The organism is Desulfosporosinus cupriresistens (assembly GCF_001707885.1).
Lineage (GTDB): Bacteria > Bacillota > Desulfitobacteriia > Desulfitobacteriales > Desulfitobacteriaceae > Desulfosporosinus.
This window is the reverse complement of record NZ_MASS01000019.1, coordinates 1-57,671: the sequence shown is the minus strand read 5'-3', so window position 1 is coordinate 57,671 and position 57,671 is coordinate 1. Positions and strand designations below refer to the sequence as shown.

Here is a 57,671-nt window from a genome sequence, read left to right as displayed (position 1 = left end):
ATTATAGGCCGTATTATAAAACCCTAAAGCCTGTACGTAATAATCACCCCGAGGTTTAGAAGGGATATAAAAATTGTACCAGTAATCTCCGTTAGCTGCATTTGTGCCTGAACCTCCGCCCGAAGAAAGCAATACATTGGGATCGATGGCTAGATCCCCTTGATGAGTTGAAGTGGGCGTGCTCCAGCGACTGGATAAGCTTGGCGGATCCATTAGAGGCAAGAGGGATTTGGAGATTGTTGTCGCTCCAGGAGCAAACGTTATGGCACAATTGTATTTCTGCCCCATAAGGCTAAATATCGAATCTTGATAGGCAGATTTGCCCGTCGAGTTATTTGGGTTATTTCTGGCAGCCCAACTGTTGTAGCCCCAAACTGCCAAATACCAATTTTCTAAAACGTTGCGATCCCCATTGCCAATTTTGGGATAAGCACGCCATTTTTGGTTAAGCATTTGGCAACCCATTTCAAGATTATAATCGATATCGTTTTTAAGTTTGTCAATGGTTTCTTTGTCCTGGGGATCATAGGAGGAGATTTGCATAATCCCAATTCCTATCCCGTCTTTCCCTATTAACGGCTGATCTAGTAAAGGTTGTCCCGAGTCATCTAATTTATATTGTTTCCAACCGCTCTCCATCCAAGCAATGGCTTTAAGAAGAACAGGAGGAATATTATATTTATTGGCCATGACCTCTATTTTTTGACCGATCTCATTGTAGTAAGCAGTTTGACTAACAGCCGCTGAAACTGGTTTGACCGGGATTAACTGCATAAAAAAAAGCCCGACAATAAGCACTGCAATTATCTTCTTGAGTTGGCATAAACGCATTACTTCTACCCCTTCCATTCTGAGCGAGAGTCATAGGCTCAGTTCTAATCCTTATTCGACATAAAAAGGGATAGTTCCTGCCCGAATTGTTTTTAATCGCCAACAAATTACATAATGCTTTCCTCAGATCCATGAATCGAAATAGCAGTGTAAAATTACAAAAGCTTCCCTAGTTAACCTCTATGGTTACTCTGGGAAGCTTGTTCAACATAACTTCACTAAACTTAAACTGATCCTGAAACGAACTATAAGATTATAAATCTCGAATAAAACTTACAGATGTCTCACTACGTTCGTCTTCAATCCAACCGTCTTTTTTATAGAAACTAATCGCCCTTTCATTCCAAGGTACGGCTGATAAACCTACCCTTTTTAATCCTTTATTTTTCATTTCCTCACAAAACCGACTGGTAAGTTTATCTGCTATCCCGAGCCCTCTATAGTTTGAGTCAACTCCGATGCCCAACAGCCTTGCTTCAGAAGGCGTTTTACTTTGCTCGGCTTTGATTTCTTTTCCAGAAGACGGAAGTAATGTTGTTAGAGCAACGAGAATATTTCCTAACCTTTGCGTAATATTCTTCCTAACGTAAGAATCGGTTAAATATTTCTTAATTACAATTAAAGCTAGGACCATAAAGTTCTGGCGATAGAACTTGTTGAAGGGGGCACTATCTATAGAAGCAAGCAAAAAACCGACGGGTTTTTCGGCACATTTAGCGACATATCCATAGTTTGTTGAAGAATTAACAAATTGAGAGCAAAAGAGTCTAAGGAATTTCTGACCCATGTGTCCAAGGAAATGATCTGCAAAGACTTCTTCGTATAAGCGAGCAACGTCTGGTGTGTCACTTAATCTTAGGGGATCAACTCTAATTTCTGGCTTATCCTGGTATTTGGGATTCAACACAAGTAAACCACTCCTTGTCATTCACTAATAGTTCCAGTTCATCCACTTCCTAAGTTCTCAGACCTCTAATTCAATAGGCGCCTTGCCCTGTAAAAACAACGAAGACTGTTTTCCATAGGATTTTTAAGTCTAACCAGACACTCCAAGTACCGACATATTCCAAGTCGTAGGCCATTGTCTCCCCAAGGGTCAGCTCACTTCGTCCATTCACTTGGGCTAATCCTGTGACGCCTGGAAGGACATTAAGACGTCGACGCTGCTCGGGTGTATAGAGCTTTACGAGCTCAGGAACCTCGGGACGTGGGCCGACCAAGCTCATGTTTCCGATGAGTATATTAAGGAGTTGAGGGAGCTCATCTAAACTTGTTTTTCTGAGGAAATGACCGCTTCTGGTTATACGTGGATCATCTTTTTCCTGAAAAACAAAATTATCTAAGTTCTTTACTTTTTCGAGTTTGTCTTTCATCAAAGCTTCGGCATTCTGAACCATCGTGCGGAACTTATAAATTGTATAGGGCTTTCCTCCCAGACCAATCCGTGTCTGCTTGAAGATCGCCGCCCCCGAGGAATCTAATCGAATCCAGATAACGATTACAAGCCAAAGCGGAGATACTAACACGAGAAGCATTAATGCTGCCACAAAATCCAACAACCGCTTCACTGCAAGCTGCCAGCGAGAGTAACTAACCACAGCTATACCTTGATTCACATCAGACCCTCCTCTCAAGTGATCCCCCTTAGCGCCGTGATCGCTCTATCACTCGTTTTACGGCATCTACTACATCGTTCACGTCTTGCCAGCTCATCTTTGGATACAGGGGTAAGGAGATAATCCGCTCGAAGACACCCTTCGCAACCGGAAAATCCTCTGGCTTGTACCCATACGTTTCCCGATAATAAGGATGCATGTGAAGCGGAATAAAGTGGACACTCGTTCCGATATTCTCTACTTTAAGTTCTTCAATAAATTTCTTACGGTCAATGGATAGTTTATCCAAGTTCAGTTTGATAATATACAAATGCCAGGCGTGCCGCGCATAATCGAGCTCAACGGGCACCTCAAGCTCCGGCAATTTTCCGAACTCAGTATTATAATGGTCGGCAATTTCCTGACGCATCCCTTGCATCCGTTCAAGTTTAGCCAGTTGGGAGAGTCCAAGTCCTGCCATAATATCTGACATATTATCTTTGTAACCTGGAGAAAGGATTTCATAGTACCACGAACCGGCCTCAGCATAACGATTCCAAGCGTTTCTGCTCATGCCGTGGGTACTCATCACCCGAATCTTATTATACAATTCTTCATCGTTGGTGGTAACCATTCCGCCTTCACCAGTAACCAAGTTCTTGGTGGCATAAAAAGAGAAAGCGGTAGCATTCCCGATCGAACCGATCAATTTCCCTTTATACTGCGTATAAACGGCATGGGCTGCGTCTTCCAAGACAAAAAGGCTATGCTCCTCGGCAATCGCCAAGATTTCGTCCATCGCACAGGGATGTCCGGCGATATGTACGGGGATAATCGCTTTAGTTCGAGACGAGATTTTCTCCCGGATTTTCTTCGTATCAATGTTCATTGTGACAGGATCAATATCAACAAAAACCGGCTTGGCTCCGGTATGAACAACTACATTAGCTGAAGAAGCAAAAGTCATCGGGGTAGTCAAGACTTCATCCCCTTCCCCGATACCGGCCGCCACTAGGGCAAGATGCAAGGCGGCAGTACAGGAGTTAAGCGCCACAGCATATTTAGCTCCGACATATTCAGCAAACCGTTGTTCGAACTCCATGGTTTTAGGGCCCTTAGCAATCCAGCCGGACTTCAGACTATCCACAACTCCAGCAATATCGTCCTCTTCAATCAAAGGAAGGGCGTAGGGTAAGAACTCTTGACGTGTACTCACTACTGTTGTTACCTCCTATATTTAAAGTGCCTTTTTTATACCTCCGCAGATCGATCCCCTAAAGCAATTCTATTAACTCGTTTATCGTTAGTTCTGCCTGCTCTAAAATACTCGTGAGAGTCTTTATATCGACTATCACTCCGGCGTGAACCGGCACACAAACCAGGCTTCCACTAGATTTTCATTTTTCTCGAGAATAACCTTAAATCTTCTTTGCATTTAGAAACCTCCTTCAGTGGATTTACTCTAAACCTATCTGCCTCTGGCCTCCGTCATCTGACCTCTGGTTTATATCCCCAAGTCTTTAAGCCAACGCTGGATAATTTGCGACCAGGTATAGTTATCCTTAACAAACTGCCGCCCTTGGCGACCCATCTCCCGGCGATTATGGTTCTCCTTCAATTCGATAATGGCCTGGGCTAGTGCTTCGCTGTTCTCCGGCTCAACGACCACCCCGCCGCCTGAAGAAAGGACCAATTCAGCTGCCTCCCCTTCCCCGGAATAGATCACCGGAACCGCTGAACCGAGTGCGGGAAACATTTTTGAAGGCCGTGCTCCCTCGAAAAGCTTATTTTTCTTCAAAGGAACAATACTCGCTGAAGACAAAGAGAAATATCTCGGCATTTCCTGAACCGGTTGGAAGTCAACAAAACTTACATTGGACAATTCCTTTTCCTTAGTGAGCGCTTCGAGCATTGGCTTCTCTGTCCCATCACCCACAAATAGGAATCGGAAACCTTGCTTATCTTTGAGTAATTCTGCCGTCCGGATAACCGATTCGAGGCCTTGGGCATAGCCCATGGTTCCTGCGTAAATCAGGACAAAGTCCTCTTCGTTAAGACCCAACTTCCGAGCCATTTCTTCATCGCGCTTTCGCGGTGCAAAAAGTTCAAGGTTCACACCGTTTGGTAAGAAGGTCACTTTATCCTCGGGCACGCCACGTTGGACCAGCGACGTACGAATCCCTTCTGTTTGAGAGGATATCTTCCAGGCTTTGCGATATAGTAGTTTCTCTAGTCCCTCTGCTGCTCTGATCATCCAGCGGCTGTTTACAAGTCCTAAAGCCACGGCTGATTCTGGCCAGAGATCTGAAATGTTCATAATAATACGGGTACGAGTTAACCATCCATAGACCAAGGCTGTAATTCCGAGAAAGAGCGGTGGGGATTCAAAAAACAGTACATCTTGTTTTCCAGCTTTGCTTAAGCCCCAGAAGGAGGAAAAAACAAAGGAAAAATAATTAAGCAAGCGCTTCCAAAAGCGTCCCCGCTGCACCGGATAAATCCAGGTCCGCCATACGGGGATCCCGTCTACCTCATCCTTCATCCGCCAACGTCCACGGTAATTCGGTGGGATTACTCCGCTCGGATGATTGGGGAACGCAGTGACAACCGTAACTTTATGTCCGTTACCTTGCAGTCCCTTCGCGAGTTCCTTGAGGCGAACCTGTGCCGCCCCGGACTCCGGAGGGAAGTATTGTGTTAGCATTAATATGCGCAATTAGACCGCAGCTCCTTTAAAACACTCAAAACAATCTCTAAGATTAGTTATAACACTAAATTACTGATTTACAAAGAGAGAAAGTGTCTTAGCACGTTAGCACACGCTTCATTTGCTATTCTCTTGACGATTTCGCTAAAACGCAAAACCTCTAGGCTTTCTGCAAGTGAACCGTTGCGTTTCTTAACGCAAAATCGTCTGCGCTCATTGACGCAATTCCACTAAAGTGCTCTCTAAGCTAAGAAACTTTCTCTGGGCTTGGGTCGACGGGGATTAGAACCCCGGAGGGAATCGTCACTGGAGAGTATCGTGATCGAGACGCTTCATTGCTATTATTCGCTACGAGCGTTTGAGAAATTTCTTGATTGTTTGGCCACGTTTGGCATAGACCGTTCGCCCAATGCGGGCTGCTAGGCTCCGGTTGCGGTATCCATAAAGATAACTCCGCTCGGTGCTGCCAAAGCTCTTTTTAAATTTAGCAATGCTTGGGATATTCGCTCCTACCATATCATAGAGCTGGATTCCCAGACCATCAGCTCGTTTTAAGTATTCCCACTGCAGGAGATTATTGGGCGCGACTTTATTGTACTCTCGATCGGAAACCCCGTCTAGGTAATACCCGACATTGCGGTCCTGGGGGAAGATTTGACCAGCAATGATCTTTCCTTCATAACGAGCCAGCAAAACGAGCAAATCTCCGCTTGGGTACAAGTTCTGCCAAAGGGCTGTGAAGTATTCCTTGGTAAATGGAGGTTCCTTCTCTTGGCGCAGATAAACTCCACACGAGAGTTCATAGTAGGGCTCCAGCCATTCTTCAAGGGTCTTCGGTTCAAACACTTCTACCCCAGATTTCTCTGCTTTACGTACAGCATTTCGACAACGCACCTCGAGCCCATTCCAGAGTGCCTCCTGATCCTTGGGAATATGTAAATCTAGAGTGAGGAGTTCCTCCACAGTATACCCATTTTGTTCAAGAACGTCTCTTTCCTGCAAATCCTGAAGTCTAATTTCCAGATAATCCAGGTGTTTTTCTTTTGCGTACTCTTCCAGAGCAGGCAGAACTTCTGCCAAGGTAATTGAACCTAATGGACCGCTGTGAGGGGTTGCCGTACCAGATAGTGAACTACCTGCTAATTTCAAAAGACTCATCTTCCGCTCCATCAAAGGCAACAAACCCCTTAGAACCCCGTCTTGATCAAATAACCCCAAGCGGTTAACCCGTACACCGAATCCCGCTTCGATCACATCTTGCCACTCCCAGCGGTGAAAAAGGGACCCCTGAGTCGTCCCCTTTAAAAAATCTTGCCAAATTTCACGCTCAATGGGCTGCAATTTTAGATTCATGTCTTTGCTCACTCCCTACCCCACCTGATAAACGCAACATCATTCCCATGCTAAGCCAAATAATAGGATCTTCAAAAAACCGAGCCTCAGCTTGAGAGCTGATAAACACTGCAACAATCCACAAAAAGTAACCCACCACGGGAAGATACTGTTCGATCTTACCCCTGTCCAGATCAGCCTTGGAGGTACGTGCACGATGGGTCATGCCCTCGCAGTTTGCCTGTAAGAACACAATGCGCCGTGCCCCTAACAATACTCGTACTAAAGCAAACCAAACCCAAGCCAGTGCCGCCAGACCCATTAAGCCAAGTTCTGCTGCAATCGTTAGAATGGTCGTATGCGAAAGGGTCACCCCTTGAACATATGGGATCACTGTCTTATAGATTATGTAACGGGGGGTTAAGAACATCTTCTCGAATCCGCCCAGTCCAACCCCGAAGATTGGATGATCAATAAACATTGCCCTGGAGACTTTACATAAATATGCCCGTTGTTCTCCCAGCGCACCAAACCCGATCTTGATGGTTAGCAGACGCTCTCTAACGGCAGGCTGCAAAGCAACCATAACAGCCCCAATAAGTCCCAACAATCCAATTGGCAGCACCATTCGCTTGCGCGGAATAAAAAGGATCAACAGAGTTACGACGATGACCAAAGTTAAAATACCACTGCGTGAAAGGGTTATGGCCAGGGCCCCCAATAATCCCAAGAGCGCCCCAAAATATACACCGCGTTTCCAGGTTACGTCGTTAAGGTACTGGAGGATTAAGTTCGCTACAATGGCCAACACGAGGTAGCGTGCAAGAATATTCGGATCAACGAAGGTCGCATTAACACGGGCGATCTCTCCCTCGGCCAAATATCCCCGCCAGATAAAATGCTTGGTTATTCCTTCATAAAGAGTGAGCGGAACCAACGCAACCCCTACCCAATGGACGACTTGAAAAGGGAGAAGGGCATGTTTGCGCTCCCCAAGCAAGCAGATACCCAGATAGAGTAAAAATAACGTAAACAGCCGAATGAGTTCAACCGCCGTTTTTCCCCGATCGATTGAATAAAGAAGGCTAAATGCCCCGGCCGCAAGGTAAATTAGGAAGGCACGAGTCATGAAATGAGTTAAAATGGCCTTCAGTTCCTGCCGTTTCTCAGGTTCTCTTCCGAGACGCCATAATGCGGCCCCGATGATCCCAACTGTGAGAAGTCGCGCAAAACTATTCAACTGTGAACCAAGCGGTCCGAGCGGAGGAAACCAAGTGATGGAAATGTCGAAAGCGACTGCCCCAGCCAGCAACGAGGGTAGGATAGCTGGTTTTTTCCAAGCAAAATAGCTCACTATTCCAATGCTAAACAGAAAAAATACGTATTTCAACAGGATAAGCCCCACGTCAATCCTCTCCTTCCACATCTAGAGTGACTAAGGACTGAGCTGGAAAATCGATATAACCATTTCCAACTACGTAGGGCACGGAAGCCGAGCGAACCCTATTTGGATCGAGATGCAGACGTATCCGAACCGGCGGGATTCGCGAGGCTGACGAGCCTGACAAATTTGAATCATCCAACAAGTTAGCTGAATCTATTGGATCCGTCAGATCTGCCGAAATTGAGGTACAAGAAATTTGCCAACGCGTCCCTTCAATAGAAAGCACTGCCTCGCACTTGCGCCTTTGGTTAAACCAGCGCAAGACGTCCCGCGGAATCGCAATCCAAGCGCCGTCCGTTTTCCCTTGGGCAATCAGGCGTTCATAGACCTCCCCCCAAAAACGGGGAGCAGTAAAACTCTGATTGTGCCAGAGCAGACTAACCACTCCGCCCAAGCGCTTCGCCAAATCCAGAATAGGTTTTGCCTTATGATAGGCGTCCTCCCTATTCAAATTGAAGTACTCCTCCCCCATCAAAGCACCATCTTGGATATGAAGAGGCAGCTCCCAAAGAGTTTGACAATTTAAGGGATGATAGGGCTGAAGGGTCCCGGCTCGGAAGCCAACGACTTCATTAAACCCAAAGGTTGAATCGTACTGAAATCCGCCTTCTTCTAACACTTTGAAGGAATTTGGCGATTTAAAGTAAAGCCAGTGCATGCGTATCCCAATCTCGTCTTGCCCGGTTAGAGTAGCGACTCGATCATACTCAGCTTGAGCGGATTGGGTGTCATGCCAGGCATCAATTCCGTGCACCCCTGCTTCCCAACCGCCTTCTTCCAGGCTGTTCAGTAACTCTTTATATTCAGCTACGTCGTAAAACGATGCTCGATTTGCGGGCGCACTTTCCTTTACCTGAGTACGATCAGAACTTATAGCTTTCTCATTTTCTTTCTCTTCCTGTTTATCTTTATCTTTTCTTAAGTGCTCTGGAAGAATACCTGGTTTCTCTGGAAAGGCCATAAAATAAAGGCTCGATCGAACCCCTAGGCGTTTTTCCAGAGCAAGAAGCTTTGGCAAGGCCCGTTGCCAAACGTCTTGCCCTAGGCCAACCTTTGCGGCCCAGGTTCTGACCATTTCCCAAACTGCTTGGAAATGTTCAGACGTCTCCACCTTTCCTGTTCGCCAACGTTTCCAGTTCAAAACAGAACTGCGATAGAAATACCCCAAAAAGGTGCGCGCGACAGGCATTTCCTTCAAGCTTAAGATATCGATGTCGTGGGTTAAGGTCATGGCATAGGAATAGCCCCACGGGACAGGTGGGAGCTCTAAGAAATTTTTGACTTCCTGGCGTAAGACCTGGCGAATTTCTTCAAGCATCCAATCGAGAATAGGTTCGCTGACGTCTTTTTCCGTATGCTCTCGACCGTCCATCAGCAGACAAGTTCCCTCTTGACCCAGATTAAAAGCAAACGTCTTCAGTCGAAGGCCCGGGTTTTCCCCGGTTACAGACCCACAAACCAAGATCAGAGGGCTCTCCTTATCTCGACCTGAATGGTTCGGTATAAGGCCCCCTAAAAGCGCGAGGGAAATCCCATCGACTAAAATCGCATCATAATTTAGAATCGCCTCACGGGCCCATATCTCTTCACAGTCTGAAGTTGTCCCTTTGTTGGAAACTAAGTCTTCTGGTCGTTGAGCTTCTTTATCTGTAGCGAGGCCAAAGCTCAAATCTGCATCAAAAGGAACACCCAAAAGGCCTGCGAACTCTCTATAAACTCTTATTAATGGCTCTGCAACGCAAAAGCCAATTTGCCTAGACCTATGGACTTTAGCTTGTGCTCCGCTCACGAAGCTCCCCCTCTTTCCTCCATCGCCTCTACGATCTCTTCACTAGCTCGGCCATTCCCATAAAGATTTTCCAAATAGGGTGGTAAGGAGTTCTTACGGTAACGCGCAACGGCAGCAACGATTTCCTCTGTATTCGCTCCTGCAAGCGTATTCCATCCCGTGTGTACGGTCTCTACCCACTCTGTTTCATCGCGCAAAGTAACACAAGGGACCTGCCAAAGATAAGCTTCTTTCTGCACACCACCGGAGTCTGTCAGAATAAGTTCCGCCTCTTTTTCTAGGAGAATCATCTCTAAATACCCCACAGGCTCGATGACTTCTACATTCTCTGGAATCGACATTTGGCAACTCAAGAGGAGCTTCTTGGTCCGAGGATGCAGGGGGAGTACGATTTGCCCATCAATCTGGGCAAAGGCCTTAATAATTCCTTCTAGTCGGCTTGGGTTATCCGTATTTTCGGCCCGGTGTACGGTGGCCAAAAGGTAAGATTTTCTCTTGTAGCGGAGGTTTTCTGCGATATTTCGGTCCTCCGCCCGTCGAGCATGGTAATAAAGAGCATCGGCCATGACGTCCCCGGTGCGTACCACTCCTGCGGTCAGACCTTCCTGCCTGAGGTTTTTAACTGCTTGATCAGTCGGGCAAAACAGTAACGTGGAAAGATGATCCGTCAACACGCGATTCACCTCTTCCGGCATCTGTCGATTATAACTCCTCAGCCCAGCTTCAACATGAGCGATTGGAATATGGAGCTTTGCTGCGGCAAGAGCCCCAGCTAAAGTTGAGTTCGTATCCCCGTAAACGAGAACCCAGTCAGGTTTCTCTTTAAGGAGCACCTCTTCTACACCGGTTAACATCTCGCCGGTTTGAGCACCGTGTTGCTTTGAACCAACCCCTAAAAAGTAGTCAGGTTTAGGGATCCCCAACTCTTCGAAGAACACATCAGACATCTGGTAATCATAATGCTGACCGGTATGCACAATTTTTTCCTCGTGTTTTTTGCTGAGGGCCTCTGAAAGAGGTGCGGCTTTAATAAATTGAGGTCTGGCGCCCAGTACGGTCACTATCTTCATAATGGCTTGGCAGGAAACCACTATCCCTCTAGGGTAGTGGAGGAATGCCATCTGCATACCCTAACCCGCCATCCTCCTCTCTGTTAATAGGCTTTTTCTTCTCTCAATTAATTTGAAAGATTTGCAACTAACACTACCGTTGTTGTTGACACTTCTGAACTCCTTGCTTCTAAGTCCTTAATTCTAACTCTTCATTTTAAAACGACGCATCCCTTGGCGCAGAATATAGCCACCGATGCGTTGAAAATCTCGATCCAAACTAATCAGGATTATGAGGTAAAGAATTCCGGCAATGAATGCTGAAGCAAGAGGATGAAGATAGCGCAAAAAATAGGCTGTGAGGCCCATGGCCAGTGAGGCCAAGACGATGACGGGAAGTTGCCGCCAAATCCGAATTTTATAAACACGGAGCCGAACAATTCCATAGTACATGCTAAACACGTAAAGTTCAGTGATGAGTGTCGCTACACTCGCTCCATAAATCCCATAGCGGGGAATTGCATAAAGGTTAACCACAATATTTAATAAAGCGGCCCCCCCCTGAATTTTTGCGCGAGTCCACTGCCGGTTTGTCGTTGTCAGTACATCTCCCAGGGAAAAGCTTAAACATTCAAAGGCAAAAAACCAACTTAAAAGCATCATGATCGGGATTGATTGCGGAAAACGATTATTGTAGAGCCAAGTCAACAAAGGATTGGCCAAAACAAATAATAAGACGCTGCCAGGAATACCAACAGCACTGAGAACTTTAAAGATCTTTTCAATCGTTTCCCGGTGTTTCTCCTTACTATCCACCCCAAGCTGGAATAAAATCGGATAAATCACACTTGTTAAAATTCCAGGAATCAGCAACAGAATTGCGACTAATTTGTAGGCTGCTGAATAAATTCCTACCTCAAATGTTGGACGCATCAGGGAGAGCATTAACGCGTCAATCTGGAAATAGATATAGAGAAATATAGTTGCTACCCCGAAGGGCAGTCCTCGTTTGCTCATCTCTATCAGACGGCGCAGATCAAACTTAAGGCGTAGATTACGCCGCAGATGGGCATATAACATGAACGAAATCAACGCAGCGGACACGAGTTGGGAAACGGTGATCATCACCACATTTCCTCTTTTAACCACGACCAAAATAGTCAAAGCACCTATGAGAAACGTATACAAAAACTGATAAATAGCGGCGTTATACATTTGTTGTTTAGCTTGAAAGTAATTGTAAACTGAACTGTTTAAGGCGTTTAACCCGCTGGCCAAACCGAAGACAATGACCATACTTTGAATGGATTGGTTATAGCCCGCCGGATGCATCAAGACAAGCATCAGCGCGTAGATGACCAGCAGGGTAAACCCCTTAAATAAGAGAGTATTCCCCAGATAAAGTGGTAAGACACTCTCATCTCGAGAGCCTTCCTGGACCATGTAGTTACTCAAACCAAAATCTGCAAATAGAATGAACGTACTGACAAAGGCCAGCGCGGAGCTGTATTCTCCAAAGGTTTCAGGACCTAGATAACGAGTAACCGAGATTCCCACAATAGCGGAAATCGCCTTGGATAGTACACTAGCTACGCTCAACGCTGCAGCATTCTTAAGAACCAAACGAAGTTCCACTGGGGTCCTCCCTTCTACCGTTTATGATTTCCTCATAGACCTTCAAAGTCTTTTGGGCGTTGTATTCCCACGTAAATTTGCGGGTGACCAGCTCTTTCCCCCGACTCCCCATCGCAGCAGCTTGCTCCGGATTTCGCAAGAGTCCCCGAATCTCCTCTGTAATAGCTAAAACGTCCTTAGGTGGAACAGCCTTTCCAACCCCCTCTTGAGCAAGAATCTCCGAGATTCCCTCTCCAGTGGTACCGATAATAGGCTTACCGTGGGCCATCGCCTCTAAATATACGACCCCAAAGGCTTCATTCCAACTTGGCAGGACAAAAATATCACACTGAGCCATTTCACGCATTGCTTCAGGATGAGGTAAACTTCCCCTGAAGACAACATATTCTTCCAAGCCTAACTCTGCAGTGAGCGCTTCCAACGTTTGTCGTTCCGATCCATCCCCGACAATCCGGTATTCTAAGTCGGGAAATTCCCCGATAAGCTCTGGAAGTGCCTTTAAAACCATAGCATGCCCTTTATCTGGACGCAAAAATCCAACTGTAAGAAGAATCCGCCGGGACGCCCTGGGTTGATGTTCCCAATAGGTTCCTTGTGGTTCGGGTCGTTGAACCACATCGGCCAGATTGACGCCGTTAAAGATAACCCTGTATTTCTCAAGCTGGTCCGCCCAACTTTCCAGACCATATTGATTTCTGAGCTTATCACTTACTAAAATAACCCTCGCTGCATCTTTAAGCGTAGCACGGACACTCTCGGCACAGATACGACTGCGGTTCAAGGTATAAGCAAAATCCTGACCATGAATCGTGACCACGACCGGGATATTAAACTTCCGACCAAATCTTACGGCTGCAGCTCCATCAGGATGAGCGACATGGGCATGGATAATATCAACGCCTCGGGCGATTTGTTCTGTGAAAACCTGTTTTATCCCCCAAACAAAGGTTGCCGGGTAGTACTCAAAAAAGAGAGAGCGGGGAAATTCTAGAACCCGAGGGTGAAAAACAGGAAAGCCATCCGGTTGTTCCAAGAGAGGAACCGCAGGGTATCCTCCCCATTTTCCTCGGCCAGCCATAAATCCCGGCACCCAAGGAACTGGGGCGACAACCTGGACTTCGACCCCCAGACGCATTAAAGCCTGAGCCTGCTGGCGAACAAAGATTCCACCTAAAGGGCCCACGACATTCGGGTACATATGGGAAAGCATTAAAACACGCATTTTACTGATCCCTCGCTGCCAGAATTCGCTCGTAGAGGCTCAAGAGTTTGCTTTGTTCTTTTTCCCAAGTATATTCTCGATGAAAAGCATCCCACCCATTTTGCCCATAGCTCAAGGCCTTTTTCGGGTCCTCCAATAACGCACATATATCACGCGCCAGGCTTTCCGGATCACCAGGTTCTGTAAGTAAGCCGCATTGGTTTTTAGCGATAATCTCTTCGATATAACCAAAACGCGAGCCAATTACAGGGATACCTGCTGCCATGTATTCTAGAAGCTTCACTGGGATCGCCTTTTGATAATTTAAGGTCGGAAATAAGGGAACGAGAGCAATCGAGCTCTGAGCTAATATTTCCGGAACCTGCTCATAGGGGACCTTACCCCTTAGCCGTACATTTCCTTGTTCTAACCAAGGGGTGAGGTCGGAAAATTCCTGGTCTAAATCTGATACTACCATAGGGCCCACGAGCTCACAAACTGCTTCTGGATAGTTTTTTCGCACCAATATCATGGCCCGGAGGATGACTTCGAAGCCCCGGTCCAGTTTAATCCCTCCCAGATATAGGATAACCGGTGGTTTGAGCTTTTCTGGACGAGAAAATTTAAACTGCCGCTCAAGGGGATAGTTATGCAAAATTTCTCCTTCGGGGTTTTCTTTACGAAAAAGCTCCGCCATATGCCCATTCACCGTAATGATCCCAGCAAAAGATCGTGCCGCCCACTTTTCAACACGGTCGACAATCCCCCCGACAGACTTCCTCAAAGGTTTTGGTAACCAGTGACGATTAAGAAGACTATCCCCATAATATTCGTGAACATCATAAACTACTGATTTCCGATGCTTGCGGCTCAACAGTAAAGCTACCGGAATCAAGTCCGGATCATGGAAATGATAAATGTCCGCATTTTCCTGAAGTGCAACCCGGTAGAGGGTTTTTAAACGCCAAATCCGATCGGTCCGAGAGGAAAGCGGGGGGACTGAGTGAATCCGAATGCCTTCCTTCACTTCAGACCTTTCAAACGGAGCGGCAATGACCACTTCATAACCTGTTTCGGCTAGGCTTCGGGCTTCCTTATGAAATATGCGCTCATCAAAGGGAGAATGTGCCGTTGTTAAGATACAGACTTTCAATCGCTTTCCCCTTCTGTTCTGTAAATTAAGCCCATGAAAAGAGCCACCAGGGTCATTAACTGGAGATTGTAGAATGCCCCTGCGGTAAGGTTATATACGAATATCACCATTGTTGCTGCCACAAAAGCAATCGCTAACAACGTTTTGCTCTCCCGTATCCCCGGTTCAGAGGCATAGAAATTAAACAACCTTACCCTTCGCAAGGCCGCTTTAGCAGGTCGGAGGAAAAGCCAAAGATACATTGCTAACCCGATAACACCGTAACGCCGAGTTATCAGGGCATATTCATCATCGACTAAAGTGGTCATTTTATCTTTAGCAGTACCCCAGCCTAAGACTGGAGATTGCTTAATAAATCCCCAAGCATCTCCTATCTGCAAAAAGTGGCCAATAGCTGATGAACTGTTACCCAGGTCAGTTGCCTCGCGCATCCGAGACGTAAAGCCTCGTGGTGAGGTGTAAAATATCGTTAAAGTTAAAATAAATAAAAGGCTTACTTTAATGAGGATTTCCTTTTTAAAATGCAATTTAAATATGGCCCAGAGACTTAAGAAGATCAGTACCACCGCCGTCGCCAAGAAGGCTGTTCTGGAAATGGTCATAAGTGTCAGTTTTAAAGCCAATCCTGTTGCCAAATAAAGAATCGCAGCCCTTGAACGATCGTTTCTCTGGAAATAAAACCAGGTCACAAATAAGGTCATCGTCAAAACAGACACAATGCCCATAACATTGGGGTTATCAAAGGTCCCTAAGACGCGAGGCGGATTAGCATCCACTAAGTTATTCAAATGGGACTGGGCAAAGAAGGGCGTTAACCACGCATTAATATTGGCCACATTCAATAATTGACTCCACGCTAGCAACAGAATAAAGCCAAATCCAACGAGAAATGCTTTCCGAAGCACACTAAACTCAGCTTCCTGTAAATCTAAGGAAAGAGCTAACGTAATAACTAAATAGTATTTTGCAAGAGTGACGCCTTCCATTACGTCCCGGATTCCGAAAGGCACATTGAGAAAAATCACGCCAAAAAGATTGGAGATAATGATCGACGCCAAAAAAAGCAGAAAAACCTTTGTTACCGCCCTCAGACCCTTGCGCTGCCCTTCATGGTAAGACAATTCGATATCGTAAACCGAGCGAGACCGACGTGTTAACCGGAGGAGCAAATTGATGGCAAAGGCTCCAAAAATAAGCGCATCATCTAAACGAACATGCGGCAAATTGGAGCGAATCTCAAACGATGGCAAGATCATAGCGGACAACATTATAGCGATTATGAGTAGTAACTTATTTGGGTTAGTGCGAGTAACCCCTATGTTCCAAAACATCTCTCTCCTCCTTGCTTGCCTAACCTTTAACTAATGCTGCGATCTCAAGTTGTTGTTCGAGGCTCAATTCAGGATAACATGGAATTGCAAGGGCTTGTTCACAAGCTTTTTCTGCTACCGGGAAGTTTCCTACTTCATATCCAAGGGCACTAAAGGCCTTTTGCAAGTGAAGTGGAACGGGATAATAGACAGCATTAGCCACACCGCCTGCCTTTAAACGCTCCATCAGAACTTTACGTTCCTCCGTTCGGAGGACATATAAGTGATAGATAGGCAATGCCTGGGGATCTCGACCCGGAAGTTGAACCGCCGCATCGGCAAGAAGTTGATCATAAACCTTGGCTTTTTCCCGCCGGCTTTCATTCCATTGGTCGAGGTACCGGAGCTTAACCCTTAAAATAGCGGCTTGAATCTCATCAAGACGACTGTTATAACCGATTTCATCGTGGTAATACTTCGTTTTACAGCCGTGAAAACGAAGTATCCTAAGTTGCGCGGCCAAGTCTTCGTCATTTGTAACAATCATCCCGCCATCCCCATAGGCTCCCAAGTTCTTCGTCGGAAAGAAGCTAAAGGTTGAGGCATGTCCAAGCGAACCAGCCTTTTTACCCCGATATTCCGCTCCAATCGCTTGAGCGGCATCCTCAATAACTTTAAGGTCGTGGCGTGAAGCTATTTCCATAATTTTCTCAACATCCAACATCTGACCAAAAATATGTACCGGAATAATCGCTTTTGTCCGAGGGGTTATTTTCTCTTCGAGTAGGGTTAGATCCATGTTAAGTGTCACGGGGTCAATATCTACGAATACTGGTGTTGCACCTACCTGAGCAATCGTTTCTGCCGATGCAAAAAACGTAAACGGTGTAGTGATCACTTCATCTCCCGGCCCTATACCAAACGCTTTAAGCGTAAGCACCAGTGCATCTGTACCATTGGCGACCGCAACAGCGTCCTTGGTCCCGCAGTAAGCTGCGATCTCTTTTTCTAGCGTCTTCATTTCTGGGCCTAGTATATAGACAGACGAATCCAGTACGTTAAAGATGGCCTGATCAAGTTCATCTTTTATCGTCAGGTATTGAGCCTTAAGATCTAAAAGTGGAATACCCATATTAATCTTCCCCTTCTCTTCGAATTTATTATATTAAGTCAGTTTCTTAGCATCCTACGGCGATAAGTGTTCTTGTTACGTTACAAGCGATGAGTTAGGACAGCGGGTCAAGAAGTTCTTCCTCAGCTACTTCTCTAAGGTCCTTTGCTGGGAACCCTTTTATGACGCGTTTCTCTGTGGTGTCCTTAGTCACTACAGCTCCTGCGGCCACAAAAGTTTCCGGAGCAACCTTCACGCCAGGTAAGAGGATAGACCCTCCACCAATGCGGGCCCCCCGCTGAATTGTCGGACCCTTGATCGATTTAAATCGTTTTTCTGTACGTCCCATGAAGTTATCATTGGTCGTCGTGACCATGGGGGCTATAAAGACCCGCTCTTCGAGTTCCATATAAGCTGTGATATATGAACCGGTCTGAATCTTGGTGAACGCACCAATCTTGGTATCATTTTCAACGGCTACTCCGCTTCCGATGACCACGTTTTGGCCAATTGAGCATCTCTCCCTGACGACAGCTCCGTCGCCAACAAAGGTATTATCCGCATAGCTCGTACCTGCATAGAGAACAGCAGAACACCCGACCGTGAACCCACTTCCCATCTTGAGAGGGGGCAAATCCGCTTGTGCTTTAACGGTACTTGTCGCTGCGGCTTTTGGTAACCGTCCGATTGAGGAATTACTGCCGATAAAGCCATCATCTCCGAGCTCAGTTTGCGGATAAATTGTGGTATGATCTCCGATGCGGGCACGGCTGCCCAATTTCCCCCCTGCTCCGATGCTAACATAGTTACCAAGCTCGCATCCGGCTCCAACCTGAGCTCCCTCACCCAGAACACAACCAACTCCCAAGACCACATTTTCCCCAAGCGCGACATTCTCTCCGATCACACAAAACGGCCCGACTGTTACACTTTCTGGAACAGTCGCACTTGAGGCGATCACATAATGATTCATAGTATTTGCTCCTTTCGTATGAGAGTTGCGTTACAGCCGCTCCGTCCCTACGATCGCTGACCAAACTAAGGCAAACCTGCTGATGCAAGTAACGGGGTTCCGCCAAATTCGACATCCGTGTCTCAGTTGGCGCAGGATCCATCCTTGGATCCCACCCCGCTGATGAAAGGGCAGGTTGGCCTAAGTTTGGTGGGCTGCTCACCTAGAGGGCTCACTTGCTGTAAAGCAACTCTCTGGGCTGGGATTACGGATCTAGACGAAGACAATCATGCACGTTTCTTTGAGAAGTACGTAGATTTTGATTTACAAAAGAGAACGACCTAAGCGAGTAGCTAACCAAACTTCGCGAAAAGCAGGCAGCGGAGACGAGTTGGAAACAGGACGTTTCCAACCGGCAACTGAGCCAAGGATGGCGAATTGCCGGGAACTCGTCGGAGCAGACGGCTTTGAGCGTTAGTTTGGTCTACGCAGCTTACGTAGCGAACGTTGTAAATCAAAATCTTCCCGGTTATTCTACCACCATCGGAAACACAACCGGCTCTTTCGTCTCCTGACATTTATATATCGCCAAGATAATTTCGAGTGCTTTACGCCCTTCTTCCCCGGGGATAGCTGGTTCTCTATCTTCTCGAATTGCCTGAATAAGATCCAATATTAGCTCTCTATGCCCAAAGCCGTATACTGTCGGGGGATCACCTTCCTGGCTGGCGAAAATCTCCTGTTTCTCTTCCACGCTGTCAGGTAATTCCCAAACTTCGATTCGGTTTACTGCGATTCCGCCAACAATGACTGATCCCGTTTCGCCAAAGACATTTAAGGTTTCTTCAATATTTTTAGGATAGATAGTTGAGGCCGCCTCAATCAGCCCTATGGCGCCACTTTTGAATTTAATAACAGCTGCTCCCATATCTTCCATTTCAATTTTGCGCATAAAGGTCGCCGTATATCCAAATACAGATTCCACTGGCCCAAAGGTCCACTGTAAAAGGTCAATATTATGAATGGACTGGTTCATGAGTACTCCACCGTCTTGAAGCTTCGTCCCACGCCAAGGTGCTTGGGTATAATAATTGTCGTTCCGATTCCAACGCACGGTGGCCTGACCATGAGTTAATTTACCAAAACGACCATCTTCTAAGGCTTTGCGAAGGAGTTTAATCGAATCATTAAAACGGTTTTGATGAATAACGCCTAATTTAACACCTGCTTTGTGACAGGCTGCAATCATTGCATCTGCGGTTTTCAAAGTCATAGCCATAGGCTTTTCAACCAGGACATGCTTACCTGCTTCGGCTGCAGCAATCCCAATTTCGGCATGCAAACCACTCGGTGTCGCAATGGTGATAACATCAATGTCAGTCCTCTTCAGCATTTCCAGATAATCAGTATAAGGCTCTGCGTTGTATTTGTCGGCGAAGGCCTGGGCCAGCTCCGGCACAATATCGCAGACCGCGATCAGTTCTGCCTCTGGAAGTGCTACAATGGACTCCGCATGTTTTGGGGCGATCCGCCCACACCCAATGATCGCAAACCGAATCTTTTTCTCTCCGTTCATACTAATCAACAACTCTTTTCTTTTCTATTTTTTCCTATTCTTTTTCTTCACGTTTCCAACGTCAGCTGTTGTTCGAAAACGACATCGCACAATATATAGGTTTAAGGGGAATCTGGCGATTCCCCTTAAACCTGTGTATTTAATATAAGCTTCAAAGTCACAAATTATATTCAATTAAATTTTAACGATTTTTTCACGATTCTCATGTACGTCTTTCGTTGCATTACGTGTATCCACTACGAGTTTGGCATTGGCAACCACACGCTCATAATCAACCGTACTATGGTCTGTTAAGATTAGCACTCCATCTGCATTGGCAAGCACCTCATCGGTCAAAGGCACACTCTCCAAATGGATTGTACTGCCACCGTGTGGCTCGATCACCGGAATGAATGGGTCATGATAGGTGATATTAGCCCCTTGCTTACGCAAGAGTTCAATAATCTTCAAGGCTGGTGATTCACGCATATCGTCAATATCTTTTTTATAGGCTACCCCGAGAACAAAGATCTTAGCGTCCTTCAAACTCTTGTTCTCATTATTTAAAGCACGAATTACTCTATTGATAACATAATAAGAAACTTCAACATTAACTTCCCCGGCAAGTTCAATGAAGCGAGTATGAAAATCGTATTCCCGCGCTTTCCAGGTAAGGTAGAACGGATCGATCGGTATACAATGACCGCCCACACCCGGTCCTGGGTAAAAGGTCTGGATGCCAAACGGTTTTGTCCCGGCTGCCTCAACAACTTCCCAGATATCAATTCCCATGCGGTCACAGAGCATCATCAATTCGTTAACCATAGCAATGTTAACTGCGCGGTAGGTGTTTTCAAAGACTTTTGTCAACTCCGCGGCAGCAGGCGAGGACACCGGAACGACATTCGTTATTGTTTGAGTGTAAAGCGCATAGGCAATCTCTAAGCAAATTGGGGTCATCCCGCCAACAACTTTAGAGGTATTTTTTGTGCTGAAGCGTTTGTTACCAGGATCGACACGTTCCGGTGAGAAGGCAAGGAAGAAATCATGACCAACTTTAAGTCCCGCCATTTCTAATAAAGGAAGAATGACCTCCTCTGTGGTTCCTGGGTAAGTCGTGCTTTCTAAGGTGATTAACTGCCCCGGACGTAAATATTTGGCAATCTTTTCAGTGGAAGCTTTAATATAGGAAATATCTGGATCGCGGGTAATTGTTAACGGTGTGGGAACACAAATAATCACAACATCACATTCCGCTAAACGGGAGAAATCTGTACTGGCTACCAAAATGCCGCTTTGCACAACTTCCTTAAGGTCTTCGTCCTTGACATCTCCAATATAGTTGTCTGCCGCATTCACGCGATCAACACGGGCAGCATTAATGTCAAAACCAACCACAGGGAACCCGACTTTGCCTTTTTCAACAGCCAAAGGGAGCCCTACATAACCTAAACCGATTACCCCTATCCGAGCTTCATGTTTTTCAATCTTTTCCTTAAGGGCTTTGGCAACGACATCTTCACTGGTAATTACATTTTTCACGGTCATCATTATCCTAATTTCCTCCTTATTATTTGGCTACTGCTTTGGGCGTTTTCTTGCGAAAGGTTGGAATGACCGTTTGCAACAGCTCGATAACTTCATCTCGAGTTAAATAACTGCCACGTTCTCGCACAATATGCGTCAGTTCTTCCAGAAGTTTAACATCAATAACATTAGGTTTCGCTACAAAAATTCGACTGTGTTTGGTTGAAGTTGTTCCTTCTTCAGTTGTTAACAACTCCTCATAGAGTTTTTCTCCCGGCCGAATTCCTGTGAACTGTATCTTAATGTCGACCTCCGGCTCGAAGCCTGAAAGACGAATTAAGTCTTTTGCTAGATCCACAATTTTGACTGGTTTTCCCATATCCAAAATAAATATCTCTCCACCCTGAGCCATGGCTCCAGCCTGAATGACTAACTGGGTCGCTTCTGGGATCGTCATAAAGTAGCGTACCATATCAGGATGGGTCACTGTCACCGGACCACCGTTAGCGATTTGCCGCTTAAACGTAGGAATAACACTGCCTCGGCTACCTAAAACATTTCCGAACCGTACGGCTACAAACTTTGTTTGGGAACGAAGATCTAAGCTTTGAATAAGCAATTCAACAGTCCGCTTGGTTGCTCCCATAATACTAGTTGGGTTGACTGCCTTATCTGTAGAGATCGAGACAAATGTTTTTACTTTTACTCTATCGGCTGCTTCAGCCAAATTCTGCGTGCCTAAGACATTATTTTTTAGGGCTTCTTCAGGATTTTTTTCCATTAAGGGGACATGTTTGTGTGCTGCAGCATGAAAGACAACGCCCGGCTTATATCTGTCAAAGAGCAAGCATACTTTCTCTCGGTCTTTGATATCCAATATTTCTGTTATGTAGTCAATTCCTGGACGCTCAGCGCGCAATTCCTGTTCGATGTCAAAAATGCTGTTTTCTCCATGTCCCAGCAGGACAAGTTTCCCAGGATTAAACTTGGCAATCTGACGGCAGATCTCTGAACCAATAGAGCCCCCCGCGCCGGTAATGAATACCGTCTCTCCCGAAACATATCCTGCGACTTCTTCCAAATCAACGCAAACCGGTTCACGCCCCAACAAATCCTCCACTTGAACCTGTCGAATGGGGTTGACATTGATATCCCCACTAATAATGTCATAGACACCAGGCATAATTTTTAGGTCGACTCCGGACTTTTCACAGATTTGCACAATCTCTCGAACAGACTCACCCGAGGCTGAAGGCATAGCAATAATCACTTCATCAATATTATGTCCCTTTACGACGCGGGCAATATCCTTGCGCGTCCCCAAGACCGGAATTCCCAAGAGATGCAACTTCTGTTTGGCACGGTCATCATCAATAAAACCGATAGGACGTCCCTCTCGATAATTGCGATTTTTCAACTCCCTTGCGGCTAATACCCCTGCATCCCCAGCTCCAACAATAAGTACCTGTTTTTGTGAGCCTGGAACATGGCGATCAAAGGCATTTTCCTGTAAGATCCGCCAAATAAAACGCGAACCCCCGATCAAAAAGACCATTGCCAGCCAAAGCAGTACAGCAGAAGAGTGCGGCATTCTAAAAGGGAGCGAGGCAGCTTTGGCAACACCATAAAAATATACCACTGCAGCTGTTCCACCCGTTCCGACAGTTACTGCATAAATAATGGAGAGCAGCTCCCCTGTACTAGCATACTGCCATAGCCGATTATATAAGCCAAAAACATAAAAAACTGCGATATATAAAATCGTTCCGGCCACGGCAGTATGATAATATATCTGATAACTTCCTGGCGGAATGTCACCTTCGAAGCGCAAATAAAAACTGCCGAAAGCTGCCAAGTTGATTAACATAGCATCAATCAGCATTAATATCAACGTCCGTTTACGAAATAACACCTAGCTCAGCCCCTTTTCGATCAAACCAGTCAGTAAGTTTTATCGTTCTAAAGTTTACTACAACTTAAATGGTTTTACAACTATTCGCTTTGAACATGCCGTTAACAATTTCGCCTTCGATTCAAGTCCTTTTGTTGTTTCTGCTTTTATTCATGTAGCCAATGATATAGTAACTATAAGGTAAGTAAGTGATCAATCTTACCGACATGTAACTAAGAACAAGGGGCACGACAAAGATGATTAGATAAAATTGCCAATTATTATAGTTGATATTATAGTTCTTGAGTATCTTTATTGCAGATTGGTTAAAGAAGATGTGTATTAGGTATATTCCAAAGGAGTAATCCCCTATTTTATAAAGAGCTTTAGCAACAATGCTCTTTTTCCGAACCAAATTATTGGCCAGATTAAATAGCAGTAGAAAGCTTGAGATCCTCAAAATAGGGTAAATTAGTTCTGAACCAATAAAATAATAATTAGGTATCGTATTGTATCTATAACCCGTAGTCAGACCAACGATTATAAAATAACTAGCTCCTATTGTTAAAGCTAACGTAGTTGCTAAAAAAAGGGGCGTAAGACGATTAAATCCGCTCTTTAACTTTTCGTAGTGGTCACAACTATAGATTCCTAAACCAAAATAAAATAGGTATGCTATAAAGTTAATCTTTGTAGCAGCTAAATACGGGGTGTGTTTACCAACCATGAATGCCACCTGAATTACTAACATTAAAGAAATCAATAATTCGGCTCTGTTTCTTATTTTAAAGTGATCATAAATCTTAATAATAAACGGATAAAAAATATAACACTGAATTATTATGGCAAAAAACCATAGGTGGTAGGAAGCATCTGACTGCCAGATATTCCGAAGAATTAGGGTTACATTCGTACTGAGTGCGTTATTTCTCATGACTTCTGAATTAATGAAGCAAGTATAAAGAACTGAGAAAATTAAGTATTGGGGAATAATTGAACGTATTCTTTTTTTGTAGAATTGTCTAATCGGAAAGTTATTACGATAATTTCTGGCCAATACAAAACCGGAAATCAGGATAAACAAGGGCACTGCAAATTGGGAAAATACATCTGTCAACAGATTTATAAGTACCAAGTTATTAAATTTTTTGATTTCTGTAAAATAACCTGTCGCATGAATAGCGATAACCGCTAAGACGCCGAATGCCCTGAGGAAATTAATCTGCTCAATCGTATCCTGTTTCTTGTGGTTAGTTGCATTAGCATTATTCATGTTAGCCATTTTCCCTTCCTCAAAAGAACTAGCCTAAATCTCTAAAATCCATGCTAAGATTCAACCTAATAATGTGTAAGTCATTGAGTCATAGATTAACTATCCTTTGCCAAGTATTAGTCTATCATACAGCCTACTTTTTTGCCTAATGAAAACTGGGTACTAAAAAGGACTACCATATTTTATAGTAGTCCTTACCTTCATTGCACGGTACTTTCTCCTGTTATCACCCAGCGGGAATTCTGTTTGAGCAAATTTACTCGGACATGTACATTCTGTTCATGCTCTTCCCCGATTGCTGCAGCATCCGCTAAGCTATAATCTCTTGCAGTATATCGGTAATCAACCCGCATTGTGGCAGTATTTGCCTCCGCACTTTCAACATCGACCTGGTCAAACGTTATTTGACTGACATCTAGCCCTAGACCTTGAGCCAAGTATTCTTCAGCACGGCGCGCATGTCTTTCAAGCAATTCTCCTGTATAGGCTTTCGCTAGTTTGAGACGGAATGAATCGATATCTGAAGATTTCCAAGCTCCAAAGAAAATCCCGATATCTTGTTTATAGTCGGTAATGATTTGTTGTTTCAGTACGTTTAACGCCTTGATATCTTTGTCGCTTACATTTTGATCGAGAGGAGGTGCATCATTTTTTTGTACTGCTGAATCTGGATTTAGTGTATCTAGACTCTCTCCATCCAAGGGAGCATTATTTGAAGATAGAGCGTCCGGTGCCGTGTTTAAGACTGGAGAGGTTCGAGCTGGGTCACTTACTGTTCCTGAAACCGTTTGTATCTTGTCTTGGCCACGTAGCCTGGAAATAAACGAGGTGGGGGAACTCGAATTCGTGAGTAAAGACACACCCAAGGTTCCAACTAAAACGCCGAGACCTAAAGCCAGAGCTCCAAATAAATAATTCATTTTACGCATACAAACCGAAATCTCCTTCAATTGGATTTTATAATTATTTTTACCAATTTAAGGATATATTAGACATTCACATTCCCGAGTTAGAAATTAAACATAAACTGGTGAAAAAAGGAAGGCCTGTCCCCTTGGGGCAGGCCTTCCTTTTTTCTATTCAATTTTTATTGTTTACCCAACAACTAAATTTGTTTTCAACCTTGCAAAACAATACAAGATCATAGTAAGAGATTTAGTTGCCTATTCAATTTAGATAAATAAATCAAAAACTCTTATAAAATCAATCCTTTAAATTCAAATTAATAATTTATATTGAGTCCAAGCTCCTCATGTTCTTAACAAAACATTATTGTAGCTATGTCAATTTATTGTAAAGTTATAACTTAATTCAACAGCCATTGTGCACCTTGAACTATTCAGCGTATTTCTTATCGCCTTCAATACTCTAGCTTAGCTTCATTTCATTCCTATTTACATTACGTCATCTAATGCCTGAATTATGTCCGTTTGGTTGCAAACGGCGTCGCCCCGTAGATTTTTGAATTTACTTCATTACGCATGAGATGCGCATCTAGATCATGAATTTCTTGGTGGAACTGTTCGATCCGTGTTTTATCCTTTGAATCATACGCATCAATTCCTCTGTTTAGAAGCACATCTAAGTAGCCTGTGAGTGCTACTGCTTTAGAAACATTCGCTTCATTCTTGAACTGCTTGTCCAATAAGGTTTTATGAAACACAATATACTTCTTAAGATCTTCTTCATTCAACTGAGGGCCCGCAGCCGGCCCATAGAGATAACCGTCTACATATTCGTGGATGTTCCATGCGGCGCCAAAGATTAATGTTTTAGCATCATTGCTTAATGCATTTTCGCCGAAGTACGTGGCCACAGATGGGGCTAAGTCAATTTGACTGGTGTCCGGTTCTCTATATTTATTTTTGGAACCGGCATTGACTTGAGGGGGCGGGTTAATCGTACTGGGTTCTGTCGCTGTCGGAGCGACGGTTTCAGGTGGCGCTGTGCCGTCAGGCAGCACCGTTTCTTTAGCTCCATCAATTGCCGTATTACCATCAACGGCTGGGGATTGAATGACTACCGAGTCAGTGATGGAGCTTTGTTGCCTAAAAACTTTCCAGACACTTGGGCCATAAACCCCTGCAGCAACTACAGCTCCAGCTAGAACCAACGTTCCAGCTAAGGTAGCTATCCTCTTTTTGTCCATTGGCATCAGTGGTTTCATTGATCTCTTCCCTCCTTAAAAATTCTTTTGTATTTTGGTACGTTAGTATTTTACCAATTTTTAGGAGAGAAGCTTGTCACTTTTGCTGTAGAGCTTGGCCCATTTTCCGTCCTCTATTTTTGAGAAATGCTAAGAGATTCCTTTCGGTACATAAATTTCGCGAAAATCAAGCAGCATTGTCCAAATAAATTTTTCGTCTCTTTCAGTCAATTTCAAATTTTAGAACCAAAGCCTTTAAATAATTCATAAGCTCGTCCGAAAGATCCCCTCGGCGCAATGCATATTCAATCGTCGCTTCCACAAAGCCTAGCTTATCTCCGACGTCATAGCGCCGACCTTCAAATTCATAAGCAAGGATTTCTTGATAGCGACCTAATTCCTTAATCCCATCCGTGAGCTGAATCTCGCCACCCTTGCCTGGCTGAAGAACGCTCAGGATATTAAAAATCTCTGGATTTAAGATATACCTACCCATTATGGCTAAGCGAGTCTCCGGAGCATCTTCCGAACGAGGTTTCTCCATCATATTCTTCGCTCGATATAGTCGATCGGCAAACTTTTCACCATCAACGATCCCATATTTAGACGTATCCTCCAGCGGAACTTCCTGGACCCCAACTATACTTGCTCCATAACGCTCATAATGATTCATCATTTGGCGCAAAGCAGGCACTTCAGAATAGATGACATCATCACCTAGCAGAACTGCAAACGGTTCATTACCGATGAATTTTCGGGCACTATAAATCGCATGTCCCAAACCCAACGCTTCTTTTTGTCGAACGTAATAAATATCTGCCATACGAGCAACATCTTGCACCAAATCCAAAAGTTCATCTTTGGAGTTTTTTTCCAAGAACCCCTCTAGTTCCATCGAGCGATCGAAGTGGTCTTCGATGGCCCGTTTGTTGCGACCTGTAACTATAATTATGTCTTCAATCCCGGATTGAATAGCCTCTTCAACAATATATTGAATGGTTGGTTTATCTACAATCGGCAACATCTCTTTCGGTTGAGCCTTCGTTGCTGGTAAAAAACGAGTTCCCAGACCGGCTGCTGGTATCACTGCTTTACGAATTTTACGCATCTTTCTACTCTCCTTTTAATACTACAATTCATTTTTACCTTTTATGTATATATAAAAACAACTCAACTAATTCGCCTATTACCTATACAATTGAAAAGTATAACTTTTGTGGGTCCTTTTCATGGGCCCAGACTTCCTGCCCATCCCTAAGAGAGTCCTTTACCTTTATAAGCTAACAAGTATTCTTTCGACATTTATATATCTATACCTGCTGTTTGTCAAAGAAAACTGTAAGAAATTACAATAAAAGGGGCTGTGCTAAAACTTGTTACTATATTTTTCACATCCCCACTTTTGCTTCTATATCATCAAAACACAAGCGTCCTCACTCCACTTTAATAGTGAAATGAGGACGCTTATTGATTGTTGTAACCACTTGAAATTTTGGAGACTGAGTTTTCACACATCCCCTTCCAAAGCATACCTGGATAGGTAATGCATGCTTGAACTTAGTCCAACCATACTAAATCCATGAAAAAACTTAGACGTTTCTTGATTTACTTAGACTCAAATCTTGAAGTGCGAGATTAACTGCTTTAAATCCTTGGCCAAAACGTCTAGGCTTTCTGCAGAGGCAAATAATTCTTCGACAGAAGCGTTTTGTTCCTCGGCGGCAGCAGCTGTAGTTTGAGTGCCTGCTGAGGTGGATTCGGCTTGATTCACAACCGTTTGCATACCGACTTTAATTTGTTCCCCGTCTTGTTGGACTTTCTGAACAGTAACTTCAATATCTTGGGCTAATCCAGCACTTTCTTCTACAGAATCAAGAATTACAGTGAATTGATGGGCGATCTCTTTTAAGTAAGCACTACCTTGATTTACACTATCCACGCTAGTTTTCATCCCTTGATGAGCGCTCCGCGAAGCCTGTTGCATTTCCTGTACTCTCTGAGAAATATCGACCAAGCTCGTTTGAACTTGCTCGGCAAGTTTACGGACTTCCTCTGCCACAACAGCAAATCCCCGGCCATTTTCTCCAGCACGTGCCGCTTCAATTGCCGCGTTTAATGCTAAGAGATTCGTTTGTTGCGCAATATTGTCGATAATTTGCACCGTTTTGGCGATCTCCTCTGATTTTTCATCCACTTCTCCAATCACCTGGCTCAAACTGTGGACCTGACTCTCAATTTCAGCCATTTGATTAACCACTTGTCCAAGGGCACGATTTCCATCGCTAGAAAGTTCAGCAGAACGCCTGGATGCACGACTTACTTTTCCGGCGTGCTGCTCAGTCTGCTTTAACTCATCAATCACTAAGCTCATCCGTTCATGGTTCTCTGTCATTTCCTTAACTTGCATTTGAGCATCGGTCGCCATTTCGGTCGCCGATGTCGCAACTTGTTCAGCGGCCTGAGCTGATTGTTCGGCACCTTGGCGCATCTCTTGAGCGGTTTGTGCTACTTGATTGGCCATGTCGACTACTTTTGTCATTGTGCCCCTCAAAGAGAGAACCATATCACCGAAGGCCTTATGTAATTCTACTCCTTCATGGTTCCACGCTTTCCAAGGGGCCTTCTTTTTCCGAGCAATATCCCCGGCAGCGATTTCGTTGGCATTGACCAGCAAATGGTGCATCATATTGCCGAGAGCCCGGCTTAACACCCAGCCGATGACAATACTAACTAAGACATCAATTATGACAAGGATCACCGAAACAAACGAGGCTTTTTTGAAGATCAGACTCGTAGTTTCTGTACTGTGCGTATTCACTCTATCCAATCTAGAGTCAACCATCTTTTGGATAATATCTCCCGCCAACTGGTTTTTAGGTCCGTCTACCTCATACATATTGGTTAAAGCTTCATCTCTTCTTCCATTTATAGAATCTTGAATCGTAACTTGAGATGACACTACATAATCATTCCAGGCGGTTTTAAATTGTTTCCATGACGCATCTTCTTCTGGCGACCTTGAAACAGCTTCGAACTTGGCAGTCTCTGCTATCATTGAATCCTTTTTCTGATCTACTTTATTCAAGAAATTCTGACGTTCTTGAGGATTCCGTGCGCTAACAGCTAAGACAACATTTGTCCTATAGACCTGAGCATCAAAATGCATCTGTGAGAGTAAGTCCATGGGAACCACATCCTGCTGATAAACCTGATCCGAAGCATTATGCATTTGGGACATACCATAGATCCCAATTGCTCCTACGACGCCTGCTGCCAAAGCAATAAACATCATTAAGGCCGTGACTTGGACTCCAAGTCTCCTATTTCTTAAATTCATCTCTTTCACTCCTTTAAACGAATTATTGCCTAACTTGAATAATAGTTCTTCTTCAGAAATCTAATCCATATGTTTTCACTCTAAATAGGTTATTCATTATGTTCTTATATTTTTTAATCACTAGTTATTAACCGTTCTTAATTAAAGTTTCACCGTGCATTTAGACTATTGAGCTGAACGATATATTACTGCCCTAAAATATGTATTTCGACATAGAAAATGAATATTCCTGTCGAAATTTTTTATCCAATAAAGAAAACTTGGCTGGCGCCCACGAAGTCACAGTCTTCGCACGTGTTAACTTTCTTGCAGCCTTAGCGCAGGCGGCCGCCTTAGTTGCACTTATGCTACAGAAGACACTGCCTTCGCGCGTGTTAACTTTCTTACAGTATGTGACGAAGTTATACTTTTTGATAATTATAAAAAAACAAACCGCAAGAGCCATTAAAAACTCTCGCAGTTTGTTTTTGTTCTTTTCACTTATCTACTTCTTGGTTTCGTTAGTAGGTTCCAACTTCTCTAAGATCTGATCGACTAGACCATATTCTTTTGCTTCTTCGGCAGTCATGTAGTAATCCCGCTCTGTGTCTTTCTCAATTTTCTCTAATGGCTGGCCAGTTCTTTCCGAAAGGATTTTATTCATCTTTGCCTTGGTTCTGAGCAACTGTTTAGCATGAATTTCAATCTCGGTCGCTTGTCCAGAAAGTCCGTGACCACCAATCAATGGCTGATGAATCAGAACCTCTGAGTTAGGAAGAGCAACCCTCTTCCCTTTTGCACCCGCTGTAAGGAGGAATGCCCCCATACTAGCTGCCATCCCAATACAGATCGTGCGGACATCCGAGCGTATATACTGCATGGTGTCGTAAATGGCCATTCCAGCTGTGATTGAACCACCGGGGCTATTGATATATAGATTGATATCTTTTTCTGGATCTTCTGCTTCGAGGAAAAGCATTTGGGCTACAACCAGATTGGACACATCATCATCAATTGCACCCCCGAGAAAGATAATACGATCTTTTAAAAGACGCGAGTAAATATCGTAGGAGCGCTCCCCACGATTGGTTTGTTCAACGACCATTGGGACTAGATAACCCATTTATAATTCCCCCTATTCGTCTTTATTATTTATTACTGCAATCCAACTTAGTATATTCTCACCGATTAACTTTATTTTAGTACAATGGTCAGTAAAGGTCAAATTTTTTTATCGAGAAAATAAGTTCTACTTTTACATCACTCTAAAAAGCTTGGCCAAGAAACCATAAAATATTCTATATATGGCATATTGTACCCTTCAGGAGCTCTCAATGCAAATCGATCTAGACCTTAAACTTGACAAAGAATGTCGATCCATTCGGGCTGGTTCCCACCTTAATTTTAGCGTTATGCCGGGTAGCGATTCCATAACATACAGCCAAACCTAAACCTGTGCCTTTCTCCTTGGTAGTAAAAAAAGGAGTCCCTAATGAATCCATGATTTCTGGTGCGATGCCCTTCCCTTTATCCTGTATGGCTAAGACCACTTCATTGTCCTCGAATAGGGTTTTTATTACAAGAGACCCCTCTTCCTCCATTGCTTCCAGCCCATTTCGCGTTAAATTGAGGATCATCTGGAGAATCTCTTTTTCGTCTAAGAGTAAATCCGGGAGTATTCCTAATTCAGCAGTTACTAAATTGTCGCCACGAATGGCATCAACTTGAACAAGCGGTAAGATGCTTTCTATAATATCATTCAGATTATGCAGAGCGAGTTCTGTTGTTTTAGTACGACTTATCGATAGAAATTTAGTAATAATTGAATTCGCTCGATCAAGTTCACTTATCATGAGAGGAATATAATCGCTGTATTTATCGAAACTTTTATGTTCCTGGATGAGTTGCAAAAAGCCTCTGACGGTTGTCATCGGATTTCTAACTTCGTGACCAATACTTGCCGCCATTTCACCGACCAGGTTCATCTGATCCATCCGTGTCATTTCTTTCTCCAACTTCTTTTGTGCAGTAACATCCTTGACAATTGTTGAGGCACCAATAATTTCGCCATTATGACCCTTAATAGGTGACACCGTCAAATAAACATGAATAAACTTTCCGTCTTTCCTTTGACGTATTGCTTCATAATGTGTCACGGGCATTCCGTGAAAAATAATTTGTAAAACTTTATCAAACTCAAGCTGTTTGTCGAGAGGAATTATTTTTTTAATCGGCTCCCCTATAATTTCCGCTTCAGTGTACCCGTAAATGCACTCTGCTCCTCTATTCCAGTCGATAATAATTCCATCAAGGGTCATCCCTATGATTCCATCATCTGTCGATTCAACGATTGATGCTAGTCGTAGGACCTTTTCTTCAATCTGCTTACGTTCTCCGACCTCTTTGATGAGCTGCTGGTTTATTCCTTCCAATTCTGTCGTTCGTTCTTTAACCAACCACTCAAAGTGACTTTGATTAAAAAATTCTTGAACTCTAAATTTATATAGCGTAAACGATAAAAACCAAGCGATTATAATAATCAAGGACACATTGATATAATGACCTTTTAGAACATCTACATTAGGTTGCTGATGTGTTATTTCCAATATTAAAATCAAATAAGAAATGGCATAAACTCCTATGCTCACTTTCGGCTTTAGGTTAAAGAACACCGCAATTACAAAACACCCTAAGATGTATACCGTCAATTGTCCATGAATTAGCTGATCAATCCACCCAGAAGTAATCGTACAAATGAACAAGCAAAAAAAAGCAAAGAAATTCTCATAAATTTTATGTATCCATTTCACATCATCAGCAGAAGGGAGCTTAGTATTCCAATAGAGAGCGGTAAATAATAGCATGCCTCCACCTAATCCAAGATGTGAATAAAATAATAACTTATAACCCGGTGTACTCAGCCATAGACCCTTCTGATAATTACCATGATCCACAAATAAAAGGATTATATCACAAATAAGAAGGAGCGTAGCTAAAAGCCTAAGGCGAGGAAAATTCGTATAAATTTGACCTTTCCAGAATTCTTCCTCAAGTTCTCCCAGTAAATCAGCTCTGTTTAGTTTAATTAACTCCATCGTTCACACCCTGTTCCACTTTCTTAATGGAAACAATATTTACTAAACTTTAATTCTCCAAAATTCCCGATAATCCTTCTTTATTTGCAAAAGCGTTTCTAGTGCTATACAGTACGCATAATCTGCTTAACCCTATTCACCCTCTTGAATATACTGGTATTATTAAGATCCATCCCCTGGAAGGTGGTCGATACAGACGTGGATCAAAGCAAGGGGCAACTTCCCCATTATCCGCCCTATTTTGGAACCTATCCATTAAGCCCAAGCTTTATTCAGGGGTATAAGCCCCCTGTTTCTAACGCGCATAATTGTGCCCCTCTCCATGTTCAGATCTTTCCTTCGAACCAAGGTCTTGACCTGAAGTATTGGAGATCTCTATCTCCCGCGCTCCTCGGAGCAGCTGGGGCTCTTTTCCTGAGCCTCTTCTCAGGCAACAATCATTCAATTGAACGCTTTGAAGGGACCCTTTTTAAACTTACTCTTGTAGGGTATGCTATTGGTTCTACAGTCTCAGTTTCTTTTTGCATTTCTCATATCATTACGAACTCTAAAACCCCTCACGATCATCTACTCTATCCTGTCGTGGGAGCCCTTGTTTCGATTATCCTACTCTTCGCTGCAGATTACCTTCTTCTTTATCGATTTTTCCCATCCAGTTTTAAAGGTGACATAGGAGATGACCTTTGCAACCAGCTCTTCTCTTTTTTATATTTAAGCACAACAACGATTGCAACTGCGGGTTTAGGCGACATTCTACCGGCTAATGTAACTGCACGTGCTTTGATCGCCACAGAAATATCTTTTTATCTGTTTACCATGGCGACAGGAATTCAACTTCTTCTTGTTCAACATTAGTATAAAAATGGTCTTGCCAAGTCCGGAAATCGTAAACTTGACAAAGCAAACTGAAATACTACAAAGCTATTGTTATAGATTTAGTAGTATTTCAGTTATTTCAGCTTGATAGTTAAGTTTAAATTATATGTTTTGACCGCCGCTATGTAGAAAAAAGCTAAGAGTCTAAAACCAGCAATTAAGCCTGCCGATATTTAAACTCTTTTTTAGACTCATATTCTTTTTATAAGAAAATGAACAGGAACTGACCAATAGGCCTTTTCACTTTGGTTTACGACTAAAACGACTTAAAAATCCTTTTATTCCCTCACTTTTCTGTGGCGGAGCTTCGACATTCTGGGTCTCTAATAAATTTCCAACTCCTGCCTGTGGGTTTGGCTGTTGGAATGTCCCACCCGGATACATTGCTGGAAAATTCATTCCCCGTCTCTGCATAAAACGTTCCAGACCTCGCATAGGCAAAGGATTTCGCGGCATATTTTGATTATTATAGAGATTAAACCGTCCCAACGGCATTTTCAACGCACCTCCTCTTTATTAATGTATTTTAAAATGGGCTCCTATTTAGGAGCCCACCCTTTTCTTAGTCCTTCTTAAAAGATAACTCCTAAAGCAATCAAGATTAAAATCGCGATCGCAATAATCCCTGCACCTACACACGATCCCCCACCAAAACCACCGCAAGCGCCACCATATCCGTACATATCCTTATACCTCCTTTTAATTTTAGCTTAATAAAACGTTAGGGCTCTGAAGGTTTAGAATACAATGCCCATCGCGATAAGAAGCAAGATAATTACAACTACAATCGCGATACCAGCACCTACTCCACCGCCAGGTACTACACCAGCTCCAAATGCCATCTTAAATCCCCCTTTCATTCTTAATACATCATACGCTTTTATTAATTCCATTGTTCCACATTTTTCCATTAATTACGGTTTTTATAGTTGTTCATTTCTTTCAAATCATTTAGATCTAAATAATTGCCTTGATTAACCATCGGCTGCGACAACTATAAAGAAAACTTGGCTGGCGCCCACGAAGACACTGTCTTCGCACGTATTAACCCTTCTTGAAGACATTGTCTTCGCACGTATTAGCCTTCTTGCAGCCTTGGCGAAGGCGGCTGCCCTAGTTTCACTTATGCGCTGGCCAAGGATGGCCGAGTGTCCCTGTAACCCGAAGACACGGTCTTCGCACGTATTAACCTTTCTTGCAGGATGGTGAGAAAGGACCTTCCAGAAAGTATGAAACAAAAAGTTATACTTTCTGACTAGTATAAAAAAATCCGCTATCCCAGTAATATGGGATAACGGATTTCTTATAGCTGTTTAGCATAATTCTCTGATTATTTCACATTTACAATGCGTTTTCTCCTGTGGCTCCCGTTCTTATTGTATACGCATTTTCCACGGCAGACACAAAAATCTTTCCGTCTCCGATTTCCCCAGTTCGCGCCACTTTCGTAATGACTTGGATCACCTCTTCTACGTATTGATCCATGACTACAATTTCGACCTTCACCTTAGGAATAAGATGCACGTTATATTCTACGCCACGATAAACCTGAGTCTGCCCCTTCTGTTTGCCACAACCAATTACCTGGGTCACCGTCAAACCATTGACTCCATGAGTGCCTAACGCATCTTTCAGGCTGTCCAGTTTTCCCGGACGAATAATCGCTTCAATCTTCTTCATATCCACCCTCCCCATGAAATTTAGCCTTTTCTAAACTATAGTACTAGTTGAATTAGATAAAATCCGGATAAGCCTCTTCTCCGTGTAAGGACAAATTCAAACCGATTGCTTCCTGTTCCTCACTGACACGAAGTTTCATCACTAAGCCTATCACTTTCAAAATAATAAACGTTGCCACGACAGCAAATACCACTGTTATCAAAACACTTAAGGCTTGGATCCCTAAAAGTGAAGCATTTCCGTAGAACAACCCATCTGCACCGGCCGGGTTGATGGTTTTAGTGGCGAAAATCCCAGTTGCCAGGGCTCCCCATGTCCCACCAATCCCATGACATCCAAAGGCGTCTAACGCATCGTCATAGCCGAATTTTGCTTTTATTATACTGATGGCTAGATAGCAAACTATACCACCGACTAGGCCAATGAATATCGAGGAGAGTGGGGTTACAAATCCTGCCCCGGGGGTTATGGCTACTAATCCGGCAACCGCACCGCTGGCTGCGCCAAGCATGGTGGATTTTCCTCGATGAAGACGCTCTACCACTGCCCAGGCTACTGCAGCTGCAGCTGCAGCCGTATTAGTATTCACAAAAGCCATACCAGCTAACCCGCTCGCACCCAGAGCGCTTCCAGCATTAAACCCAAACCAGCCAAACCAGAGGAGACCTGCTCCCAATACGGTCATTGGAATATGATGCGGCGCCATTGATTCTTTACCAAGCCCTTTACGCTTGCCAAGGACCAAAGCTACTATCAATCCTGAATATCCCGAACTGATATGCACCACGTTTCCTCCAGCAAAGTCCAAAGCTCCAAGAGTCCTTAAGAAACCACCGACACCCCAAACCCAATGGGCTAAAGGATCATAAACAAACGTTGCCCACAATAACACGAAAGCAATAAATGCCGGAAAACGCATCCGTTCTGCGAAAGAGCCACTGATCAAAGCGGGGGTGATGACTGCAAACATCATTTGGAAAGCCATAAAAACGATCGCTGGAATGGTTGCTGCGTAATCAGGATTAGGATCTATTCCCACTCCATTTAATCCCAACCAATTTAGGCCTCCAATCAAGCCATGAATGTCTGGCCCAAAGGCCAATGTATATCCCACCAATATCCACTGCAAAGACATAAGGCCAATGACAATCCAACTATGCATGAGAGTGCTGAGAACATTCTTTTTACGCACCATACCACCATAAAAAAGTGCTAAACCGGGTGTCATAAGAAAAACTAGTGCTGTGCAAATCATAATAAAACTTGTATCTCCAGTATCCATACTAATTCCTCCTCTTCAAAAAAATGGCGCTTTGAGCTACTCTTATCGAGTATCCTCAAAGCGCCATTGCTTTGCTTTCATGTTTTTCCTACCCAAGGGTCATAGGCTGTGCACACCTTATGTTTGGTATTCTAGCACGAAGATGAACGGTTTTGCAATAGTTTTTTTTAAGGAATCCTGTATACGAATTCTGTGAATTCTAACTTATAAGTCTTACGCTAAATTTAGATATTCACATCGGAGGAAACCAGAACATATTCTTGTTTTTCTAGCTTAGCGAGAAATTTGTGTAATAAAGTTCATAAACGCTGGCGTGATGTAGGGGGTATAGACAAAATCTAAGAACAAAAACAGAATAAGTCCCACAACCCCTCCGATCATGGAGCCATTGATCCTGATCCATTGGAGATCGTTACCCGCCTTGTCCTCAACAAATTGATTTAGATCTCGATCTGTATATGCTTCAAGAGTCTCTCTAACCATACAACCGATCATGTCATGTTCATTTTGGATCACCTGACATATGGTATCCACAATGAACATATTAATTTTCTCCCGAAGTTCTGGATTATCCCTGATACTAACCCAGTATCGATCTACGAAAGACTGAACCACATGATAGAATTCATTTGGTTCAGAAGAAGTTAAAGGAGCGGCAACGACGTTCAGAGCTGCGCGAAGAATCGTTTCTAAAAATTCCTCTAACAACTCTTCTGACAATAAGTCCTCCTTCCACTGCTCAGCTTGCGCCACAAATTGGAAATTAGAGTTTAATTTAACTATCCCTTCCAATAAAGCATCCCTGAGATTGTCACGCAATGAATCCGTCGGGTTTCTTAATCTTCGTAAGGTTAAAAGCAGCTCTACTTGCAAAGCATCTGCTGCTTCATCGAGGTTTAAGCCGTCGGACATTTCCATAAATCCCATCAAGGTGCGAAATATTGACCCCCCATTGCTTACTTTTTCCTCTTTAACTTCCTCAAGGTAACGCAGAATAACCAAGCGAGTTTCTTCGTCAGCGGCTTTATCCCACAATCTTTCAGCTAATAGGTCAAGCCCTTGATCGATATATCCATGCGCTAACGCCCACTCACTCAGGATTTGCACCTTTGGCGCCAAGTACCAAGTCTTGGCACCGCTGCGGAGGAACTTTGCTAAGCTCTCAGCAAGCTGGGCCGGTTCCTGTTTTTCTGCATAACGACGGAGATAGGCCAAAGTCTTGTTAGTTAGATAAACCGACCCACCTGCTCTCTCGACATATTGAAAGAGTCCATCAACAAATGAAATCCTCTCGATTTTCTTACGAATTACATCCATGCGCAGCAATTCTGTCTGCACTATGCTCGCTACGGCTTCAATCACCTTTTTACGATTTCGAGGGATCAGGGCAGTATGATAACCCCAGCCCAACGGTTTTTTAAAAATTGCCGTTACCGCAAACCAATCAGCGATTCCACCAACTAAAGCTGCTTCCGAGACAAAATATATTAACCTGATCCCAAACACCTTGGGACTCATATATTCTAGCACTGCCGCACCTATGAAAAAGAGGAAAACGACGGTTAAAGTAATATTTGCTTTTTTATGATAGTTCATCGTAACACCATCCCGAGCAAGTAGATCAACATTCCAGCCAAACTGCCTACGATTGACCCATTAATCCGAATCATTTGCAGGTCATTACCAGCTTTGTCCTCAATCAGCTCAACTAGCATATCATCCGTCAGCGGGTCCAGACCTTCACGAACCATTCGTCCGATTACATTATGATGTTGACCAATCCGCTTTTGAAGAATATTTTTAACCTCTTCGTCCACTTTCAGCCTAAGGTCAAGATTATGTTCTAATCTCCCAAGGTATTCGTCCCAGTTGCCTCGTAAATCAGCACTTATAGTTTCAAGCATAGCAGGCAACTTTTCCGAGCTTGTCCTCAATAACGCGGCCGTTTGGTCCTTTACTTTCCTGTTTTCCAATACTCTCGTTACGGCAGTAAGGAAAAACCGATCGACCCTTTCTTGAAGTGAAGCTTTCGTCTTGAGTTCCACGACAAAGCGAAGCAAGGAATCCTTCAGCCACTGCTCAACTGTACCGTCCTGTAATGCTGTTTTGACCTTTTCTTGGAGACCGTGCGCCAGAACAGAGGGCGCTGGCAGAAACTTTTCGACCAGTTTCCGAGCAGGATTGTTTTCCCCATATCGTGTCAAGGCAGCCTCCATCATATCCTCTAGGGCATCACTGACTTCAATCTGATCCACGAATTCGTAGCTAGCCTGGCAGATGACCTTCAATAGCTGGTCGACATCTCCGTGTTCCACTGAAAATCTGATAACTTCAGCAAGAGTTTGCGAAAGATTCAAATTATCTATGTTTTCTTGAAGTAAGCCCTGAATCTGTCGTTTAAGCCTCTCCGGCTCCACATGGTTAACCATATCCTCAGCGAGATCCGTTAGTAAGAGACCCACAGCAAGCTTAACCTCCTGCTTGCCAAAGACCCTAATGAGTACTCCAGAAAAATCCCAAGCGGATAGCTTGCGCTGAAGCAGGTCTTGCGACAGTAATTCATTTTGTACCATATCTGCCAAGGCAGCAAAAATTCGGTCTCGGTTCTGGGGAATAATTTCCGTTCGTAGGATTTTGCCTGATCTAATTCCTAAAGGCCGCCGAAAGAGCGCTGTCACTGCAAACCAATCGGCAAGCCCCCCGATCATTCCCGCGCTACATCCACTTGAGATGAGTCCGCCAGCAAAACTCCCATGAAAAGGATAACTTATTAAAAATCCTAGGGTAATCCCCCCCAGGGTGAGATTAGCAACCCGAGTATTATTTATTCTTTTGGCCATAATTTTTCACCTACATCAAAGCATTAATAGAGAGGAAGTTTCTTAGCCCTTTCGCACACGTTCCATTGCTTTTGCTTTAGTGAACGTGCAATTGCATTTCCATTTATCTATTCTAGTCTATTTTTCATTCCTACACCAGTGACGATTCAATCTTCGGGCTAAGTTTACTTCCGGCTACTAAAACAACCAGCACTAAGAATGCTGCCCCCGTAATATATGGTAAGCCCATACCTATTTCAAAAAGGGCTCCGCCAGTAACCGGGCCAAAAACTCTTCCAAGACTGGCAAATGCCTGAAAAAATCCCAGGGAAGCTCCCTGGCCGCGAGAATTCTGTTTCGTAACGAGACTTGAGCTGGTTGGCGTCATCAAGGAATTACCCACCATAAAAACAACCGTCGAGATCACTAATAAAACAATGTGCCGGGATAATACAATCGAAATAAGCCCAAGCGATGAGAGGAATGCGCCGGAATTTACGAGTCTAGCCTCCCCAAACCTTTTAACCAATGGGCCAATAAGACCTCCCTGTACAATCACAGCGAAGATCCCGAGGATAGCAAACGTGATCCCCATTTCTTCAGGGCCAAAACCGACTTTATCTGCTGAATATAAAGCAAAGGTGCTTTCAAACATTGACATCGAGAAACTGATGACGAAATTGAAGGCGAATAGAGCAAACAAGGGGTCCTTCACGACCGCTAAGGTAAGTCTAGGCCTCCTGCGGCCGGGAAGATCCGAACGCTTCAGAGATTCTGGCAAGAATCTCCAGGTGAACGGTAGTAGAAGCAAGGCTAACCCTCCCGCAACGAAGAACGGTAAAGAGAAACTATAAAGACCAAGCCAACCGCCTATAGCAGGACCAAAAACCATTCCCAGCCCCATCGCAGCACCCAGCATACCCATTCCTTTCGAACGATCCGCTCCTTCCGTAATATCGGCTAAGTAGGCCATTGCTGTCGGCAAGGTTGCAGAAGAAACCATGCCCGCTAAAGCGCGGAGTCCAATTAATAAATAAAGGTTGTTGATCATCCCGAACATTAAAAACGTCACACCATATCCACCAAGTCCAATAAGAAGAACCGGCCGACGACCAATGCGATCAGATAGCCTACCCCAAATCGGTGCAAAAATAAACTGCATGATGGAATAAACAGACATAAAAATCCCCAAGGAAAGGGCTCCTCCGCCTAACTTTTCCACAAAGAACGGCAAGATTGGAATAACGATTCCAAATCCAACCATAACCAAAAATTGAATAATGAGCAAGATTGTCATTGGGCGCATGATCTTCTTTCGCATTCCGATTAAGCTCCTATCATTTATATCATTTTCTCTCTGAAATCAGCCTTAACAAGGTATCTGATCGTCCCCTTTTTGGAGAGCTAAATCTTCTAACACAATGTTCAGCTGTTCTAAGGACCTATTTAGTTCGCTCACCTGATTAGCATCGAGCTTCTCATAAATGCGCGCGAACTTTGTTTTTCTTTCTTTCTCGAAGGATTTTAATGGCTCAATTCCCTTAGGCGAAAGTTGGATTAAGACCATTCGGCGATCTTCCTCGCTACGGATCCGTGTAATGAGGCCTAATTTATGAAGGCGATCCACAAATCCTGTGACTGCCCCCAACGTAATACCGAACTGTTGGGCAATGTCCGACGGTGTACAGGTTCCGCTACATTCTAGATATTTTAAGAACATCATCTGATGCATGGATAAGTCACTCTCTTCAGGCATCAGAAAACATTGATATTTCTTCCAAACCATTCTGAATAAATGGTCAGTCTCTTCCATAAGAGCAACTTCTTTTTCCTTGATCACTAGTATCACTCCTTTAATGGTGAGAGTGTTGCAACCTCAACCACGATTTATTATAAGTACCATAAATAGTTTATGTCAATAAGTATCTCTTCTATATTAGTCATTAAGTCTTTAGTCTTTTAGTCCACTCCCCCCACCCTTAACTCAAAAGACTCAGTCTCGCATTAGGAGTCTGAGTCTTTATTCCTCATTTCATCATTCCCTTAGGTTACCAATGTATTTTATTTTGGGGTGTCCGCTTGAACGAGCAACCGTTCGGTATTCCTACCAGCGTACTAGATTTAATTCTTAAGAGTAACCTCACTGGAGAATCATTCAATATTATTTTGTCGGATACTCTGAGATGTATACGTAAATTCATATAACATTGGGAATAGTAAACAACAGTTATTGATAAAGGAGGATTCCCATGTGTGACAACGCCTCAATCAAAGACCCCTATCGCCAACTTGATGAGTATATCGACACACTCCCCTATAAAAAGGAAAACCTTATCGGAATCCTGCATCAAGCTCAAGAGCTCTTCGGATACCTGCCCGACAAGTTGCAGTGGCATATCGCTCAAAAACTTGACATCCCTTCCGCCAAAGTCTACGGGGTCGTGAGTTTCTACTCCTTTTTTACTATGAAACCCCGGGGGAAACACGTTATTAATGTATGTATGGGCACCGCCTGTTTTGTACGAGGTGCTGAGAAACTACAGGCCGAATTAGAAAAACAGTTGGGGATTAAAACTGGACAAACCACCGAAGACAATCTTTTTTCCTTAGATTCACTACGCTGTATTGGAGCGTGTGGACTGGCCCCCGTCATGATGATCGATGGAAAGGTCTACGGACGACTTCATGAACCGGAAGAGATTAGGCAGATCCTAGAAAAGTATCGCCTTGAAGCGGTGCCCGAGACGCAAAGCGCAATGCCCGAGACTTGAAACGTGTACTCAAACTCGAGCTTCGAATAAGTACCATCATCAAAGGAAGTGAAGCCGCAAATGAAACTAACAAGTATCAATGAACTGAATGCGCTGAAAATGCAAAACCACGTTCTCCTTGAAAACCGCCGCCTAACACACCCTGTCACGACAAAAGATGCTCTAGGCATGCCCAGAAATGTTTTGGTCTGTGGCGGGCCCGGTTGCCACTCTTCAGGCAGTCCCAAAATCGCTGAGCTCCTTGAAGAGGAACTGAACCGACGAGGTTTATCCGAACAGGTTAAAGTTTTCCAACCGGGCTGTTTTGGTTTTTGCGAAAAGGGGCCAATGATTGAGATTCACCCTGACAACACAACCTACTGTGAGGTTTCCGCCCCAGACGTGGCAGTCATAATAGAAGAGCATTTTATTCAGGGAAACCAGGTCGAACGCCTTCTTTTTATGGAGCCGAGTACTAAAAAACGTTTTGCTGCTGACCTCCCCTTTTATCAGGGCCAACTTCGCATTGCTCTCCGTAACGTTGGCTATATTGCCCCTGAAAACATTCTTGAATATATCGCTGCCGACGGCTACCAGGCCTTGGCTAGCGTCCTTCTTAATAGGAACCCTCTCGAAGTCATCGACTTGATTAAAAAAAGCGGTCTGAGAGGGCGAGGTGGCGGCGGATTTCCTACTGGTTTAAAATGGGAATTAACACATAAAAGCGAAGCCAAACAACGATATATCATTTGTAATGCCGATGAAGGAGATCCGGGCGCCTTTATGGACCGCTCCATATTAGAAGGCGACCCCCATAGCGTTTTAGAAGGCATGCTCATTGCGGGCTCTGCGATCGGGGCTAGCCATGGCTTTATCTATGTCCGGGCAGAATACCCAGCAGCTATTCGCCGTTTGCAAATTGCCATAGGGCAAGCTCGGGACTATGGGTTGCTTGGGAAAGGGATTTTAGGCAGTAATTTTTGTTTTGACATTGAGCTTAAATACGGTGCCGGGGCCTTTGTCTGCGGTGAGGAAACCTCTCTGATGCATTCCATCGAAGGGGCTAGAGGGGAACCTTCTGTCAAACCGCCCTTCCCTGCCGAAAAAGGGCTATGGGGGAAACCAACTTGTGTCAATAATGTGGAAACACTGGCCAATGTCCCACCTATCATTCTCAAGGGAGCGGATTGGTTCGCCAGTATCGGGACGGAAAAAAGCAAAGGAACAAAAGTGTTCGCCTTAGCAGGTAAGGTTCAAAATGTTGGACTTGTGGAAGTCCCCATGGGGACAACCCTCCGGCAAATTATCTTTAACATGGGCGGCGGAATCAAACGACATAAGACGTTTAAAGCCGCACAAACCGGAGGCCCTTCTGGCGGTTGTATTCCGTCCAAGTATTTAGATACCCCCATTGATTATGAATCCTTAGCCGCAATTGGCTCGATGATGGGCTCCGGCGGACTCATTGTCATGGATGAAAGTGATTGTATGGTCAATATTGCTAAATTCTTCCTGGAGTTTTCTGTGGACGAATCCTGTGGACGCTGTACTGCTTGCAGGGTCGGCACTAAACGTCTTCATGAAATTCTAACGAAAATAACGGAAGGCAAAGGGACGTTAGATGATCTGGATAAACTAGAAAAGCTGGGCAAAATCATTAAGGACACCTCCCTTTGCGGGCTAGGACAAACTGCTCCCAATCCTATTCTGTCCACGATAGAGTATTTCCGTGACGAGTACCTGGCTCATATCCTCGACAAAACCTGCCCAGCGGGCGTTTGTAAAAGCTTATTAAAGTATCACATCACCGAAAATTGCATAGGATGTACCCTTTGCGCCAAGAAATGCCCTGCTAATTGTATCACCGGCACGGCCAAGGAACGTCACGTTATTGACGAAGAACGTTGCCTAAATTGTGGAGCATGCATGGAGCAATGCCGTGTCACCGGTGCTATTATCCACCACTAAGGTACCCCTGTACCCTTCTTATTAGAATGCGTGGGCATAAGTGCAACTAGGCGGCCGCTTTCGCAAGCTGCAAGAAGGCTAATTCGTGCGAAGACTGTGTCTGCAAGAAGGGGTAATTCGTGCGAAGACTGTGTCTTTGTGTGTGTGTGTGTGTGTGAGCGCCAGCTAAGTTTGCTTTAAAGGAGGACTCTATATGGATATACAACTGACCATCAATGATATACCCCTTTCCGTACCTGAAGGAATGTCCATTTTAGATGCAGCCCGCACCGTAAATATTGACATTCCGACCTTATGCTACCTCAACCTTCATGAAATGAACATGAACAATCACATTGCTTCTTGCCGAGTCTGTGTGGTTGAAGTTGAAGGACGGCGTAATTTGGCTCCCGCTTGTTCAACTCCTGTGTTTAGTGGGATGATTGTAAAAACAGATACACCACGTGCCATCCAAGGAAGACGGACAATGGTTGAACTCCTACTGTCTGACCATCCTAAGTCATGTTTAACCTGTTCAAAAAATCTGGACTGTGACCTTCAAGCCCTCGCTGCAGATTTGGGAGTGCGCAATATTTCCTACGAAGGTGAAGAATCTGAGTATGAGATTGATAAATCGAGTTTAGCTATTATCAGGGATCCAAACAAATGCATTCGCTGCCGCCGCTGTGAAACAATGTGCAACGAGGTTCAGACAGTTGGTGTTTTCTCTGCGGTGGGGCGCGGTTTCGAAACGGTTGTTAAGACCGCCTTTGATTTACCTCAGCATGATACCTCTTGTACCTTCTGTGGACAATGTGTCGCAGTATGCCCCACTGGGGCTTTGATGGAGCTGGATCAAGTCGACAAGGTTTGGAAAGCCCTTAGTGATCCCTCACGTTTCGTTGTAGTGCAAACAGCTCCAGCCGTACGGGTCGCTCTTGGAGAAGGATTTGGTTTAGAACCGGGAACAATCGTTACCGGCAAAATGGTTGCCGCTTTGCGGCGACTCGGTTTCGACCGTGTATTCGATACAGATTTTGCAGCGGATGTGACGATCATGGAAGAAGCCTCAGAGCTGGTTCATCGCCTAAAACACGGTGGACGGTTACCGATCCTGACCAGCTGCTGTCCAGCCTGGGTCAAATTCTTTGAACATCAATTTCCGGATCTATTGGACATCCCTTCGACCTGTAAATCTCCCCACCAAATGCTCGGAGTCTTGACCAAAAGCTATTATGCAAAGACCTATGGGATCGATCCTCAGAAAATCACCGTTGTTTCAATTATGCCTTGCATAGCCAAAAAATACGAAGCTGCTCGCCCGGAGCTGGGACAAGACCCAGTAACCCCGGATGTAGACATTGTCATCACCACCCGAGAACTGGCTCGCATGATTAGAGAAGCTGGTATTCATTTTACTAACCTCAAAGATGAAGAGTTTGATCACCCCTTAGGTGAATCAACCGGTGCTGCTGTAATTTTCGGGACAACAGGTGGAGTCCTCGAAGCAGCCCTGCGCACTGCTTACGAGGTGCTAACCGGCGAAACTCTGGAAAAAGTGGAGTTTGAAGCTCTCCGAGGAATGGATGGAATTAAGGAAGCGGTTATTCCAATTGCTGGGCGCGATTTTCGGGTTGCGGTAACGCATGGCCTGGGACATGCCCGATATATTCTGGAAAAAATACAGACTGGGGAAGCTCATTACGACGCGATTGAGATTATGGCCTGCCCTGGGGGATGCATCGGTGGTGGTGGACAACCTTATCACCATGGAAATGTTGAAATTCTTAAAGCCCGGGCCAACGCCATTTATCAGGAAGACCGCTCTAAGCCCTTGCGTAAGTCGCATGAAAACCCAGCTGTTCTCGCTCTGTATAAGGATTTCATTGGCGAACCTTACGGAGAAATGGCACATGAATTGTTACATACCAGCTATACTCAGCGTAAGAAAATATAAGGTTGGATTTAAATGAAAAAACACTACCCGTTTTTGGGGTAGTGTTTTGGTTATCTCATTTTTCTTTTTATACCTATGACTTCTTTCTCAAGAGTTTTTTGATTTTCTTCAAACCCCCGAACATCTGCCGATACAATAATAGAATGCAAGCCGATCTTATTATCAACATGTGTGATTATTTTTTCATGATCTCGTTCATTCTGTTCCATATAGGCTTTTTGAACTTCTGCAACCAAATTACCTTGATTATTTTATTGTCAATTATCGACATTTTACTATCAATTTTACTGTTACTATTTTTCTACTTAAGGTTATGATAAAGTCTAAGTGGATAAAGAAACTTGGCTAACTCTAGCCTTAGTTGGGAGGCATCATGCAAGAATTTTCAAGAACTGAACTCCTTGTCGGTAATCAGGGTTTAGAAAAGCTCCGCAAGAGCACAGTCATTATTTTCGGTGTTGGAGGGGTAGGCTCATTCACCGTGGAAGCACTAGCACGTGCCGCTGTAGGTCATTTAATCCTGGTTGACTATGATGAAATTTGTATAACAAATATCAACCGTCAATTACATGCCCTCCACTCAACCATTGGTGAAGCAAAAATTGAGGTTATGAAACGTCGGGTTTTGGAAATCAATCCGAAGGCTAAAGTTGAAACCATTAAAGAGTTTTATTCCGCCGCTAATGCAGAACTCTTGCTTGGCCGGAAACTAGACTATGTCGTCGATGCTATCGATACCGTTTCCAGTAAAGTCAATCTAGCGAAAGAATGTTTACTGCGCAATATTCCTTTGATCTCGAGCATGGGAGCTGGAAACCGCATGACTGCAGAAAACTATAAGGTCACAGACATCTCCAAGACTAGCGGAGACCCGCTCGCTAAAGTAATGCGCAAGCTGCTGCGCAAAGAAGGAATCACTAAAGGAATAAAGGTAGTATCAACCTCAGATCTTCCACTCACTCCACTCTCCATGGAAAACGATCAAACCAATTTAATCTGTCCAAGCGAGGACGCCTGCTGTGCGAAAAAACACCAAGTCCCTGGAAGTATATCCTTTGTACCGCCTGTTGTCGGACTCCTTATAGCCGGAGAAGTGGTACGGGATCTGTTAGGAGGCTGTGAATAGGATGCTAAATATAAACACATCAAATTAATTAATTCATTCATTAATTGATCCATTAGTTGATTTTCTAATTGGTTGCTTTTTCGTCATTGTCCTGAACACTAACAGAAAGATGCCAATATCAATAAAACTGTCTCCGACACTGAACAACTGTTTATCCATTCCCAGAATATCTAGGTAAAACCGATCTGCTAAGTAGCTCAGGTGTGTCGTCGAAGTCATCAATCCATGCGTACCCTGCCCCGCTAGCAACGCTTTGCGGCTAGTCTCCGAAAGAAATAAGGGGTCAACTGGCATTATTCCTCCGTTCGAGGCGATAACGAGAGTATTAAACGAAATTCCCAAGGCAAGCCAACGCATTCCAGGCAGCGAGCTATTGCGCAAAGTAAAAATTAATAATAAAAAATAAGACCCTGTATCGAGCACCGGACTAAGCCAACTCGGACATAACCCCATTCCTCGAACAGCCGCCCAATAAACGCTACTCTGTATCAATAAAGCCAAAGGAATCAACCAAAATTCTCGCAGGACGAGCTCGCTCATTCGAATTAATTTTCCGCCCCAGATAAGGCTTATGAAAAAAGCGAGGATCAACGTTTCTATGAGCATATGCCACCTCTTATGCTGTTCTGAATGATTAAGCGAAGGTTTCTTGATTAGCACAGACCGTTCGCGCTGTCAATTCACTGGTAACGACTTTGCAGAACACTTCAACCATCTCTGGATCCAATTGTGTCCCCGCAACTCTTTTAAGCTCTTTAAGAGCCTCCTCATGTGTACTGCCTTTACGATAACTTCGATCCGAAGTGATCGCATCATAAGTATCCGCCACGGCAATGATCCGAGATTCCAAAGGGATTTCACTCCCTTGAATTCCATCCGGATATCCTTTCCCATCATAACGTTCGTGATGATGGCGAACTACATTGCCGATATCAAACAAAAATTTAATACCTTTAATAATCGTTTGCCCAATGACTGGATGACTACGGATGGAGTCCCACTCCGGATCTAGTAACTTACCCTCTTTGTTCAAGATTATTTCACTTACCCCGATCTTTCCTACATCATGTAATACGGCGGCGTATTTAAGAGATTGAATCTTGTCTTCACTCATTTTAATTTCTTCTGCCATAGCGACTACCAGTTTCCCAACTCTTTCTGAATGTCCACTAGTGTATGTATCTTTAGCTTCAAGGGCTTGAACTAAAGCTTCAACCGTGCTTAAGTAATTTTCTCGCATGTCTACATAAAGTTGGAAAGCATGGCGAGACGCTAGAAGTGGTATGAAGAGCAGAAGAAGTCCCATCACACCCCAGTTTTTGTAGAGTAAAGCCAATAAAAATCCAAGCGGAATAAGTGCGAGGGAGTTAGGTACAGACCAACGAAAATTATTTACCCATATTGACCAAGTTGATTTATTCAACATCGCTCCCAAGGCGAATGAGACTAAGGTGACATTTAAAATCATATAAACAGCAGCGGCTAATACATACAATATAAGAAACCTGGAATTAATTTGAAACAAAGGAGGGTCAAAAAAGTTCATTACTCTATATGATACGGCTAAGGACAAAACACACTGCGACGCATTAAACACTCTCTTATAAAGAGGTCCCTCTGAGGCAACTTTGCCAAAAATAATCAAAGCTGACATAGCGCTAGCCGTTAGCGTCACTCCTATAGGAAACAAGATCAGCTCGGAAAGATAAATCGGATAACTAACTGTCACAAACCCCCCTTTCGGTAGGGCAACGGGTAAGGATTCACTAACAATTCCGAGAAACCCAAATATTAAAAGTTGAAGTAGCAGCATTCTGTTCCAATTTGTATGAAGGATATTCCATCCTAAAACTATTATGGCTAAGGTTGTTACAATTACAAAAAATAACTTAAACTTATTAGGTAAACTATTCATTTGGCACCTCTTATAAATATTGGCCGACTACTTTAAAATTAGATTCTGTGTGATGCTCCACCGGCGATTACGAGTGAAACGAGAATAGTAATTATTTTATATAATTTGCTCATGCGGTAAACCTCCTTGATTTTTTTATCAAAGGGACAGTTCAACCGCTTCGCTCATATTCCGCTGCGCTGTTTTTTCCGCTTCGCTATGTAGAGAAATAAAACAACCTTACCTCAAAATCTAAATGCTCAGTAGGTCGGCCAAAATTAGCAAATTAATCGTGCCGGAGAAAGGGCAGTTTTCGATTAACGGCATCCAAGGTTGCTTTAACAACTGCTTCTCGGTCATCGTTTTTAACCAAAGCACATCCTACGAGGGATTGTTCACCCGCGGAGGCGATCAAAGTTATGGAAACTAAAGCAATCTGCTGCTTGGCTAACTGTGTAATTCCAACATCCTCAGTGGCGAAAATAAAATCATCTAAGGTAAGAGGCGCAAGTGCTTTAAGTGTAGCCTCAACAAACAATCGTAGCTTATTGTGAGACGAGGACGGTCCTTGGGCGAGTCCTTCAATAAGCTTATCACCTGTTAATAATTCTACCTTAATTTCAGCCATTCCATTAACAGTCCTGAGGGTCACACCTACCAATTTAGGACGGGTTGACTCCACAAGAGCGGAACTTCCTTCTTCTTCGTCGTCTACTTGCGCCACACTGATCTTCTTATGGTCGATTTGTAAATTAAATCGAGCCACCAGAATTGACTCGACATCTCTGACAATCTGCTTAGGCGCTCGTCCTGATCCGGCCAGAATATGAACTTCTTCGATTTCTCCCTGGCTATTGACGTTAACCCGAGCAGCTATAACTGATTTAATTTGCTTTATGGCCTGCTCCCATTCTTGAATTAGATAGGGCATCTCTGACATGAAAACACTCCTCAGAAAATCGAAATGATTCTAATTCTATAATGTTCTATGATCTAGGTGTTTTCGACGTCTTAATTCAGTATTCCTTCCTAATTTCTTTAAATATTCCAAAGCCTTTATCTATTTCTTTAAATTCTTACATAAATTGCACGTGAACTTTACCTTTTCAAGATACATCAAGACTTCTACGACATTACTAATTCTAAGAGCTTTTTCAAAAATATAACTGTCAATTGAAATGAATAATTATTGAATACACATATAGACAAATCTATTTCAGAGTATAGTTTAATGAAAATTTTCTTAACTCAGGCTACCTAAAACAGAACGTAGGTTAGCTAAGCTGTACATCTCTAATAAATGACCCTCTCTTATTTTTCCGAGTCTAATAAGAGAGGGTCATTACTCCATTAACTATTATCGTTGTTGCGAAGTATAAGTATTTAGGTTATTGTTCAATTTGCACAGATACACCGTTCAACAAAAATCTCCGAAGGAACAACTTTACGGAAACCTTTATTTCTTAAAGCCGAGCTACAACGTTCTGCAACTCTTACCCCACTCGCTGTACTTCTTCAACTATTTGAGTAATATGTTGAATTGCATTCGCTTGTTCTTGAGTGATCTCACTTTAGTCCACTCACAGCGTCTTTCATACTTCTAACATATTCATAAATATAAGAACCAGCGTTTTCGCCATACTTCTCGATAATCTTGACGATTGCGCTCCCAACAATCACGCCATCCGCAACTTTTGCAATCTCTCCCGCCTGTTTAGGCGTGTTTATCCCGAAGCCGACTGCGGTGGGAATAGAACTTGATCCCCTGACAACCTCTAAGATCGCCTGTAGGTCAGTTTTAATCTCACTTCTTACCCCAGTAACGCCCATTGAGGAGACCACGTAGATAAAGCCGGTTGCCTCCTGCGCAATTTGTTTAATGCGCTGTTCTGAGGTGGGAGCAATCAGGGAAATGACATCGACTCCAAAGCCTGCGGCCACTTCAACCAGTTCACCCTTTTCCTCATAGGGCAAATCAGGGATGATGATGCCGTCCACACCCAAATCAGCACAGCGGGCAAAAAAACGGGTGTATCCGTAATTAAAGACAGGATTTAAATAAGTCAGAAAAACCAACGGCACTTCGGTCTTTCTCCGCACTGAGGCCACCATGTCAAAAATCTTGTCAACGGTTGCTCCAGCAGAAAGTGCACGAATATTCGCATCTTGAATGACCAGTCCTTCGGCAGTAGGATCGGAAAACGGAATCCCGATTTCCACCAAATCAGCGCCACCCCGAATCATTTCCATGATAAACTCTTCGCTCTTTTCTATAGAAGGATCACCACCTGTGACAAATCCAATAAAAGCTTTCCCGTTTTTAAAGGCCTGTGCAATTTTACTCATCAATATCTACCCCCTTGTAGCGCGCTATGGCGGCAACATCCTTATCGCCACGTCCTGACAGACAGATGATAATGATTTGGTCCTTGCTCATAGTCCCGGCAATTTTCTGCACATGGGCGACGGCATGGGCACTTTCAATGGCGCAGATAATGCCCTCTGTACGCGCCAAATATTCAAAGGCGGCCACTGACTCGTCATCGCTTACAGGCACATACTCTGCTCTGCCTGTATCGTGCAGGTTGGCATGTTCTGGCCCTATCCCCGGATAGTCAAGACCTGCGGAGATTGAATATACTGGTGCAATTTGCCCATATTCGTCCTGACAGAAATAAGACTTCATGCCATGGAATACGCCTGGTTTTCCCTTAGCAATAGTTGCTGCATGTTTCTCGGTATCAACACCGTGTCCAGCTGCCTCGCAGCCAATTAACTTGACATTTTCATCACCGATAAAGTGATAAAACATTCCCATCGCGTTGCTGCCACCCCCTACACAGGCAACAACAGCATCGGGGAGTTTGCCCTCAAGTTTCAGGATCTGCTCTCTTGCCTCTTGGCTAATCACGCTCTGAAAATCGCGAACCATCATCGGAAATGGATGGGGACCCATTACTGAACCTAAAACATAATGGGTGTCATGAACACGGGCTGTCCACTCCCGAAACGTTTCGTTAACGGCATCCTTCAGTGTCATGGTACCGCTCGTGACCGTGTTGACTTTGGAGCCTAAAAGCTGCATACGGTAGACGTTTAAGGCCTGTCGGTCCGTATCTTCCTTACCCATAAAAATCTCACATTCTAAACCGAGAAGTGCCGCTGCCGTAGCAGTCGCAACACCATGCTGACCGGCACCCGTTTCGGCAATTACGCGTGTTTTGCCCATTTTCTTGGCCATTAGAACCTGTCCCAACACGTTATTGATTTTGTGTGAACCGGTATGGTTGAGGTCCTCCCGTTTTAAATAGATTTTAGCGCCCCCTAAATCCTTGGTCATTTTCTCCGCATAGTAGAGCAGAGATGGTCTGCCCGCGTATTCACTCAACAATTTATTCAGCTCGGCGTTGAACTCTGGGTCGTTCTTAAAGTGCTCATAGCTTTTTTCCAGGTTGATGATTACATTCATCAGGATCTCTGGAATGTATTGCCCTCCGTGAATGCCGTATCTGCCTTTAGCCATTTTTCATTCTCCTGACTATTTCTAAAATTTTTTCTCGGTCTTTTAAACCGTCTGTTTCTACCCCGCTGCTTAAATCGACAGCATAAGGACTTGTGACCGCGATTGCCTGTTCAATATTGTCACTATTTAATCCCCCGGCCAGAAAAAAAGGCTTCTCCACTTTACTCACTAGACTCCAATCAAAACTCTTACCCGTTCCGCCAGCCCCGTTGTCCAACAACAGAAAGTCAGCAACGGTATGCTGGGCGTTCTCTATATCCACGTGGGATAAAACGCGGACCGCCTTGATAATCGGTTTGTTGGTCAGTGATTTTAATTCTTGGATATAGTTTTCATTTTCATCCCCGTGAAGTTGGGCTATTTCGATCGTGTTATCATTTAAAAGCTTGGCCACATTTGCTATCGACTCATTGACAAAAACACCCACCGGCTTGATTTCTGATCTGAGCTTAGGACGCACGGTTTCGGCCCACTTCATACTAACCTGACGCCGACTTTTGGCAAAAACGAATCCCATAAAGTCAGGCATAGCCTCGTTTACGTAGTCAATGTCAATGTCCCTGAAAAGTCCGCAAATCTTTATTTTCATGAAACACGTTCCCCTCTCAGGATGACAAGCTGTTCTTTTTTATGATCGCTGCGCATTAGACTTTCCCCAATCAGCACTGCATCGGTCTTGTTTGCTCTCAGCCTTGCCACATCCTCTGGGGATTTGATACCGCTTTCCGAAACAAATAGAATGTTCTGCGGCACTAAACCCCGCAACCTTATGCTGGTGGTGATGTCAACCTCAAAGGTCTTCAGGTTGCGATTATTGACGCCGATCACACGGGCTCCTGCTGTAAGAGCTGATCTGACCTCCTCCTCAGTATGCGCTTCCACAAGGGCAGACAAGCCCAAATTATGGGCGATTTTCAGATATTCTTTTAGGATATCGGTGTTCAGTAAGGCACAGATCAGCAGGATCGCTGAGGCGCCAATGATCTTCGCTTCATAAATTTGATAGCTGTCTACGATAAAATCCTTCCGCAGCAGCGGAAGACCCACTTCCTGGCTGATCTCTGTAACGTAGCGGTCTTGACCATGAAACCAATAAGGCTCGGTGAGAACTGAAATAGCTGCTGCTCCCGCTGCCTCATATTCTTTGGCAATCTGCAGATAGGAAAAATCCTGAGCAATGATTCCCTGTGAGGGCGAAGCCTTTTTTAGCTCGCAGATAAAGGATAAACCCTCAGCTCTAAGAGCTTTTTCAAAAGGAAAGCCGGTATTAGGGTCTAAAGCTTTGGCCTCTGAGATAACCTGTTCTGTCGGTTTTCGTTGCTTTAGTTCGGCAACCCGTTCAATGGTTCGGGTTGCTATTTTTTCTAAGATCATATTATTACCTCGTTGGAAAGTCTTATAAATTCTTCAAGTTTTTTCAGAGCAGCACCACTGTTGATAAGCTCCTTGGCAAGAGGAATTGCACTCTTAATGGTTTCTGCTTTGCCAGCTAAATACAGACACAAAGCTGAATTGAGAACAACAACATCACGCATGGCACCCTGCTCGGAGCCGTTTAAAATACTGCGGGTGATTTTGGCGTTCTCCTCAGCGTTGCCTCCGACGAGCTCAGCCAGGGTACAATAGGTTAGGCCCAACTCCTCTGGGTCAAGGTAATAGCTACTTAAAACACCCTGTTCTATTTCGCAGACCTTCGTCTTGGTCGTGAGAGTTGCCTCGTCCAAACCGTCGCAACCATGGACCACCATGCCCCGCTGGACACCGAGATTGGAGAGCACTTTGGCCAAAGGCTCCACAAGGTTTTCGTCATAGACACCCATCAACTGCAGATTGGCCCCGGCGGGATTGGCAAGAGGTCCTAAGATATTAAATATTGTACGGACGCCCATTTCCCGTCGCACAGGGGCACAGTGTTTCATCGAGCTGTGATAGGTTTGGGCAAACATAAAACAAAGGTTGATTTCATCTAATATTTTCTGGCTATGCTCAGCAGTGATAGCAATATTAATACCCAACTTTTCCAAAACATCCGCCGCGCCGCTTTTACTGGATACACTGCGGTTGCCATGCTTCGCTACAGGAACTCCACCGGCCGCGACGACAAAAGCAGTCGTTGTGGAGATGTTAAAGGTTCCAACCTCGTCGCCACCTGTGCCCACAATATCCATGACATTGTAGACAGGATTAAGGTGCATGGCCTTTTCGCGCATTGCTAAAGCACTACCGGTGATTTCATCAATGCTCTCACCTTTCATCCGCAGTGCCGCGAGAAAAGCGCCCATTTGGGCATGCGTGGCGGTTCCGTCCATCATTTCTCCCATGACCACCTTGGAAGTATCAAAATCCAAGTCCTCCCCTTTAATGATCTTGTGGATCGCTTCAACTATCATGCTCGATTCCCCCCCAAGAAATTTACTAAGATGGTTCTGCCCTGCGGTGTTAGGATCGACTCCGGATGAAATTGAACTCCATAAACTTCATAATCTCGATGTTTAACTGCCATGATCTCTCCGTCGTCCGTGCGGGCGATGACCTTAAGTTCAGTAGGCATGGTATCTTCGATAGCAGCCAGCGAATGATACCGAGCACCTGCGATTGTTTCAGGCAATCCGGCAAAAAGCGGACAGCCCGTTTCAATTTTTATTTTGGATTGCTTCCCATGCATTAGCTCCCGGGCATAGGACACTGTGGCTCCAAATGCCTCACAAATGGACTGGTGACCGAGACATACCCCTAACACAGGGACATTACCTGCGAAATGTCTTGAAGTCTCGACACATACTCCGGCATCGGCCGGTCTTCCAGGGCCAGGGGAAAGGATAATCGCCTCGGGAGCTAAGGCCTCAATTTCCGATATACTCAGCTCATCGTTGCGGATGACCTTAATATCAGGATTGATCGAGCCGATAAGTTGATACAGGTTATAGGAAAAACTATCGTAATTATCAATCAAAAGAATCATCAGTCGAGGACCTCCTCAGACAGTTTCAAGGCGTTCATAACTGCTTGGGCTTTGTTAATACATTCCTGATACTCGTTTTCCGGCACACTGTCCGCAACGATGCCAGCACCGGAGCGGACAAAAACCTTACCGTTTTTCTTAAAGGCGATGCGGATGGCGATGCAAGTATCAAGATTACCAGTAAAATCAATATACCCGATTGCGCCACCGTAAATGCCTCGCTTGTTGTTTTCAAGTTCGTTGATAATCTCACAGGCTCGGATTTTGGGGGCACCGGAGAGAGTTCCCGCAGGCAACACGGCATCTATGGCATCCAAGGCATTTTTATCGTCCCGTATCTCTCCCTGAACCGTGGATCCGATGTGCATAACATGCGAGAAACGCTCAATCGATAGATATTTCTCTACCGTTACCGTGCCAAATTTGCTAATTCTACCTAGGTCGTTTCTACCTAAATCCACCAACATATTGTGTTCCGCTAATTCTTTAGGGTCGGAGAGCAAATCCTTTTCGTTCTGTTGATCCTCCTCTTCTGTCTTCCCTCTTGGTTTTGTGCCTGCAAGTGGAAACGTGTTAAGGTTGCCACTTTGAAGTTTTACTAGGGTTTCAGGAGAAGCACCAGCAATTTCAACATCAGTCCCGGAGATATAGAACATATAGGGCGACGGGTTTGAAGTTCTCAAAACACGGTAGGCATTGAGCAGGCTACCTGTAAAATCCGCTTCAAAACGGTTGGACAGAACAACCTGGAATATATCTCCTTCGCGAATATAATGCTTCGCCTTATCAACCATAGCGCAATACTCCTGCTCCTTAAACAAAGGACGGAATTCAGAGGTGATTTTAGCAGGTTGTGTCTCTTGAAAAGCACCGTGTTTAATCAGCTTTACCATGCTTTCAATTTCCATGACGGCCTTGTTATAACCTGAATCCAGTTCTTCAGTTTTGACATTGGCAATAATAATAATTTTTTGTTTCAGATGATCAAAGGCAATTACCTTATCAAAGAGCATCAGGTCTACGTCTTTAAAACCTTCTTGGTCCTCAGCGTCCAGTTTTAGTGACGGCTCATTGTATTTGATGTAATCGTATGAGAAATAGCCTACTAGACCACCGGTGAAAGGCGGCAGGTAATCGAACCGGGGACTTTTGTTCTCGTCAAGAATCTGTTGGATATACTCGCGAGGATGTTTTGTATTAGCCGTAGTTTTTATACCCGAATTGATGGTGATCACTCCGTTAGTGCTCGTTAGCTCCAATTTCGGGTCAAAACCCAGAAATGTGTAGCGTCCCCACTTTTCAGCACTCTCCAGACTTTCCAACAGAAAACAATGACGGCTGACGTTTTTGAGGATTTTCAGCACCTCAATCGGGGTCCTGACATCTGAATAAATCTCCCGACTGACTGGGATCATCTTATAATTCAGCGCAATTTCTTTGGCTTCATTTAAGCTTGGTCTGTACATATATACCTCCTTGGATAAAGTAAACTTGGCTGGTGTCAAGCCTTGGCGAAGACGGCTGCCTAGTTGCACTTATGCTTCCAGAAAGTATATAACGTGAGTTATACTTTCTGACTAGTACGCAAAAAACCCGCCCAAGACTTAATAGTCAAGGACGGGTTGATAAATCAAAACCCCGCGGTGCCACCTTGCTTTGCGGAAAATCCGCACGCTTATCAGAATACTAACATATTCCTGGCAACTGACGTATGCCCTCACGTCGCAAGATACTCGGCTCAAGCCTTTCACCGCGCCCTCCGTGGTCCATTTAACAACCTGCGTCCTACCGGTTCACAGCAACTCCGGCTCTCTGAAAGTGCACGATTTGTTTTTATCTCCACATCAATGGTTTTAGGTAGATATTTAATTACTGTCTATAATACGCACATTCATTTTATTTGTCAACTATTTAACGAGTTATTTTTTTCCAAATAACTAAAT

Annotated in this window: 50 protein-coding genes (1 of these 50 running past the window's edge); 7 read left to right on the top strand and 43 right to left on the bottom strand. The window is 44.2% G+C overall.

Annotated features, from left to right (window positions below):
* The 15 genes from DSBG_RS09830 to DSBG_RS09760 all read right to left on the bottom strand — a co-directional run.
* Positions 1-831: the 5' portion of a cell wall-binding repeat-containing protein gene (locus DSBG_RS09830; protein WP_068964019.1), read on the bottom strand. 1,542 nt of this gene lie to the left of the window's left edge; the window shows 831 of its 2,373 coding nt (coding positions 1-831); the start codon lies at positions 829-831; its stop codon lies beyond the left edge, outside the window.
* 253 nt (positions 832-1,084) lie between these two features.
* Positions 1,085-1,738 carry a GNAT family N-acetyltransferase gene (locus tag DSBG_RS09825; RefSeq protein ID WP_068964017.1) on the bottom strand — a complete coding sequence of 218 codons (654 nt, stop codon included), beginning with the start codon at positions 1,736-1,738 and terminating at the stop codon, positions 1,085-1,087.
* 70 nt (positions 1,739-1,808) lie between these two features.
* Entirely contained in the window at positions 1,809-2,447 is a 639-nt protein-coding gene (locus DSBG_RS09820; RefSeq protein WP_083236804.1) for a sugar transferase, read from the bottom strand.
* Between the two features lie 28 nt (positions 2,448-2,475).
* Complete coding sequence (locus tag DSBG_RS09815; RefSeq protein WP_068964015.1) at positions 2,476-3,642, bottom strand: DegT/DnrJ/EryC1/StrS family aminotransferase; 1,167 nt, start codon at positions 3,640-3,642, stop codon at positions 2,476-2,478.
* Positions 3,643-3,930: 288 nt separating this feature from the next.
* A complete protein-coding gene (locus tag DSBG_RS09810) occupies positions 3,931-5,142 on the bottom strand; it encodes a glycosyltransferase family 4 protein (protein ID WP_068964013.1) in 1,212 nt (403 codons plus the stop codon).
* 339 nt (positions 5,143-5,481) lie between these two features.
* On the bottom strand, positions 5,482-6,498 hold the full coding sequence (locus tag DSBG_RS09805) for a lipid II:glycine glycyltransferase FemX (RefSeq protein ID WP_242877519.1): 1,017 nt from the start codon (positions 6,496-6,498) through the stop codon (positions 5,482-5,484).
* Positions 6,461-7,855, bottom strand: coding sequence for an O-antigen ligase family protein (locus DSBG_RS09800; RefSeq protein ID WP_242877517.1), 1,395 nt, complete (start codon positions 7,853-7,855; stop codon positions 6,461-6,463). The genes DSBG_RS09805 and DSBG_RS09800 overlap by 38 nt, the downstream gene beginning before the upstream one ends.
* A gap of 16 nt (positions 7,856-7,871) precedes the next feature.
* Positions 7,872-9,698, bottom strand: coding sequence for a polysaccharide deacetylase family protein (locus DSBG_RS09795; protein ID WP_068964009.1), 1,827 nt, complete (start codon positions 9,696-9,698; stop codon positions 7,872-7,874).
* Positions 9,695-10,768: a non-hydrolyzing UDP-N-acetylglucosamine 2-epimerase gene (gene wecB / locus DSBG_RS09790; protein ID WP_068964041.1), complete on the bottom strand. Its 1,074-nt coding sequence runs from the start codon at positions 10,766-10,768 to the stop codon at positions 9,695-9,697. The genes DSBG_RS09795 and wecB overlap by 4 nt, the downstream gene beginning before the upstream one ends.
* A gap of 183 nt (positions 10,769-10,951) precedes the next feature.
* Positions 10,952-12,382 (bottom strand): flippase, encoded by a 1,431-nt coding sequence (locus DSBG_RS09785; protein WP_068964007.1) that lies wholly within the window; start codon positions 12,380-12,382, stop codon positions 10,952-10,954.
* Positions 12,360-13,604, bottom strand: coding sequence for a glycosyltransferase (locus DSBG_RS09780; RefSeq protein ID WP_068964005.1), 1,245 nt, complete (start codon positions 13,602-13,604; stop codon positions 12,360-12,362). The genes DSBG_RS09785 and DSBG_RS09780 overlap by 23 nt, the downstream gene beginning before the upstream one ends.
* Before the next feature lies 1 nt (position 13,605).
* Positions 13,606-14,736: a glycosyltransferase family 4 protein gene (locus DSBG_RS09775; RefSeq protein WP_068964002.1), complete on the bottom strand. Its 1,131-nt coding sequence runs from the start codon at positions 14,734-14,736 to the stop codon at positions 13,606-13,608.
* On the bottom strand, positions 14,733-16,067 hold the full coding sequence (locus DSBG_RS09770; protein WP_068964000.1) for an O-antigen ligase family protein: 1,335 nt from the start codon (positions 16,065-16,067) through the stop codon (positions 14,733-14,735). The genes DSBG_RS09775 and DSBG_RS09770 overlap by 4 nt, the downstream gene beginning before the upstream one ends.
* A gap of 19 nt (positions 16,068-16,086) precedes the next feature.
* On the bottom strand, positions 16,087-17,178 hold the full coding sequence (locus tag DSBG_RS09765; protein ID WP_068963999.1) for a DegT/DnrJ/EryC1/StrS family aminotransferase: 1,092 nt from the start codon (positions 17,176-17,178) through the stop codon (positions 16,087-16,089).
* Positions 17,179-17,272: 94 nt separating this feature from the next.
* Positions 17,273-18,130 carry an N-acetyltransferase gene (locus DSBG_RS09760; protein ID WP_068963997.1) on the bottom strand — a complete coding sequence of 286 codons (858 nt, stop codon included), beginning with the start codon at positions 18,128-18,130 and terminating at the stop codon, positions 17,273-17,275.
* A 117-nt stretch (positions 18,131-18,247) separates the two neighbouring features.
* Between DSBG_RS09760 and DSBG_RS23395 the strand changes: the two genes are divergently transcribed.
* Together DSBG_RS23395 and DSBG_RS23035 are read left to right on the top strand one after the other, a co-directional pair.
* Positions 18,248-18,454, top strand: a complete 207-nt coding sequence (locus tag DSBG_RS23395) for a hypothetical protein (RefSeq protein WP_207647226.1) — start codon at positions 18,248-18,250, stop codon at positions 18,452-18,454.
* Entirely contained in the window at positions 18,429-18,587 is a 159-nt protein-coding gene (locus DSBG_RS23035; protein WP_176716238.1) for a hypothetical protein, read from the top strand. The genes DSBG_RS23395 and DSBG_RS23035 overlap by 26 nt, the downstream gene beginning before the upstream one ends.
* Positions 18,588-18,638: 51 nt before the next feature.
* Here the strand turns inward: DSBG_RS23035 and DSBG_RS09755 are convergent, their stop codons facing one another.
* The 10 genes from DSBG_RS09755 to DSBG_RS09705 all read right to left on the bottom strand — a co-directional run bounded on the left by DSBG_RS09755 (position 18,639) and on the right by DSBG_RS09705 (position 32,912).
* A complete protein-coding gene (locus DSBG_RS09755) occupies positions 18,639-19,685 on the bottom strand; it encodes a Gfo/Idh/MocA family protein (protein ID WP_068963994.1) in 1,047 nt (348 codons plus the stop codon).
* Between the two features lie 174 nt (positions 19,686-19,859).
* Positions 19,860-21,215, bottom strand: coding sequence for a nucleotide sugar dehydrogenase (locus DSBG_RS09750; protein WP_068963992.1), 1,356 nt, complete (start codon positions 21,213-21,215; stop codon positions 19,860-19,862).
* A 19-nt stretch (positions 21,216-21,234) separates the two neighbouring features.
* Complete coding sequence (locus DSBG_RS09745) at positions 21,235-23,103, bottom strand: polysaccharide biosynthesis protein (RefSeq protein ID WP_083236802.1); 1,869 nt, start codon at positions 23,101-23,103, stop codon at positions 21,235-21,237.
* Between the two features lie 121 nt (positions 23,104-23,224).
* On the bottom strand, positions 23,225-24,364 hold the full coding sequence (locus DSBG_RS09740; protein WP_083236801.1) for an acyltransferase: 1,140 nt from the start codon (positions 24,362-24,364) through the stop codon (positions 23,225-23,227).
* Positions 24,365-24,555: 191 nt separating this feature from the next.
* Positions 24,556-25,284, bottom strand: a complete 729-nt coding sequence (locus tag DSBG_RS09735) for a hypothetical protein (RefSeq protein ID WP_068963990.1) — start codon at positions 25,282-25,284, stop codon at positions 24,556-24,558.
* Positions 25,285-25,775: 491 nt separating this feature from the next.
* A complete protein-coding gene (locus DSBG_RS09730; protein ID WP_068964034.1) occupies positions 25,776-26,510 on the bottom strand; it encodes a hypothetical protein in 735 nt (244 codons plus the stop codon).
* A 214-nt stretch (positions 26,511-26,724) separates the two neighbouring features.
* The gene (gene galU / locus DSBG_RS09725; protein WP_068963988.1) at positions 26,725-27,609 is read right to left on the bottom strand and encodes a UTP--glucose-1-phosphate uridylyltransferase GalU; all 885 of its coding nucleotides are present in this window, start codon (positions 27,607-27,609) and stop codon (positions 26,725-26,727) included.
* A 507-nt stretch (positions 27,610-28,116) separates the two neighbouring features.
* The gene (locus DSBG_RS09720; RefSeq protein WP_068963985.1) at positions 28,117-29,838 is read right to left on the bottom strand and encodes a methyl-accepting chemotaxis protein; all 1,722 of its coding nucleotides are present in this window, start codon (positions 29,836-29,838) and stop codon (positions 28,117-28,119) included.
* A 484-nt stretch (positions 29,839-30,322) separates the two neighbouring features.
* Positions 30,323-30,940: an ATP-dependent Clp endopeptidase proteolytic subunit ClpP gene (gene clpP / locus DSBG_RS09710; RefSeq protein WP_009617372.1), complete on the bottom strand. Its 618-nt coding sequence runs from the start codon at positions 30,938-30,940 to the stop codon at positions 30,323-30,325.
* A gap of 223 nt (positions 30,941-31,163) precedes the next feature.
* The gene (locus DSBG_RS09705) at positions 31,164-32,912 is read right to left on the bottom strand and encodes a two-component system sensor histidine kinase NtrB (protein WP_068963981.1); all 1,749 of its coding nucleotides are present in this window, start codon (positions 32,910-32,912) and stop codon (positions 31,164-31,166) included.
* Positions 32,913-33,110: 198 nt separating this feature from the next.
* Between DSBG_RS09705 and DSBG_RS09700 the strand changes: the two genes are divergently transcribed.
* Positions 33,111-33,767 carry a hypothetical protein gene (locus DSBG_RS09700; RefSeq protein WP_068963979.1) on the top strand — a complete coding sequence of 219 codons (657 nt, stop codon included), beginning with the start codon at positions 33,111-33,113 and terminating at the stop codon, positions 33,765-33,767.
* Between the two features lie 261 nt (positions 33,768-34,028).
* On the opposite strand, the gene DSBG_RS09695 is transcribed toward DSBG_RS09700, so the two are convergent.
* From DSBG_RS09695 to DSBG_RS09660, 7 genes are all read right to left on the bottom strand, one after another.
* On the bottom strand, positions 34,029-34,283 hold the full coding sequence (locus DSBG_RS09695) for a hypothetical protein (protein ID WP_068963978.1): 255 nt from the start codon (positions 34,281-34,283) through the stop codon (positions 34,029-34,031).
* A gap of 846 nt (positions 34,284-35,129) precedes the next feature.
* On the bottom strand, positions 35,130-35,468 hold the full coding sequence (locus DSBG_RS09685) for a P-II family nitrogen regulator (protein ID WP_068963974.1): 339 nt from the start codon (positions 35,466-35,468) through the stop codon (positions 35,130-35,132).
* Between the two features lie 52 nt (positions 35,469-35,520).
* Positions 35,521-36,750: an ammonium transporter gene (locus tag DSBG_RS09680; RefSeq protein ID WP_068963971.1), complete on the bottom strand. Its 1,230-nt coding sequence runs from the start codon at positions 36,748-36,750 to the stop codon at positions 35,521-35,523.
* Positions 36,751-37,023: 273 nt separating this feature from the next.
* Positions 37,024-38,346, bottom strand: coding sequence for a DUF445 domain-containing protein (locus tag DSBG_RS09675; protein WP_068963970.1), 1,323 nt, complete (start codon positions 38,344-38,346; stop codon positions 37,024-37,026).
* On the bottom strand, positions 38,343-39,590 hold the full coding sequence (locus tag DSBG_RS09670) for a DUF445 domain-containing protein (RefSeq protein WP_068963968.1): 1,248 nt from the start codon (positions 39,588-39,590) through the stop codon (positions 38,343-38,345). Before DSBG_RS09670 ends, DSBG_RS09675 begins: the two co-directional genes overlap by 4 nt.
* 130 nt (positions 39,591-39,720) lie before the next feature.
* Positions 39,721-40,890: an MFS transporter gene (locus tag DSBG_RS09665; RefSeq protein WP_068963967.1), complete on the bottom strand. Its 1,170-nt coding sequence runs from the start codon at positions 40,888-40,890 to the stop codon at positions 39,721-39,723.
* A gap of 48 nt (positions 40,891-40,938) precedes the next feature.
* Positions 40,939-41,409, bottom strand: coding sequence for a MarR family winged helix-turn-helix transcriptional regulator (locus DSBG_RS09660; protein ID WP_068963965.1), 471 nt, complete (start codon positions 41,407-41,409; stop codon positions 40,939-40,941).
* A gap of 409 nt (positions 41,410-41,818) precedes the next feature.
* On the opposite strand from DSBG_RS09660, the gene nuoE reads away from it, so the two are divergent.
* From nuoE to DSBG_RS09645, 3 genes are all read left to right on the top strand, one after another.
* A complete protein-coding gene (gene nuoE, locus DSBG_RS09655) occupies positions 41,819-42,340 on the top strand; it encodes an NADH-quinone oxidoreductase subunit NuoE (protein WP_068963963.1) in 522 nt (173 codons plus the stop codon).
* Between the two features lie 60 nt (positions 42,341-42,400).
* Positions 42,401-44,287 carry an NADH-quinone oxidoreductase subunit NuoF gene (locus DSBG_RS09650; protein ID WP_068963962.1) on the top strand — a complete coding sequence of 629 codons (1,887 nt, stop codon included), beginning with the start codon at positions 42,401-42,403 and terminating at the stop codon, positions 44,285-44,287.
* Between the two features lie 193 nt (positions 44,288-44,480).
* Positions 44,481-46,223 (top strand): NADH-dependent [FeFe] hydrogenase, group A6, encoded by a 1,743-nt coding sequence (locus DSBG_RS09645; protein WP_068963961.1) that lies wholly within the window; start codon positions 44,481-44,483, stop codon positions 46,221-46,223.
* Positions 46,224-46,273: 50 nt separating this feature from the next.
* Here DSBG_RS09645 and DSBG_RS22430 read toward each other — a convergent pair whose 3' ends face one another.
* Complete coding sequence (locus DSBG_RS22430) at positions 46,274-46,459, bottom strand: hypothetical protein (protein WP_141694281.1); 186 nt, start codon at positions 46,457-46,459, stop codon at positions 46,274-46,276.
* Positions 46,460-46,593: 134 nt separating this feature from the next.
* Between DSBG_RS22430 and DSBG_RS09640 the strand changes: the two genes are divergently transcribed.
* Positions 46,594-47,349 (top strand): tRNA threonylcarbamoyladenosine dehydratase, encoded by a 756-nt coding sequence (locus DSBG_RS09640; protein ID WP_141694283.1) that lies wholly within the window; start codon positions 46,594-46,596, stop codon positions 47,347-47,349.
* Positions 47,350-47,382: 33 nt separating this feature from the next.
* Here DSBG_RS09640 and DSBG_RS09635 read toward each other — a convergent pair whose 3' ends face one another.
* The 10 genes from DSBG_RS09635 to trpE form a co-directional block, all read right to left on the bottom strand.
* Positions 47,383-47,955, bottom strand: coding sequence for a DUF5317 domain-containing protein (locus DSBG_RS09635; protein WP_068963956.1), 573 nt, complete (start codon positions 47,953-47,955; stop codon positions 47,383-47,385).
* Positions 47,956-47,983: 28 nt separating this feature from the next.
* The gene (locus DSBG_RS09630) at positions 47,984-49,264 is read right to left on the bottom strand and encodes an HD-GYP domain-containing protein (RefSeq protein ID WP_068963955.1); all 1,281 of its coding nucleotides are present in this window, start codon (positions 49,262-49,264) and stop codon (positions 47,984-47,986) included.
* A gap of 265 nt (positions 49,265-49,529) precedes the next feature.
* Positions 49,530-50,183, bottom strand: a complete 654-nt coding sequence (locus DSBG_RS09625; protein ID WP_068963954.1) for a hypothetical protein — start codon at positions 50,181-50,183, stop codon at positions 49,530-49,532.
* 626 nt (positions 50,184-50,809) lie between these two features.
* The gene (gene trpA / locus DSBG_RS09620) at positions 50,810-51,589 is read right to left on the bottom strand and encodes a tryptophan synthase subunit alpha (RefSeq protein ID WP_068963952.1); all 780 of its coding nucleotides are present in this window, start codon (positions 51,587-51,589) and stop codon (positions 50,810-50,812) included.
* A complete protein-coding gene (trpB, locus tag DSBG_RS09615) occupies positions 51,582-52,766 on the bottom strand; it encodes a tryptophan synthase subunit beta (protein ID WP_068963950.1) in 1,185 nt (394 codons plus the stop codon). The genes trpA and trpB overlap by 8 nt, the downstream gene beginning before the upstream one ends.
* Complete coding sequence (locus tag DSBG_RS09610) at positions 52,759-53,355, bottom strand: phosphoribosylanthranilate isomerase (protein WP_068963948.1); 597 nt, start codon at positions 53,353-53,355, stop codon at positions 52,759-52,761. Before DSBG_RS09610 ends, trpB begins: the two co-directional genes overlap by 8 nt.
* Complete coding sequence (gene trpC / locus DSBG_RS09605; protein ID WP_068963944.1) at positions 53,352-54,140, bottom strand: indole-3-glycerol phosphate synthase TrpC; 789 nt, start codon at positions 54,138-54,140, stop codon at positions 53,352-53,354. Before trpC ends, DSBG_RS09610 begins: the two co-directional genes overlap by 4 nt.
* Positions 54,137-55,156, bottom strand: a complete 1,020-nt coding sequence (gene trpD, locus DSBG_RS09600; protein ID WP_068963942.1) for an anthranilate phosphoribosyltransferase — start codon at positions 55,154-55,156, stop codon at positions 54,137-54,139. Before trpD ends, trpC begins: the two co-directional genes overlap by 4 nt.
* Positions 55,153-55,728 (bottom strand): anthranilate synthase component II, encoded by a 576-nt coding sequence (locus tag DSBG_RS09595; protein ID WP_068963941.1) that lies wholly within the window; start codon positions 55,726-55,728, stop codon positions 55,153-55,155. The genes trpD and DSBG_RS09595 overlap by 4 nt, the downstream gene beginning before the upstream one ends.
* Positions 55,728-57,194, bottom strand: coding sequence for an anthranilate synthase component I (gene trpE, locus DSBG_RS09590; protein ID WP_068963939.1), 1,467 nt, complete (start codon positions 57,192-57,194; stop codon positions 55,728-55,730). Before trpE ends, DSBG_RS09595 begins: the two co-directional genes overlap by 1 nt.
* Positions 57,195-57,671: the final 477 nt, after the last annotated feature.

Bases quoted from the DNA above. Each gene is read 5' to 3' on its own strand.
- wecB (WP_068964041.1), bottom strand. From the start codon at position 10,768: ATGAAGATAGTGACCGTACTGGGCGCCAGACCTCAATTTATTAAAGCC.
- DSBG_RS09780 (WP_068964005.1), bottom strand. From the start codon at position 13,604: ATGCGTGTTTTAATGCTTTCCCATATGTACCCGAATGTCGTGGGCCCT.
- DSBG_RS09770 (WP_068964000.1), bottom strand. From the start codon at position 16,067: ATGTTTTGGAACATAGGGGTTACTCGCACTAACCCAAATAAGTTACTA.
- DSBG_RS09765 (WP_068963999.1), bottom strand. From the start codon at position 17,178: ATGGGTATTCCACTTTTAGATCTTAAGGCTCAATACCTGACGATAAAA.
- DSBG_RS09760 (WP_068963997.1), bottom strand. From the start codon at position 18,130: ATGAATCATTATGTGATCGCCTCAAGTGCGACTGTTCCAGAAAGTGTA.
- DSBG_RS09755 (WP_068963994.1), bottom strand. From the start codon at position 19,685: ATGAACGGAGAGAAAAAGATTCGGTTTGCGATCATTGGGTGTGGGCGG.
- DSBG_RS09750 (WP_068963992.1), bottom strand. From the start codon at position 21,215: ATGATGACCGTGAAAAATGTAATTACCAGTGAAGATGTCGTTGCCAAA.
- DSBG_RS09740 (WP_083236801.1), bottom strand. From the start codon at position 24,364: ATGGCTAACATGAATAATGCTAATGCAACTAACCACAAGAAACAGGAT.
- DSBG_RS09735 (WP_068963990.1), bottom strand. From the start codon at position 25,284: ATGCGTAAAATGAATTATTTATTTGGAGCTCTGGCTTTAGGTCTCGGC.
- DSBG_RS09730 (WP_068964034.1), bottom strand. From the start codon at position 26,510: ATGCCAATGGACAAAAAGAGGATAGCTACCTTAGCTGGAACGTTGGTT.
- galU (WP_068963988.1), bottom strand. From the start codon at position 27,609: ATGCGTAAAATTCGTAAAGCAGTGATACCAGCAGCCGGTCTGGGAACT.
- DSBG_RS09720 (WP_068963985.1), bottom strand. From the start codon at position 29,838: ATGAATTTAAGAAATAGGAGACTTGGAGTCCAAGTCACGGCCTTAATG.
- clpP (WP_009617372.1), bottom strand. From the start codon at position 30,940: ATGGGTTATCTAGTCCCAATGGTCGTTGAACAAACCAATCGTGGGGAG.
- DSBG_RS09705 (WP_068963981.1), bottom strand. From the start codon at position 32,912: ATGGAGTTAATTAAACTAAACAGAGCTGATTTACTGGGAGAACTTGAG.
- DSBG_RS09695 (WP_068963978.1), bottom strand. From the start codon at position 34,283: ATGCCGTTGGGACGGTTTAATCTCTATAATAATCAAAATATGCCGCGA.
- DSBG_RS09685 (WP_068963974.1), bottom strand. From the start codon at position 35,468: ATGAAGAAGATTGAAGCGATTATTCGTCCGGGAAAACTGGACAGCCTG.
- DSBG_RS09680 (WP_068963971.1), bottom strand. From the start codon at position 36,750: ATGGATACTGGAGATACAAGTTTTATTATGATTTGCACAGCACTAGTT.
- DSBG_RS09675 (WP_068963970.1), bottom strand. From the start codon at position 38,346: ATGAACTATCATAAAAAAGCAAATATTACTTTAACCGTCGTTTTCCTC.
- DSBG_RS09670 (WP_068963968.1), bottom strand. From the start codon at position 39,590: ATGGCCAAAAGAATAAATAATACTCGGGTTGCTAATCTCACCCTGGGG.
- DSBG_RS09665 (WP_068963967.1), bottom strand. From the start codon at position 40,890: ATGCGAAAGAAGATCATGCGCCCAATGACAATCTTGCTCATTATTCAA.
- nuoE (WP_068963963.1), top strand. From the start codon at position 41,819: ATGTGTGACAACGCCTCAATCAAAGACCCCTATCGCCAACTTGATGAG.
- DSBG_RS09650 (WP_068963962.1), top strand. From the start codon at position 42,401: ATGAAACTAACAAGTATCAATGAACTGAATGCGCTGAAAATGCAAAAC.
- DSBG_RS09645 (WP_068963961.1), top strand. From the start codon at position 44,481: ATGGATATACAACTGACCATCAATGATATACCCCTTTCCGTACCTGAA.
- DSBG_RS09635 (WP_068963956.1), bottom strand. From the start codon at position 47,955: ATGCTCATAGAAACGTTGATCCTCGCTTTTTTCATAAGCCTTATCTGG.
- DSBG_RS09630 (WP_068963955.1), bottom strand. From the start codon at position 49,264: ATGAATAGTTTACCTAATAAGTTTAAGTTATTTTTTGTAATTGTAACA.
- DSBG_RS09625 (WP_068963954.1), bottom strand. From the start codon at position 50,183: ATGTCAGAGATGCCCTATCTAATTCAAGAATGGGAGCAGGCCATAAAG.
- trpA (WP_068963952.1), bottom strand. From the start codon at position 51,589: ATGAGTAAAATTGCACAGGCCTTTAAAAACGGGAAAGCTTTTATTGGA.
- trpB (WP_068963950.1), bottom strand. From the start codon at position 52,766: ATGGCTAAAGGCAGATACGGCATTCACGGAGGGCAATACATTCCAGAG.
- DSBG_RS09610 (WP_068963948.1), bottom strand. From the start codon at position 53,355: ATGAAAATAAAGATTTGCGGACTTTTCAGGGACATTGACATTGACTAC.
- trpC (WP_068963944.1), bottom strand. From the start codon at position 54,140: ATGATCTTAGAAAAAATAGCAACCCGAACCATTGAACGGGTTGCCGAA.
- trpD (WP_068963942.1), bottom strand. From the start codon at position 55,156: ATGATAGTTGAAGCGATCCACAAGATCATTAAAGGGGAGGACTTGGAT.
- DSBG_RS09595 (WP_068963941.1), bottom strand. From the start codon at position 55,728: ATGATTCTTTTGATTGATAATTACGATAGTTTTTCCTATAACCTGTAT.
- trpE (WP_068963939.1), bottom strand. From the start codon at position 57,194: ATGTACAGACCAAGCTTAAATGAAGCCAAAGAAATTGCGCTGAATTAT.